Annotated in this window: 47 protein-coding genes (1 of these 47 only partly in view); 21 read left to right on the top strand and 26 right to left on the bottom strand. The window is 69.8% G+C overall.

The window, feature by feature from the left end:
* From JUB13_RS29220 to gtdA, 3 genes are all read left to right on the top strand, one after another.
* Positions 1–230, top strand: the 3' portion of a protein-coding gene (locus tag JUB13_RS29220) for a DUF2934 domain-containing protein (protein WP_207485726.1). It extends 7 nt beyond the left edge of the window; only the last 230 of its 237 coding nucleotides appear in the window; the start codon falls outside the window, past its left edge; it ends in the stop codon at positions 228–230.
* Between the two features lie 190 nt (positions 231–420).
* Positions 421–1281 carry a fumarylacetoacetate hydrolase family protein gene (locus tag JUB13_RS29215; protein ID WP_207485724.1) on the top strand — a complete coding sequence of 287 codons (861 nt, stop codon included), beginning with the start codon at positions 421–423 and terminating at the stop codon, positions 1279–1281.
* A 41-nt stretch (positions 1282–1322) separates the two neighbouring features.
* Entirely contained in the window at positions 1323–2387 is a 1065-nt protein-coding gene (gene gtdA / locus JUB13_RS29210; protein ID WP_236025314.1) for a gentisate 1,2-dioxygenase, read from the top strand.
* An 18-nt stretch (positions 2388–2405) separates the two neighbouring features.
* Here gtdA and JUB13_RS29205 read toward each other — a convergent pair whose 3' ends face one another.
* From JUB13_RS29205 to JUB13_RS29180, 6 genes are all read right to left on the bottom strand, one after another.
* Positions 2406–3713, bottom strand: coding sequence for a TRAP transporter large permease (locus JUB13_RS29205; RefSeq protein WP_207485720.1), 1308 nt, complete (start codon positions 3711–3713; stop codon positions 2406–2408).
* Entirely contained in the window at positions 3710–4255 is a 546-nt protein-coding gene (locus JUB13_RS29200) for a TRAP transporter small permease (RefSeq protein ID WP_207485718.1), read from the bottom strand. The genes JUB13_RS29205 and JUB13_RS29200 overlap by 4 nt, the downstream gene beginning before the upstream one ends.
* Before the next feature lie 32 nt (positions 4256–4287).
* Positions 4288–5328: a TRAP transporter substrate-binding protein gene (locus tag JUB13_RS29195; RefSeq protein ID WP_207485716.1), complete on the bottom strand. Its 1041-nt coding sequence runs from the start codon at positions 5326–5328 to the stop codon at positions 4288–4290.
* Between the two features lie 118 nt (positions 5329–5446).
* Positions 5447–7351: a potassium transporter Kup gene (locus tag JUB13_RS29190; RefSeq protein WP_207485714.1), complete on the bottom strand. Its 1905-nt coding sequence runs from the start codon at positions 7349–7351 to the stop codon at positions 5447–5449.
* 146 nt (positions 7352–7497) lie between these two features.
* A complete protein-coding gene (secD, locus tag JUB13_RS29185) occupies positions 7498–10044 on the bottom strand; it encodes a protein translocase subunit SecD (RefSeq protein WP_207485712.1) in 2547 nt (848 codons plus the stop codon).
* A gap of 84 nt (positions 10045–10128) precedes the next feature.
* Positions 10129–10536: a hypothetical protein gene (locus JUB13_RS29180; RefSeq protein WP_207485710.1), complete on the bottom strand. Its 408-nt coding sequence runs from the start codon at positions 10534–10536 to the stop codon at positions 10129–10131.
* 222 nt (positions 10537–10758) lie between these two features.
* On the opposite strand from JUB13_RS29180, the gene JUB13_RS29175 reads away from it, so the two are divergent.
* On the top strand, positions 10759–12108 hold the full coding sequence (locus tag JUB13_RS29175) for an NAD(P)/FAD-dependent oxidoreductase (RefSeq protein WP_207485708.1): 1350 nt from the start codon (positions 10759–10761) through the stop codon (positions 12106–12108).
* A gap of 426 nt (positions 12109–12534) precedes the next feature.
* Positions 12535–12690, top strand: a complete 156-nt coding sequence (locus JUB13_RS29170; RefSeq protein ID WP_207485706.1) for a hypothetical protein — start codon at positions 12535–12537, stop codon at positions 12688–12690.
* Between the two features lie 15 nt (positions 12691–12705).
* Here JUB13_RS29170 and JUB13_RS29165 read toward each other — a convergent pair whose 3' ends face one another.
* Both JUB13_RS29165 and JUB13_RS29160 read right to left on the bottom strand, forming a co-directional pair.
* Positions 12706–14193, bottom strand: a complete 1488-nt coding sequence (locus tag JUB13_RS29165; protein ID WP_207485704.1) for an MFS transporter — start codon at positions 14191–14193, stop codon at positions 12706–12708.
* 80 nt (positions 14194–14273) lie between these two features.
* Positions 14274–15482, bottom strand: coding sequence for a glycosyltransferase family 4 protein (locus JUB13_RS29160; protein ID WP_207485702.1), 1209 nt, complete (start codon positions 15480–15482; stop codon positions 14274–14276).
* Between the two features lie 413 nt (positions 15483–15895).
* On the opposite strand from JUB13_RS29160, the gene JUB13_RS29155 reads away from it, so the two are divergent.
* Both JUB13_RS29155 and JUB13_RS29150 read left to right on the top strand, forming a co-directional pair.
* Positions 15896–18139, top strand: coding sequence for a family 1 glycosylhydrolase (locus JUB13_RS29155; RefSeq protein WP_207485700.1), 2244 nt, complete (start codon positions 15896–15898; stop codon positions 18137–18139).
* 73 nt (positions 18140–18212) lie between these two features.
* Positions 18213–19688 carry a cation:proton antiporter domain-containing protein gene (locus JUB13_RS29150; protein ID WP_207485698.1) on the top strand — a complete coding sequence of 492 codons (1476 nt, stop codon included), beginning with the start codon at positions 18213–18215 and terminating at the stop codon, positions 19686–19688.
* Between the two features lie 279 nt (positions 19689–19967).
* Here JUB13_RS29150 and JUB13_RS29145 read toward each other — a convergent pair whose 3' ends face one another.
* From JUB13_RS29145 to JUB13_RS29135, 3 genes are all read right to left on the bottom strand, one after another.
* Positions 19968–20402, bottom strand: coding sequence for a DoxX family protein (locus JUB13_RS29145; RefSeq protein ID WP_207485697.1), 435 nt, complete (start codon positions 20400–20402; stop codon positions 19968–19970).
* A gap of 143 nt (positions 20403–20545) precedes the next feature.
* The gene (locus JUB13_RS29140; RefSeq protein WP_207485695.1) at positions 20546–21142 is read right to left on the bottom strand and encodes an NADPH-dependent F420 reductase; all 597 of its coding nucleotides are present in this window, start codon (positions 21140–21142) and stop codon (positions 20546–20548) included.
* 71 nt (positions 21143–21213) lie between these two features.
* Positions 21214–22125 (bottom strand): pirin family protein, encoded by a 912-nt coding sequence (locus tag JUB13_RS29135; RefSeq protein WP_207485693.1) that lies wholly within the window; start codon positions 22123–22125, stop codon positions 21214–21216.
* Between the two features lie 107 nt (positions 22126–22232).
* Between JUB13_RS29135 and JUB13_RS29130 the strand changes: the two genes are divergently transcribed.
* Complete coding sequence (locus JUB13_RS29130) at positions 22233–23162, top strand: LysR family transcriptional regulator (RefSeq protein WP_207485691.1); 930 nt, start codon at positions 22233–22235, stop codon at positions 23160–23162.
* A gap of 74 nt (positions 23163–23236) precedes the next feature.
* The gene (locus JUB13_RS29125) at positions 23237–23944 is read left to right on the top strand and encodes an alpha/beta hydrolase (protein WP_207485689.1); all 708 of its coding nucleotides are present in this window, start codon (positions 23237–23239) and stop codon (positions 23942–23944) included.
* 18 nt (positions 23945–23962) lie between these two features.
* Here the strand turns inward: JUB13_RS29125 and JUB13_RS29120 are convergent, their stop codons facing one another.
* Positions 23963–24541, bottom strand: coding sequence for a DUF1003 domain-containing protein (locus tag JUB13_RS29120; protein WP_236025313.1), 579 nt, complete (start codon positions 24539–24541; stop codon positions 23963–23965).
* 286 nt (positions 24542–24827) lie between these two features.
* Here JUB13_RS29120 and JUB13_RS29115 point away from each other — a divergent pair, with 286 nt between their 5' ends.
* A complete protein-coding gene (locus JUB13_RS29115) occupies positions 24828–25028 on the top strand; it encodes a hypothetical protein (protein ID WP_207485687.1) in 201 nt (66 codons plus the stop codon).
* A gap of 22 nt (positions 25029–25050) precedes the next feature.
* Here JUB13_RS29115 and JUB13_RS29110 read toward each other — a convergent pair whose 3' ends face one another.
* Together JUB13_RS29110 and JUB13_RS29105 are read right to left on the bottom strand one after the other, a co-directional pair.
* Complete coding sequence (locus JUB13_RS29110; RefSeq protein WP_207485686.1) at positions 25051–25344, bottom strand: hypothetical protein; 294 nt, start codon at positions 25342–25344, stop codon at positions 25051–25053.
* A 583-nt stretch (positions 25345–25927) separates the two neighbouring features.
* On the bottom strand, positions 25928–26692 hold the full coding sequence (locus JUB13_RS29105) for an SDR family NAD(P)-dependent oxidoreductase (RefSeq protein ID WP_207485684.1): 765 nt from the start codon (positions 26690–26692) through the stop codon (positions 25928–25930).
* Positions 26693–26767: 75 nt separating this feature from the next.
* On the opposite strand from JUB13_RS29105, the gene JUB13_RS29100 reads away from it, so the two are divergent.
* Positions 26768–27742, top strand: a complete 975-nt coding sequence (locus tag JUB13_RS29100) for a LysR family transcriptional regulator (protein ID WP_236025312.1) — start codon at positions 26768–26770, stop codon at positions 27740–27742.
* Between the two features lie 61 nt (positions 27743–27803).
* On the opposite strand, the gene JUB13_RS29095 is transcribed toward JUB13_RS29100, so the two are convergent.
* From JUB13_RS29095 to JUB13_RS29075, 5 genes are all read right to left on the bottom strand, one after another.
* Positions 27804–28790 (bottom strand): PfkB family carbohydrate kinase, encoded by a 987-nt coding sequence (locus JUB13_RS29095; RefSeq protein WP_207485682.1) that lies wholly within the window; start codon positions 28788–28790, stop codon positions 27804–27806.
* A gap of 54 nt (positions 28791–28844) precedes the next feature.
* A complete protein-coding gene (locus JUB13_RS29090) occupies positions 28845–29777 on the bottom strand; it encodes an ABC transporter substrate-binding protein (protein WP_207485680.1) in 933 nt (310 codons plus the stop codon).
* A 113-nt stretch (positions 29778–29890) separates the two neighbouring features.
* Complete coding sequence (locus tag JUB13_RS29085; protein ID WP_207485678.1) at positions 29891–30916, bottom strand: ABC transporter permease subunit; 1026 nt, start codon at positions 30914–30916, stop codon at positions 29891–29893.
* 29 nt (positions 30917–30945) lie between these two features.
* Positions 30946–32481, bottom strand: coding sequence for a sugar ABC transporter ATP-binding protein (locus JUB13_RS29080; protein ID WP_236025311.1), 1536 nt, complete (start codon positions 32479–32481; stop codon positions 30946–30948).
* A 233-nt stretch (positions 32482–32714) separates the two neighbouring features.
* On the bottom strand, positions 32715–33530 hold the full coding sequence (locus JUB13_RS29075; protein WP_207485676.1) for a glucose 1-dehydrogenase: 816 nt from the start codon (positions 33528–33530) through the stop codon (positions 32715–32717).
* Positions 33531–33877: 347 nt separating this feature from the next.
* Here JUB13_RS29075 and JUB13_RS29070 point away from each other — a divergent pair, with 347 nt between their 5' ends.
* Positions 33878–35533 carry a CHASE3 domain-containing protein gene (locus JUB13_RS29070; protein WP_207485674.1) on the top strand — a complete coding sequence of 552 codons (1656 nt, stop codon included), beginning with the start codon at positions 33878–33880 and terminating at the stop codon, positions 35531–35533.
* A gap of 28 nt (positions 35534–35561) precedes the next feature.
* Here the strand turns inward: JUB13_RS29070 and JUB13_RS29065 are convergent, their stop codons facing one another.
* Positions 35562–38930: a DEAD/DEAH box helicase gene (locus JUB13_RS29065; RefSeq protein ID WP_207485672.1), complete on the bottom strand. Its 3369-nt coding sequence runs from the start codon at positions 38928–38930 to the stop codon at positions 35562–35564.
* 198 nt (positions 38931–39128) lie between these two features.
* Here JUB13_RS29065 and JUB13_RS29060 point away from each other — a divergent pair, with 198 nt between their 5' ends.
* Positions 39129–39611: a flavodoxin family protein gene (locus tag JUB13_RS29060; RefSeq protein ID WP_236025310.1), complete on the top strand. Its 483-nt coding sequence runs from the start codon at positions 39129–39131 to the stop codon at positions 39609–39611.
* A 16-nt stretch (positions 39612–39627) separates the two neighbouring features.
* Here the strand turns inward: JUB13_RS29060 and JUB13_RS29055 are convergent, their stop codons facing one another.
* The gene (locus JUB13_RS29055; RefSeq protein WP_207485670.1) at positions 39628–41862 is read right to left on the bottom strand and encodes a DNA topoisomerase; all 2235 of its coding nucleotides are present in this window, start codon (positions 41860–41862) and stop codon (positions 39628–39630) included.
* A gap of 168 nt (positions 41863–42030) precedes the next feature.
* On the opposite strand from JUB13_RS29055, the gene JUB13_RS29050 reads away from it, so the two are divergent.
* From JUB13_RS29050 to JUB13_RS29035, 4 genes are all read left to right on the top strand, one after another.
* Positions 42031–44106: an OPT family oligopeptide transporter gene (locus JUB13_RS29050; protein WP_207485668.1), complete on the top strand. Its 2076-nt coding sequence runs from the start codon at positions 42031–42033 to the stop codon at positions 44104–44106.
* A gap of 212 nt (positions 44107–44318) precedes the next feature.
* Positions 44319–44651 carry a hypothetical protein gene (locus JUB13_RS29045; protein ID WP_207485666.1) on the top strand — a complete coding sequence of 111 codons (333 nt, stop codon included), beginning with the start codon at positions 44319–44321 and terminating at the stop codon, positions 44649–44651.
* A 3-nt stretch (positions 44652–44654) separates the two neighbouring features.
* Positions 44655–45998: a DUF6745 domain-containing protein gene (locus tag JUB13_RS29040; RefSeq protein WP_207485664.1), complete on the top strand. Its 1344-nt coding sequence runs from the start codon at positions 44655–44657 to the stop codon at positions 45996–45998.
* Positions 45999–46153: 155 nt separating this feature from the next.
* Positions 46154–46831 carry an HAD family hydrolase gene (locus tag JUB13_RS29035; protein WP_207485662.1) on the top strand — a complete coding sequence of 226 codons (678 nt, stop codon included), beginning with the start codon at positions 46154–46156 and terminating at the stop codon, positions 46829–46831.
* A gap of 52 nt (positions 46832–46883) precedes the next feature.
* Here JUB13_RS29035 and JUB13_RS29030 read toward each other — a convergent pair whose 3' ends face one another.
* The 4 genes from JUB13_RS29030 to JUB13_RS29015 all read right to left on the bottom strand — a co-directional run bounded on the left by JUB13_RS29030 (position 46884) and on the right by JUB13_RS29015 (position 51370).
* Entirely contained in the window at positions 46884–48326 is a 1443-nt protein-coding gene (locus JUB13_RS29030) for a sensor histidine kinase (RefSeq protein ID WP_207485660.1), read from the bottom strand.
* An 11-nt stretch (positions 48327–48337) separates the two neighbouring features.
* Positions 48338–48505, bottom strand: a complete 168-nt coding sequence (locus JUB13_RS29025) for a hypothetical protein (protein ID WP_207485658.1) — start codon at positions 48503–48505, stop codon at positions 48338–48340.
* A gap of 343 nt (positions 48506–48848) precedes the next feature.
* Positions 48849–49730 carry an aldo/keto reductase gene (locus tag JUB13_RS29020; protein WP_207485656.1) on the bottom strand — a complete coding sequence of 294 codons (882 nt, stop codon included), beginning with the start codon at positions 49728–49730 and terminating at the stop codon, positions 48849–48851.
* Between the two features lie 209 nt (positions 49731–49939).
* The gene (locus JUB13_RS29015; RefSeq protein WP_236025309.1) at positions 49940–51370 is read right to left on the bottom strand and encodes a DASS family sodium-coupled anion symporter; all 1431 of its coding nucleotides are present in this window, start codon (positions 51368–51370) and stop codon (positions 49940–49942) included.
* A 313-nt stretch (positions 51371–51683) separates the two neighbouring features.
* Here JUB13_RS29015 and JUB13_RS29010 point away from each other — a divergent pair, with 313 nt between their 5' ends.
* The 4 genes from JUB13_RS29010 to JUB13_RS28995 all read left to right on the top strand — a co-directional run bounded on the left by JUB13_RS29010 (position 51684) and on the right by JUB13_RS28995 (position 56049).
* Positions 51684–52319 (top strand): 2Fe-2S iron-sulfur cluster-binding protein, encoded by a 636-nt coding sequence (locus tag JUB13_RS29010; protein ID WP_207485652.1) that lies wholly within the window; start codon positions 51684–51686, stop codon positions 52317–52319.
* Positions 52316–53989 (top strand): FAD-binding protein, encoded by a 1674-nt coding sequence (locus tag JUB13_RS29005; protein WP_207485650.1) that lies wholly within the window; start codon positions 52316–52318, stop codon positions 53987–53989. The genes JUB13_RS29010 and JUB13_RS29005 overlap by 4 nt, the downstream gene beginning before the upstream one ends.
* The gene (locus JUB13_RS29000) at positions 53989–55245 is read left to right on the top strand and encodes an NADH-ubiquinone oxidoreductase-F iron-sulfur binding region domain-containing protein (protein WP_236025308.1); all 1257 of its coding nucleotides are present in this window, start codon (positions 53989–53991) and stop codon (positions 55243–55245) included. Before JUB13_RS29005 ends, JUB13_RS29000 begins: the two co-directional genes overlap by 1 nt.
* Positions 55246–55398: 153 nt before the next feature.
* On the top strand, positions 55399–56049 hold the full coding sequence (locus JUB13_RS28995; RefSeq protein WP_207485648.1) for a LuxR C-terminal-related transcriptional regulator: 651 nt from the start codon (positions 55399–55401) through the stop codon (positions 56047–56049).
* Between the two features lie 78 nt (positions 56050–56127).
* Here the strand turns inward: JUB13_RS28995 and JUB13_RS31930 are convergent, their stop codons facing one another.
* On the bottom strand, positions 56128–56727 hold the full coding sequence (locus tag JUB13_RS31930; RefSeq protein WP_207485646.1) for a calcium-binding protein: 600 nt from the start codon (positions 56725–56727) through the stop codon (positions 56128–56130).
* Positions 56728–57093 lie beyond the last annotated feature (366 nt).

Here is a 57093-nt window from a genome sequence, read left to right as displayed (position 1 = left end):
CCGCCGAGGACGAGATCCGCCGCCGGGCCCATGCGATCTGGGAGGCGGAGGGCCGGCCCGAGGGTCGCCACGACGAGCATTGGCGGCAGGCCGCGTCCGAGCTCGGCCTGCCGACCCTGTCGGCTGCGGCCGCCGGGCGCCGCGATGCCCCCGCGGCCGAGGATCCGGTCTCGCCAGGCGCGTCGAGCCGCGGCCACATGGCAAGGGCCCGCCGCAAGGACGCGACCTGAGCGCTCCGCGCGGACGGCTCCCTGGCAGAAGCCAAGCCCCCGTCCGCGCATCGGCCCCCTCCCCCGGACGCCTAGGCCCGGAACAGGCGAGGTCGCTGCGATGACGGATTGCTGAGAAGACTAACGGCTGGCATGGTCGGCTGGGGAGGTCGTCGCGCAGGCGGACGGCCGGAACCCCGGGGGGAGCCGCATGCGCATCTGCCGTTTCAACGAAGACCGCCTCGGCGTCGTGGAGGGAGACGAGATCCTCGACGTGAGCGAAGCTGCCACCGTGCTGCCCGTCCTGCGATGGCCCCTGCCCCGGGGTGATCTGCTGATCGCCAACCTGCCGCGCGTCATGGAGGAAATCGAGCACCTGCGTGCCGGAGCGCGGCGGGTGCCGCTTTCCTCGGTCAGGCTGCTGAGCCCGGTCGCGAACCCGACAAAGATCGCGGCAGCCCCCGTGAACTATCTTAAGCACCTCCAGGAGGCCGAGGCCGACGCAGAGACATTCGCGCGCCATCACGTCAGGAAGATCGAGGAGGTCGGCATCTTCCTGAAAGCGTCAAGCTCTCTGGTCGGCCCTGGCGAGGGTGTCGCCATCCGTTTTCCGGACCGGCGCAACGACCATGAGATCGAGCTCGCCGTCGTGATCGGCCGGACCTGCGACCGGGTGCCGGCCGAGCATGCGCTGGACTATGTGGCGGGCTATGCCATCGCCGTGGACATGACGCTGCGCGGGCCCGAGGAGCGTTCCATGCGCAAGTCCATCGACAGCTACTCGGTCCTGGGTCCCTGGCTGGTGACGGCCGACGAGATTCCCGATCCCGCGCGGCTCTCCTTCGAACTCGGCGTGAACGGCGAGGTGCGGCAGAACGCCAATACCCGCGACCTCGTGATCGGGATCCCGCAACTGATCGCCTGGTGCTCGTCCTTCTACACCCTGTACCCAGGCGACGTGCTGATGACGGGCACGCCCGAGGGCGTCGGCCCGGTGGCGCCCGGGGACCGAATCCTGGCCAGCTTCGAAGGCATCGGCCGGATGGAGGTCACCGTCCGGGCCGCGGAATGACGCCCGCGGCAGGGCACCGCGACAAGCAGAGGAGACGCATCTTGGACACGCATCCACAGAACGCCGTCGACGCCGAAACCAGGGCGCGGCGCCAAGCTTTTTACGACAGGATCGGCCCGCACGCCATGGCGCCCCTGTGGGAGGTTCTGCGCGGGCTGGTCCCGCCCGAGCCGCGGCCTGTCGCCAAGGCGCATGTCTGGCGCTGGGACCTCGTGCGCGACTGCCTGATGGAGGCGGGACGGCTGCTGACGGCGGAAGAGGCCGAGCGCCGCGTGCTCGTCCTCGAGAACCCGGCCTATCGCGGCCAGTCGCGCGCCACCTCAACTCTCTATGCCGGCGTGCAACTCGTCCTCCCGGGCGAGGTGGCGCCCGCGCACCGCCATACCCAATCGGCCCTGCGCTTCGTGCTGGAGAGCAGCGGCGGCTACACCGCCGTGGGCGGCGAGCGCACGACGATGCGGCCCGGCGACTTCGTCACGACCCCGGCCTGGTCCTTCCACGACCACGGCAACGACACCGACGGTCCGGCCTTGTGGATGGACGTGCTCGACCTTCCCATCGTCTCGTTCTTCGAAGGCGGCTTCGCGCAGCACCACAACGACGCGCGCCAGTCGATCACGCGGCCGGAGGGCGACGCCCTGGCCCGCTACGGCTCGGGCCTGCTTCCGCTGGAGGGCGGCAGCCCATACGGCAAGAGCTCACCGGTCTTCAACTACCCCTACGAGCGGAGCCGCGAGGCGCTGGGGCGCCTGTCCCGAAGCGGCGATCCCGACGCGCACTGGGGCTATACGCTGCGCTACGCAAACCCGCTGGACGGCGGCTGGGCGCTTCCGACCATCGCATCCTGGATGACGCATCTGCCTGCCGGCCTTTCGACGGCGCCGGCGCGCTCAACGGACGGCCTGATCTGCGCGGTCGTCGAGGGCCGCGGCACCGTCTCGGCCGGCGAGCAGAAGTTGAGCTTCGGACCGCGCGACATCTTCGTCGTGCCGAACTGGACCTGGCGGACCTTTCGCGCCGAAGAGGACTGCTTCATGTTCTTCTGCTCCGACCGCGTCGTCCAGGAGAAGCTGGGGCTCTGGCGCGACGAGCGCGGACGCGCCTGATCGTCGCCCCAGGCAGCGTTAGACGAGGCCGAGGAGCCGCGGGAGGAAGAGGACCAGCCCAGGAAAGGCGATCAGCACGGCGACGCGCACGAGGTCGGCCAGGATGAAGGGAAGAATGCCCTGGATCACGGTCGGCAGCTTCAGATCCGGCATCACTGCCTGGATCACGAACAGATTCATTCCGATCGGCGGCGTGATCAGCCCGATCTCCGCCACCGTCACGACGATGATGCCGAACCAGACGGGATCATAGCCGAGCCCGGTGACGAGCTGGTACATCGGCACTACCGTGAGCAGCACCATGGACAGGCTGTCCATGAAGCAGCCGAGCACAACGTAGAAGAGGACCACCAGCAGCAGAATGCCGAGCGGCGGCAGACCCGAGCCCTGGATCGCCTGGGTCAGCGTCGCGGTGAGGCCGCTGAGCTCGATGAAGTAGTTGAAGACGCTCGCCCCGATCAGGATCAGGAAGATCATGCCGGACATCCCGGCCGTCTCGGCGATGCCCCGGCGCAGCACCGCGGCGCTGAGCCTGCCGCGGAAGAAGGTGACGAGGAGCGTGCCGCCGGCACCGACCGCGGCGGCCTCGGTCGGCGAGAAGACTTGCCCGTAGATGCCGCCGATGACCACGACGATCAACAGCGCCGCGTCCCAGATGCGCAGCAGTGCCCTCCCCCGCTGGCGCCAGGGCAGCCGCGGCCCCGGTGGCGCCAGATGCGGCCTGCGCGTCACCTGCAGGAGAACCGCCGCCATGTACAGCGCCGTTGCGACCAGCCCCGGGATCAGGGCTGCCGAGAAGAGCGCCCCAATCGACTGCCCCGTCAGAAGTGCGTAGAGCGCCAGGATGATCGAGGGCGGGATCAGCACGCCCAGCGTCCCTCCAGCCGCCACCGAGGCCGAGAGCAGGCTGTCGGCATAGCCGCGCGCCCGCATCTCCGGCATTGCGACGCGACCCATGGTGGCGGCCGTCGCGAGAGACGACCCGCAGATCGCGCCGAAGCCCGCGGAGGCGCCGATCGTCGCGATGGCGACGCCGCCGCGCCAATGGCCGACCAGCGCCTGCACCCCGCCGTAGAGATTTCCCGAGAGGCCGGAGAAGGCCGCGAAGACGCCCATGAAGATGAACAGCGGCACGATCTCCATACCGGCGCTCGACACCGCCTCGAAGGGCAGGTTCGCCAGGATGTAGGAGGCTTGCGCCCATCCGCCGAGCGCGATCGAGCCGATCACCCCGACGAAGGCCATGGCGAGCGCGATCGGCACCCGCACTGCGATCAGGCCGAGCACGGCGAGGAAGCCGATGATCCCCGCGAGACCGGAACTCATCCGAACGGCTCCTCATGGGTGGCGCTGCCGGTCCTGAGGGCCAATCCGGCCCGCCAGAGACAGGCCAGTATCGCGAGGCCGAGGCCGGCCAGAAAGATGGCGTCGTAGAGAACGACGGGCAGGCGCAGGTTCAGCGTCGTGTCCCCATAGGCGAGGTGGATGGCCGCGCTCTGCCAGGCGAGCCAAGCGAGGAACGCGAAGAAGACCGCACCCGCGAGCGAGGTTGCGACTTCCATCGCCGTCTGCAGGCGCGGCGGAAACCGCTCGACCAGCAGGTCCACGCTGACATGCGTGCCGCGGATGAAGCCGTAGGGGATCGAGGCGGACGCCGCCGTGACGAGGCAGAGCCGGGTGATGTCGGCGGTGTCCACGAAGGCGCCGCCCACGACCCTGCGCCAGACGATGTCCGCAACGGTCAGCAGGATCGCCACGACGAGGCTGGCCACCCCCAGCACGGCGCAGAGCCAGACGAACCGCGCCAGGGCATCGCGCGGCCGCGCGATGCCCGAGCCCGCCTCAGGCGCGTCGCCTCCCAGTCCCATGTCCGTCATTCCCGCAGCGTCACCCCGTGGCTTCACCTAGACTTCTGCTGCGCCAGCTGGAGCATCTTCTGGTACAGCGCCTCGGGATCCTTCACGCCCTCCGCCTTCACGCTCTGGAGATACTGCGCGATCATGGGCTGAAGCTGCTGGCGCCACTGCTCGCGCGTCTCCTGGCCGACCTCGACGACGGCATGGCCGCGCTTCACTGCGTCCTGCTTGCCGATCGCGTCCCACTTGTCCCACCACGGGCCGATCTTCGGCTGCAGGGCGTCGCCGGTCGTCTCGTCGATGACCTGCCGCACCTCCTGGGGAAGGGCGTCGTAGCTGCGCCTGTTCATCACGGTATAGAAGGCGGCGGCGTAGAGCCGGGCGTCCGTATGATGCTTCAGCACTTCGTTGGCGCGCACGGCGGCCACGAGATCCCAGGTCGTGGCCAGACCGTCCAGCGCGCCGCGCTCCAGGCTCTCGTAGATCTGGGCGGGCGGCATGCCGACGGGGCTCGCACCGAGGAACTCCAGCATCGCGTTGACGGCCGGGCCGGGCGAGCGGATGCGCATGCCGCGCAGATCCTCGAGCGTGCGCACGGGGCGGTTGACCGTGTGGAACAGCCCGCCATGGTGCGTCATCAGCATGAGCACCTTGAAGTCGTCGTACTCGTTGCCGAGATCGCCGCTCCGGTAGAGCTGCCAGAGGGCGGCCGAGCCCGCCTCGGCCCGCTCGACGACGAAGGGCAGCTCGATGAGCGAAGTGTGCGGGAACCGGCCGCGCGGGATGCCCGACAGGCCGAAAGCGATGTCGACGATGCCCGCGCGGGCCTGGTCGGCCTGGCGCTCGGCCTTGCCGAAGGCACTGCTGACGGGGAAGATCTCGAAATTGACGGCGCCGCCGGTGCGCGCCTTCACCTCCTCGGCCCAGGGCCGCAGGAAGTCGGTCTCGATCCCGTGGGTCGGCGCCAGATAATGGCTGATCTTCAGGACGCGCCGCTGCGCCCGGACGATGGCGGGCATGGACACGGCCCCCGCAAGGGCGGCGGATCCCGCCAGAAAGGCGCGACGGGTCGCGATCGATGCCATCTGCATTCCTCCCGATTTATTTCAATCGGTTATGGCACCAATCGTTATCACCGACAATGGTTCGCAGGGCGACCGATCAGAAGCGCCGCGGAGGGCGGGCGCGCCCGGACCCAGCCCCTCAGATCTCCACCTGGGTGCCCAGCTCGAGGACGCGGTTGACCGGCAGCCGGAAATAGTCCGGGGCCGAGCTGGCGGCGCGGGACAGCACCGCGAAGGTCTTCGCCCGCCAGGGCGGCAGCGATGAGCGGCCCGCCGGCACGACGATCTCCCGGCTGAGGAAGTAGGAGGTCGAGAGCGGCTCGTAGAAGAAGCCGAGCTCGTCCCGCTTGGCGTTGGCCAGCGCCTTCGGCACGTCCGGATCCTCCATGAACCCGAAATTCAGCAGGATCCGGTGAAGCCCGTCGCTGAGCTTCTCGGCCTCCACCCGCCGCTCCGGAGGGACCGTCGGGCTTTCGGAGACCACGACCTTCAGCAGCACGACCCGTTCATGCAGGACCTGGTTGTGCTTGAGGTTGTGCAGCAGCGCGGGCGGCACGCCGTCCGCGGCCGAGGTCAGGAACACGGCCGTGCCCTTGACGCGCACGGCGCGGCCCGACAGCGCACCGATGAACTCGGCCGCGGGCGGCGCGTCGGCGATGATGCGCTCGCGCATGGTGTCGCGCCCGCGCTTCCATGTCCGCAGCACCGTGAAGAGCACGACCCCGACCGCCAGGGGGAACCACCCGCCATGGGTGATCTTGGTGGCATTGGCCAGGAAGAACGCCAGGTCGACCAGGGCGAAGGATCCGGCGGCGATCATGGCGATGCGCTTTCGCCATCCCCAGAGATGGACCATCACGAAGCCCAGCATCACCGAGGTGATCAGCATGGTGCCCGTGACCGCGATGCCGTAGGCCGACGCCAGGTTGCTGGAGGACTGGAAGCCGAGGACCAGGCCGGTCACGCCGGCCAGCAGCATCCAGTTCACGAAGGGCAGGTAGATCTGGCCGATCTCGCGCTCGGAGGTGTGGATGATCGTCATGCGCGGCAGGTAGCCGAGCTGGATGGCCTGCCGCGTGACCGAGAAGGCGCCGGTGATCACCGCCTGGGACGCGATCACCGCCGCCGCGGTCGCGAGGCCCACCAGCGGCAGGGCCGCCCAGTCCGGCGCCATGCGGAAGAACGGGTTCTCGACCGCCCCGGGATCCGACAGGAGCAGCGCGCCCTGGCCGAAATAGTTCAGCAGCAGCGACGGCCAGACCAGCAGGTACCAGGCAAGCCGGATCGGCAGCTTCCCGAAATGCCCCATGTCGGCATAGAGCGCCTCGGCCCCGGTCACGGCCAGGACGACGGAGCCGAAGGCCAGGAAGGCCGTGAAGCCGTCCTGGGCGATGAAGCTCAGCGCATAGTGGGGCGACACCGCCAGCAGGACGCCCGGCGCGTTCCCGATATTGGCGATGCCGAGCCAGGCGAGCGTCAGGAACCAGAGCAGCATGACGGGACCGAACAGCTTGCCGACCATCGCCGAGCCATGCCGCTGGATCATGAAGAGCAGGACCAGGACCACCAGCGTCAATGGCTCGACCGCGCTCGCGAGCTCCGGCCGCCCGACCTGCAGGCCCTCCACCGCGCTCAGGACGGAGATCGCCGGGGTGATGACGCTGTCGCCGTAGAACAGCGCGGCGGCGAAGATGCCGCAGGCCCCGACTGCGGCGGCCAGGCCGGGCAGCCGCTCCACCGCGCGCCCCAGCAGCGCCAGCAGCGCCAGGCTGCCGCCCTCGCCGCGGTTGTCCGCCCGCATGATCAGGGCGACGTACTTGATCGAGACCACCACCATCAGCGACCAGAAGACGAGGGACAGCACGCCGAGGACGTGCGCCCGGTCGAGCACCAGCGGATGCGGCCCCGCGAAGGTCTCCTTGATCGCGTAGAGCGGGCTGGTGCCGATGTCGCCGAAGACGACGCCGATGGCCCCGACGAGCAGGGTGCCGAAGGACGAGCGGCGATGCTCGGCCGCGTCGGGGGTCAGGGTCTGCGAGGTCATGACGATCCTTGTTTGGCGCCATATAAGACCATTTTGCGCCTGCGAAAAGCAAAAGAGGCCGCCCCCGACGACGTTGCGTCGCAGGGAGCGGCCTCTTCACAGGTCACGGCCAGGCTCCGTCGGGGCCGGGCAATGCCCATCCGGGCTCAGGCGCCTTCGGCGCGCGCCTCCCGCCCGGCGGGCTGGCCCGCCTCGTCCGTGCCCCGGCGCAGCCGGTGCTCGCCGAGATAAAGGAGGATCGGCGCCGCGATGAAGATGGAGGACGAGGTCGCCAGCACCACGCCGAACAGCAGGACCAGGGCGAACTCCTCCAGCGCCTCGCCGCCGAACAGTGCCAGCGGCACGATCGACAGGAAGATCGCGAGAGAGGTTGCGATGGTCCTTCCCATGGTCTCGTTGATGCTGCGGTCGATCAGCTCGCCCAGCGGCATCTTCCGGTAGAGCCGCAGGTTCTCGCGCACCCGGTCGTAGACCACGACCTTGTCGTTGATCGAGAAGCCCATGATCGTGAGGATCGCCGCGATGGCCACCAGATTGAATTGGAGGCCCGTCAGGGCGAAGAAGCCGATCGTCTTGGTCACGTCCAGCAGCATGGTCACGACCGCGCCCACGCCGAACTGCCATTCGAAGCGGAACCAGATGTAGCCCAGCATGGCGACCGCCGCGATCGCCAGCGCGATCATGCCGTCGCGGAACAGCTCGCCGCTGACCGAGGCGCCGACGGATTCGACCCGGCGCACCGTGGTGCCCGGGAACTCCCGGGCCAGGGTTTCCTGGACGGTCCGGACGGCGGTCTGCTGCTGCGCCTCGCCGCCGGGCTGGCGCTCGAGGCGGATCAGCACGTCGGTGGGCGCGCCGAACTGCTGGAGCTGCACGGGGCCGAGGTTCAGCCGGCCAACGGACTCGCGAAGCGTCGCGAAGTCGGCGGGCTGCTCGGTGCGGATCTCGATGGCGATGCCGCCCGCGAAGTCGATGCCGTAGTTCAGCCCCGGCTTGAAGAACAGCCCGATGGAGGCCAGGCTGAGGATCACCGACATGATCAGCCCCGCCTTCTTGCCCCGCATGAAGGGGATCTTCGTCTCATGGGGCAGCAGCTCGAAGCGCGAGCTGACCGGCAGCGCCGCCGGCCGCTTGCGCCGCAGCCAGTTCACCATCAGCAGCCGCGTCACGACCGTCGCCGTGAACATCGAGGTCAGGATGCCGAAGGTGATGGTGACCGCAAAGCCGCGGATCGCGCCCGTACCGACCGCGTACAGGATCGCCATCTTGATCAGCGTCGTCAGGTTCGAGTCCGTGATCGTCGCGAAGGCGCGGGAGAACCCGGCCTCCATCGCCGCGAAGGGCGAGCGGCCGCGCCGCGTCTCCTCGCGGATGCGCTCGTTGATCAGGATGTTGGCGTCCACCGACATGCCGAGGGTCAGCAGGATGCCGGCGATGCCGGGCAGCGTCAGCGTGGCCTCGAGCAGGCTCAGGATCGCCACGGTCAGGAATAGGTTGAAGATCAGCGCGACATTCGCATAGATGCCGAACCGGCCGTACTTCAGCGCCATGAAGCCGACCACCAGCACGAAGCCGACGATGCAGGACAGGATGCCGGCGCGGATGGAATCGGCGCCGAGATCCGGGCCGATGGTACGCTCCTCGACGATGGTCAGCGGGGCCGGCAGGGCGCCGGCGCGCAGCAGCACTGCCAGCTCGGTCGCGGACTGCGCGGTGTAGCTGCCGCTGATCTGGCCGCTGCCGCCGGTGATCGGCTCGCGGATCACGGGGGCGCTGATCACCTTGTCGTCGAGCACGATGGCGAAGGGACGGCCGACATTGTTCCGCGTCACATCGGCAAAGCGCCTGGCGCCCACGGAGTCGAACGAGAAGTTGACGACCCAGCCGCCGGTGCGCTGGTCCATGCTGGCGTTCGCGTCCGACAGGTTGGCGCCGTCCACCTCGACCTTGCGCCGGACCAGCATTCTCTGGCCGCGGGCACTGGAATCCGTGGAGACCAGCCATTCCGTGCCCGGAGGCGCGGTGCCGGTGACGCCCTGGTCGTCGGCGAGCAGGCGGAAGGTCATCTTCGCGGTCTGGCCGAGCAGCCGCTTGATGCGCGACGGGTCGGCGACGCCGGGAAGCTGAACCAGGATGCGCTGTGCCCCCTGGCGCGCGACGATCGGCTCGTTCACGCCGGTCTCGTCGATGCGCCGCCGCACGATCTCGAGCGACTGCTCGACAGCGCGGGAGGCGCGGGCCTGGAGCGCCACATCGGAGAGCCGGATGGTGATCAGCCCGTCGGGCGCGGCGTCGAAGGAGAACTCGGCGCGCGGAACCCCGTCCGGACCGGGCGTCGCCGCCAGCAGGTCGCCCAGCGCGCCGCGCAGCACATCGACCTGGGACGGATCCGACAGCCGCACGGAGACCGCATCGCCGCGCACGCCGAGGTCGGTGTATCGCAGGCCAGCCGAGCGCAGGGCCGTCCGAGCCGCCTCGACCGCCGCGTCAAGGCGCTCGCGCGCGACCGCCTGGGTGTCGACCTCCAGCAGCAGGTACGATCCGCCCTGCAGGTCGAGGCCGAGATTGACATGGGGATGCGGCGCCCAGCTCGGCAGCGTGCCCTGGGGAATGAAGTTGGGGATCGTCAGCAGCACGCCGAGCGCGCAGATCACGACGATCACGGTCGTCTTGAATCGCGAGAAATGAAGCATCGTGTACCTCGCCCCTCCGGGCGTGGGAGACTGTACGTGTCCCAGGCGCCGATGGTGCCGGGGACGTCGGGCAGGACCTGTAGATCAGGCCACTGGCGGTCCCGTCGGCTGACAGGCACCCCGCCGGCCCGCCAGCGCGGCCGGCACGTCCGAGAAGAGGGGCGCGGCCCCGGCGCCGTCGCACGCCGTCGAAGCGGTGCCCAGGGCACCGACGAAGGCCGAGGGAGGGTCCAGCTCGGCCGGCGTCGGAAGCCAGGGCTTCGGAGAGGCCAGGGTTGCCCTTCGCGGGTCCGGGCGGCCGATGCCCTTGGCGAGCCCGTCGCGCTCGGCCCGCAGAAGCGGCGCCTCGGCCCCGACGCCCAGAGCGCCGGCGACCTGCGAGCCGCCCCGCCCACCCGGCGGGCCCGAGCCCAGTGCCAGAAGGACGAAGACGGCAGAGGCCAGCGCGGCAATGGCCCGCGAGACCGGGGCGGAGCCCCGGACGCGCAGCATCCATTTCGTCGAAAAGGATCCCGGGCCGGCCATCGGCCGCACCATGGACCAGCGCGGCCATGTTGTACACCGCGATATACGGAGCCTAATGAGGGACACCGATGGGTCTTCCCGCCCTCCGGCACTGGGGGCACGGCCGGTCGCGGAGCCGCGCCGTGGTGCGGAGCGGCCGTGCCGGTTGTTGAACCCGGCGGGACGATGCCGACACGGGGGAACGCCGCCATGCCCGACCCTGCCAGCGCCCCGCACGCCGGGGACTTTCCTCATGTGGTGGTGATCGGCGCCGGCTTCGCCGGGCTGAGCCTGGCGCAGACCCTGGGCGGCAGCGGCATCCGGGTCACGGTGATCGACCGGCGCAACTACCATCTCTTCGTGCCGCTGCTCTATCAGGTGGCCACCGCGGCGCTGTCGCCGGCGGACATCGCCGAACCCATCCGGCACGTCCTGAACCGCCATCGGAACGTCGAAGTGATCCTGGGCGAGGTCGTCGGAATCGACGTCGAACGCCGCATGGTCCGCCTGGCCGAGGGCGGCTTCGTGCCCTATGACCGGCTCGTGATCGCGACCGGCTCGACCCACAGCTATTTCGGCCGGGACGAATGGGCGCGCCATGCCCCTGGTTTGAAGACCATCGAGGATGCCCGGACGATCCGCACCCGGCTGCTCACCGCCTTCGAGCGCGCCGAGATGTGCCCCGACGGGGAGCGGCGCGGGATGCTGATGACCACCGTGGTGGTCGGCGGCGGACCGACCGGCGTCGAGATGGCGGGCTCGATCGCGGAGCTGGCGCGCCATACCCTGGCGCGCGACTTCCGGCGCATCGATCCCCGGGCCGCCAAGGTATACCTGGTGGAAGCCGGCCCCCGGATCCTGCCGAGCTTCCCCGAGCCGCTCGCCTCCTACGCGCACCGCGCGCTCGAGCGCAAGGGGGTGACGGTGCTGACCGGGCGCAAGGTTGTGGACATCGGGCCCGAGCAGGTCCAGGTGGACACGACCCTCATTCCGGCCGGCACGATCGTCTGGGGCGCCGGCGTCGCCGCATCGCCCGCCGGGCGGTGGCTGGGCGTGGAGACCGACCGCGCCGGGCGCATCCGGGTGGCGCCCGACCTGTCGGTGCCGGGGCTGGACGGGGTCTATGCGCTGGGCGACACGGCGCTGGCCATGGGCGAGGACGGCAGCCCCCTGCCCGGCTTGGCCCAGGTCGCCAAGCAGCAGGGCGAGCATCTCGGGCGGGCGCTGGCAGCCAGCATCCGGCACGGCGAGCCCATGCCGCCCTTCCGCTTCCGGAACCGCGGCAACACGGCGATCATCGGGCGAAACGCCGCCGTCTTCGACTTCGGACGACGCCAGCTCAGAGGCTTCCTCGCCTGGGTGCTCTGGGCCATCGTCCATGTCTATCTGCTCGTCGGCTTCGAGAAGCGCCTGCTGGTCAGCATCCAATGGCTCTGGCGCTATGCGACCCATCAGCGCGGCGCCAGGCTGATCACCGACCCGGCACCGGGAGAGGCGAGCACCCCGGCCGTGGCAGCACCCATGCGCGGGACGGCAGCCGTCCCCCGCGGCCGGAGCTGAACGCCGCCTGCACCAAAGAACCTGCCGTCTGCAGAGAAGCCGCAGGCCGGCGGAATTCCCGACGCTGCGGCGCCACCGCGGTATTGAGCCGGAATGGGCGTCCGCCCGAAGGAACGGGGGACGCGCAGGGGGACCGGGAGATACCCGCCTTGCCGTCGAGACTGAGCCGACGGCCGGCGGCGCGCCGCGGAACTGGGAGACTTGGCATCAGGCGCCGGCGACCGACCTCATGGAGTGGACGGTCAGCAGCCCACCTCCCATGCACGCATTCAACGAGTTGCCCCGGATCTCCTGAACAGCGATCCCGGCCGATCCGAGCTGGTGCTGGCCAGCTCGGACCGTTCTTTGTCTCAGCACGCGCAGGGCCGCGTTAACCCATGGCGGCCATGGTGAAACCCTTCGAGCAAGTCTTGCACGGGTCTCACCATGCGCCTCGCCTTCTTCGTCTTCGCGACCCTCGCCTCGGTTGGCTTCGCCGCCGGCCGCTTTGCCCCGCCGCAGGAAATCCACGTCGCCGCGGCCGGATCTGCCGATCAGCAAGCCGCGACCGCGGTGTCCGACGCCCTGCCGACGGATCGCTGAGCCCGATCGGTACGGCTACGCGCGCGCATCTTCCTGCGGTGCTCCGGGATCCCGGTCGACGAACCTGCCGACTGGAAACGCGGTCGCGACGCGCAGCCCCCCGACCGAGGACAGGCTGCGCATGCTGCGCCGCAGCTCCAGACGGAACTGCCGGACCACGTTGCGATCGCTGGCCTCGGCGCCCTCTCGCAGAAGCGTCAGCGCATGCAGGGCGTAAAGGCCAAGCAGGAAGGCAAAGACGAAGAAGAACTCCCAGTTGCGCAGACGCATCGCGACGGCCTGGAGGTCCTCCTCGGGCGCCATCCAGTGGATTACCAGCGAGAACTCGCGCGCTGCAAACCATTCGGCGAAGAGGCCGCCGACGATCGGCGCGATTCCAGCCGCCAGCGACCCCGAGAGACTAACCGCCGCCAGATAAGCGGTCGCCCTTCCCGAAGGGGCCATCTTCAGTCCGATGTTTCCGACGGCGAGGCCGGTCCCGCCGGTCGCGGCCCCCATCATGGCGTGGATCAGGATCAGAATGGGAAAGGTGTAGGCGTGCCGCTCCGGCAACGCGCTGAAGGGCAGTGCCAGCACGCACCCAAGAAAGACCGGGGCCGCCAATCCCAGGATCGATTTGTTCGAGAGCTGATCCGACAGCCGTCCCCACAGGCCGAGCGTCAGCGCGTTCGCGAGCTGGCTGACGGCCCAGAGCACCACGACCTCGCCCATGCCGAAACCGAGTTGCTGCAGAAGGTAGACCGTGAAGAAGGGGGCGGCTAGGTTCGTTGCGAAATTCCACGACACCATGAAGACGATGAGCTGCCGGAAGTCGGGGTCCTGGAAGGGCTCGCGCAGGGCCCGAAGCAGCGGTGGCTGCGCCTCGCGCGGGGCCATGACGGGTTCCGGGACGCGCGACAGCCACCACGAGCTGACGAAGCCTGCCAAGGCGGCCATCACGAACGCCGCCGAATAGGCATCGGCCTTGTCCGAGGACGGCCAGTGATCGACCGCCGCTCCCACCGCGAGACCGCTGATCAGGGCGAAGCTCGTCGCCCAGAACAGCCTGCGAGCGAAGAAGGTGCCCAGCCCTTCCCTCGGAAGGAACTCGTGCATCCAGGAGTTCCAGGAGCATGCCCCGACCGCCCCCAGCACGCCGACGCAGACCTGGCCCGCCACGAGGAGACCGAGCGCCAGGGACCGGTCTTCGATCAGGGGGAGGCACGCCATGCCGAGGATCAGGACACGGCCGCCGGTGATCGTTAGGACGGCGATCTTCCGGCGCTGCCGGATCCGTTCCACGAGACCGATGGCCGGTATCTGGGCAAGCTGCGCGAAGAAGGGAATCGCCGCAAGCACGCCAATCAGACGGGGACCGGCTCCCAGCGCGAGCGCAAGCCCCACCAGCATGACGCCCCCCGAGAGCGTTCCCACGACGTTGGCCCAGGCGCCGTCCTGCACGAGCGCACGCTTGCCGCGCTCTACATCGGACGGAAGGATCACGGAATCCGGCTTGAGGTTCATGGGCTACGGGGGACTCTGGATTGGGGGTTGATCCGGCGCGCCCGTTCAGGAACGCGGGCTCCGCTTCGGCCAGGAAGGCATCAGGAGGCTTTCCGGCGTGCCACGGTCTGGTCGCCCGTTTCGGATCGGCGAAGCAGGTCCCGGTAGACGGTCAAGGTTTCTGCGGCCATGCGCGTGGCGCTGAAGGGGCCCGCGGCAGCGGCACGTCCGAGCTCGACGAGACGTGCGGCAAGGGCCGGGTTCGAGAGCAGCTCGCAGACGGCCCCGGCAAGCCCCTGGGCATCGCCCGACGGAACCAGCAGCCCGGTCTCGCCATGGTTCACCACTTCGGCGGTTCCGCTGACCCTGGTCCCGACCACCGGCAGTCCCGAGGCCATTGCCTCGATAGCCACCAGCGGCAAGCCCTCGTAGCGCGAGGGCAGCACGAACAGGTCGCAGGCCCGCAGCAGGTCCGGCACGTCGGTGCGCCGCCCGAGCCAGACGACATATGGGGTCATGCCGGCCTGATCCAGCATCACCTGCAGCTTGGGCTTCAGCGGACCGGTGCCGACCCACAGGAAGCGTATGTCCGGGAACCTCCCGACGATGGCCGGCATGGCCGAGACCAGGGTCGCATGGTCCTTCTGCTCGGTGAAGCGCGCGACGGTCAGGACCGCAAGCGTCCCAGGCCCTAAGCCGAGCTCGGCGCGAAAGGCTTCGCGCTCGCGCGCCGGCGGCAAGGCGGGAATCCCGTTCCGGACGACGGAGATGTCGACGCCGCTCGGCAGGCCATGATGCAGGAAGCTCGCGCGCGACGCCTGCGACACGCAGATGATGCGGTCCAGATGGTGCAGCATGCGCCTGTGGCGATCAGCCTGCCGGGCGCTCCAGACCTGGTACGGCAGATGCTCGGTGCGCAGGACCACGGGAATGCCGGCCTCTCGAGCGATGCCGGCCGCCGCGGTCGCCTCCCAGGCGATCCCGGCATGGATATGGAAGACATCGACCGACCGGGCGCCGAGCCATGCGAGCAGGCGCCGGCGCGCTCCGTCCGCGAGCTCCCAGGCAAAGACCTCCAGCCCAGCCGCGACCGCTCGATCGATGAACGACTGCCCGGCTGCCGTCGGCGGGCAAATGAAGGACAGCTGGCATTGGTCCTTCAATGCACCAGCCAGTGCCAGCATGTGCTCGCCCATGCCGGACGGCTCCTCGCTGGCCGTGAAAAGGCAGACATGCGGGCGCGCAAGGTGGTCGGGCGAGACGGTTCCCGGTGGCGGCGCCCCGGCCCAAGGGTCCGATCGGAGCTGCATTCCCCATCCGCATTGTGGCCCAGGCCTTCCTCCAACAGCCCCGGTTCTCCTCCAGCCCCGAAGCCGGGAGGTTTCGGAGGAAATACGCATTAGGTGCGCATGCTCGGACCTGATCGCCGCAGGCATGTCCGCCCAAGGGCCATCCCATGGGCGATCGGCGCCGCCGAGGCAGCCCGCACCGGCCTCGCGTATCCCACGGCCTGTGCCGGAAGGTCGCTGCTGGCGACTGCTTCGGGCGGAAGGCGCACCAACTGCATACGCCGGGAAGCCCGAGAGAGTTCTCGGCTGCGGGACGGTTGCCCCTCCCGCAGCCTCGTCGGCGCCTGAACTGCGCCGCGCGGTACCCGCCACGCCCGGAATCGTTTGCCCCGCATGGCCCCTCGGGCCGCTCGAAGACGAGGAGTAAGCCGGTCATGACGTCCCTCGAGATCTGGGGAGGCCTTGAGTGCACGGTCGCCCGCGTCCGCGACGCCTACGTAGACCAGACCGTCATGAACGGCCACGAGCACCGACTGGACGACATCGACAGGTTCGCCTCGCTCGGCATCAAAAGGATCCGTTATCCAGTCCTCTGGGAGCGTGTGGCTCCGGACGATCTTGACCGCGCCGATTGGCGCTGGACGGATCAGCGCCTGAACCGGCTCCGCGAGGTCGGTATCCGACCGATCGTTGGTCTCGTCCATCACGGCAGCGGACCACGGCACACCAGCCTCGAGGACCCCGGCTTTGCGTCCGGCCTCGCCGACTTCGCCGCGCGCGTGGCCGAGCGCTATCCCTGGATCGATGCCTACACGCCGGTGAACGAGCCGCTCACGACGGCGCGGTTCAGCGGGCTCTACGGGTTCTGGTACCCGCATGCCATGGACGAGCGGCGCTTCCTGCGCATGCTCGTCAACGAAACACTCGCGACGCAACAGGCCATGGCTGCGATCCGCCGCGTCAGTCCCGCGGCACAGCTCGTCCAGACCGAGGATCTCGGCAAGGTCCACAGCACGCCGCAGCTCGCCCATGTGGCGGAGTTCCAGAACGAACGCCGCTGGCTCAGCATCGACCTGCTGCTGGGGCGTGTCGACCATACGCACCTGTTCTGGCCGCGGTTCCAGGCGGCAGGCCTGGCGCGCGAGATCGCAGCGATCAACGATGATCCCTGCCCTCCGGACATCCTGGGATTCAATCACTACCCGACCAGTGAGCGATTCCTGGATCACCGCTACCAGCGGTACGACCGCTGGTCCTGGGGGGCGACGGGCAGGGACCGGTACGCCGACATCGAGGCCATGAGCATACTTGTCGAGGGTCCGGTCGGGCTCGAGCGCCTGCTGTGCGAAGCCTGGGAGCGGTTCGGCCTGCCGATGGCGGTGACCGAGGCTCATGACGGCTCGACCCGCGACGAGCAGCTTCGGTGGCTTCACGAAGTCTGGGAGACCGCCCTCCGGCTGCGTGCAGACGGAATCGACATGCGCGCCGTCACGGTCTGGTCGCTTCTCGGCAGCTATGACTGGAACCGCCTGCTGACGAACTGCGTGGGCTACTACGAACCCGGCCCCTTCGACGTCCGCTCCCCGACGCCGCGCGAGACCGCCCTTGCGGGCCTGGTGCGCCAGCTTGGCGAAAGGGGAAAGGCCGATCACCCGGTGCTGGATAGCCCGGGCAGATGGCATCGCACCGATCGCCTGGCCTTCGCGCCCATCCGATGCTGCCCTTACACCGCCGCGCATCGAAGACGCCCAGGAAGCGTGTCGGCCGGATACGAGCCGCGGCGCCTCATGATCATCGGCCGGACCGGCACCCTGGGGAACGCCTTCGCACGGCTCTGCACACTGCGCGGGCTCCCCTATGACCTGATCGGACGCCGGGAGATCGACATAACCGACGCTTCCGCGGTCATGGGAGCGCTCGCGGCCCGACGCCCGTGGGCCGTTGTCAATGCAGCGGGGTTCGTGGATGTCGACGCCGCCGAGAACTCGGCTGCGGAGACCTGCCGAAGTGCCAATGCCTGCGGCGCCACGACATTGGCAACCGCCTGTGCCGAGGCGGGAATTCCACTCCTGACCTTCTCGTCCGATCTCGTCTTCGATGGAGAAAAGGCTGCGCCGTATGTGGAAAGCGACGCCGTCAATCCGCTGAACGTGTACGGTGCCACAAAGGTCGAGGCAGAGAGAGCAGCCGTGACTTTCGAGCGTGCCCTCGTGGTTCGGACCGGTGCGTTCTTTGGACCCTGGGATTCCAGGAACTTCGTGACCAGGGCACTGCAGGCGCTGCAGCGTGGGCAGCCCTTCGCGGCCCCGCAGGACGTCGTCGTTTCGCCGACCTACGTGCCCGACCTCGTGAGCGCCGCCCTGGACCTGCTCATCGATGGCGAGACCGGCCTCTGGCATCTCGCCAACGCGGGTGCGATCAGCTGGGCCGAACTGGCCCGCGAGGCCGCGCGGCGTGCCAGGCTGGACCCCGGCCTCGTCCGCGGCGTGCCGGTTCACGAGACCGGCTGGCGGGCCCGACGGCCGCTTTACAGCGTGCTCGCGAGCGAACGCGGCAACGTCATGCCCTCCCTCGAGACCGGGCTCGAGGCTTATTTCAGCGCCGTTCCGATGCGCGGTTCGCGGCAGGTCGACCCACTCTGGGCCGGAGCGGACATTGCTTGGCTGAAGGAAGCCTAGAGCCACGCCAACTCGGAAGGAAGTTCGGACGGCCTGGCGCGTCTGACGGCTCACCACTCCGCGAGAGGTCCCCGTGAGCGAGACCAACCAGCTCGCATTGACGCTCGCGGCCATCGGCCCGCTGCTGGTGGTCGCAGGCTTTCTTCGGCTGCCGCCCTCGATCCTTCTTTTCGCCGCGGGGGCGTCTACCGCATGGCTGCCGGGCCTGCCTGCCATGCGGGTGGAACCGGACCTTGTCCTCGGCCTTTTCCTGCCACCCATCATTTACGCCTCGACGGCGCGGGTCTCGTTCCACCTGCTGCGCTTCACGCTGGTCACCGGCCTGCTGGCGGGAGTACTGCTCGCCTTCGCGACCATCGCCGCAGTGGCGTTGGCGAGCCACACCTTGCTGCCCGGCCTTTCCTGGCCCGGCGCGGTGCTGATCGGGATCATCGCGGCAGTCTTCGACACCCGCGCGTTCCATGAGGCCAAGGGGCGCCCGCAGGTGCCACGGGCCGTGGCGGATGCGCTCAAGACCCGAGAGATGGCGTCCCGCATCGTGGTGGTCTCCAGCTTCCCCGTGGCCGTGCAGGCCTTGACGGAGGCCCCCTCGGCGGCGGCCGTGCTGGGTTCCTATGCCTGGGACGTGGTGGGCGGTGCGGCCGCCGGGCTTGCGATTGGCTGGCTGGTACAGCGCCTGCGCGACCGGGTCGATGCTGCGCCGGTGGAGATCGCGGTGTCGCTGGCGACGCCCTATCTCGGCGCGGTTGCCGCGCGCGAGCTTGGACTGTCCATGGTGGTGGTCGTAATCACCGCCGCGCTCGTCGTCTCGACAGTGCGCATCGACCGGCGCACGGGCAGGAGCGCCTCTTCCACCGAGGCCCGGATCAACGCGGTCGCGTTCTGGGAGGCGGCAAGCCTTCTCGTGTCCTCGATGCTCTTCCTGATGGCCGGACGGGCGCTGCCGGAAGCCGTGTCGGCCCTCGACGACCGGCCCGTCTGGCTCGTCCTGGGTGCAGCCGCGGCTGCCCTGGCCGCCGTCCTGGGGATCCAATACGTCACTTCGCTGTCAACCACCCTCGCCAGCCCCGTCGCCGAGGCCTTGGAGCCCCGCCGGGGCCGGACGCACAGCGGGGCCGCCGGCATGATGGCCTGGGCCTCGACCCGCTCGGTGATCGGGCTGGTTCTGGCACTTTCGCTTCCGATGGAGCTGCCGGGCGGCCAGTCCTTCGCCGAACGCGACCTGGTGCTGGTCATGGCCGCGCTGATCGTCGTCTGCTCCGTGGTCGTGCAGGGTGTCACGCTGCGGATCGTAGTCCGCCGAGCCGGACTTGCCGACGAGGACGAGGAACGCTGCGAGAAGGATCTGGCTAGGCGCGCGCTGGGCGATGCCGGCGCGGGGGTGGTCACGGGCGAGCGGCTGGATGCCGCCCGTCGTGCCCTGCTGGCCCTCCGCGAGGAGAACCGCATTGGGGACGAAGTCCTGCGCGGGATGCTGCGCGAGGTGGATCTCCGAGCCCGCGCGGCGGAGGGAGGCCCGCTTCCCGGCGGGGGTCCCCCGAAGCCATGACCAGAGCGCCCTGAGGATTAGATATCGCCGATGGTGTCTATGACCAGCAACGAGATGACGCCCGCCACGGCCATCACGATCAGCAGTTCCATGGAGTGTCCTTTCGCCTCTGCATGAAGGGCGAACAGGGCATGCACCTCCGATCGGGCGCGCGCAGCGGACTTATGTCCCTTGGACAGGGCGGGCGACCCCCGTCCCGGTTCACGGCCCGTGGATCCACCCACGTCCATGCCCGGGAACAGGAGCCCATCATCAGGAATGGCTCGCGGCGGCGCCACCTCAGCGGCGCAGTCCGTCCACGCTGAACCGGCCGGCGCCGAACGCCACGATCTGGAGCAGCCCCCCAGCCATGGCGATGTTCTTGAAGAAGTGGATGAACTGGTCCAGCTCGCCGAGCGCGCTGTGGAACACCAGGGCCGTCACGATGGAGAAGCCGGCCAGGGCAAGGGCCACGAGGCGGGCCTGGAAGCCGAGGACGAGCGCGATGCCACCGCCCACCTCGGCCAGCACGGCCAGGATGTAAGCGATCTCGGGAAGAGGCAGGCCAACTGCCGCGATGTAGCCGATGGTCGTCGCGGGATCCATGACCTTGCTCGCACCGGATAGCAGGAAGATCGCGGCGATCAAGAGGCGGCCGAGCGCCGGGACCGCATTCGAGAGGACAGGATTGGCGAAGCGGTCGTCAACCTGGCGGGTGAGGGAAGCGAACGACATGATCTGGACTCCTTCTTTCAAGACGACGCGCCACCATGGCGCGTCTGGTGCCGCCGGCGTCTGCTGCTGCGGCGTATGGATCGGTTAGGGGATGGCCGGAATCTCTCGTCGGAGCGTCGCCGCTTCCGGCGGGATTCCCGTGCTCAGGCGTGTTTCGTCAGGTTCTGGGCGACGAGCGGCGCTCCGAACTGCTGGAGCCGCCCGCCCTCCGAGAGCGTTCCGAGGGTGATCGGCGCAAAGCCGAGCCGCTCGGCCAGATCCGCGACCACGGCATTGGCGGCATTGTCGTTTCCGGACAGGAAGACGACGCGCCGTCCACCGTCCTGCGCGGGATCCCTGGCCAGCACCGCCGCCGGAAGGGTGTTGAACGCCTTCACCAGCCGGGCGCCCGGGACGGCCTCGGCAACGATCTCGCTCGAGAGCCGCCCGCCGAGATCCTTCGGCGTGAAGGCCGGGAAATCGATCGCGTTGGTGGCGTCGATCACGATCCGGCCGTCCCAGGCGGGGGCGCCGGCGACCGCCCCGCCAACCGCCGTGAACGGCACCGCGAGGATCACGACATCAGCCCGCAGGGCCTCGTCCACAGGTGCCGCGGTCACGAACGGGCCGAGCCGGCCAGCGAGTTCGGAGAGTGAGGCGGGTCCCCGGCTGTTGGCGAGGGCGACGGGGATGCCCTTGCGGGCGAACTGGCTCGCGAGCGCGCTGCCGATCGCGCCGGAACCGAGGATCGAATAGGTCATGGCTGGTTTCCTTCAGGTCAGGCGCGGGGTGACGGCCTCTGTTCCGTGGCGCTCCCCGCGATGGGGCGGCGTTACGCGGAGCGATGGGGCTTAATTTCGGGAAGCGGGATGAACTCCGTCTCGCCAGGGACACCGGGGAAGCGACGGTCCTGCCAGTCCCGAGCGGCCTGTTCGATGCGCTCGCGGCGGGTTGACACGAAATTCCAGTAGATGTGCCGCTTCTCGGGAAGCGGCTCGCCACCCAGCAGCATCAGGCGCGTGGCTTCGGATGCGCGCAGGACGATCTCCGCGCCCGGCTTGAAGACGATCAGCTGGTCCTTGCCGAAGCTGCCGGTCTGGCCGACGATCTCGACAGCGCCGGCGGCGACGTAGGCAGCGCGCTCCACATGCTCGGCATCGATCCGGAGCCGGGCGCCGGCAGCCATGACCACATCCGCGTTGAAGACGTCCGAGAAGGTCCGGGTCGGTGCCCGCAACCCGTGAAGCGAGCCCGCGATCAGGCGCAGGGACACGCCTTCCGCCTCCGCCACGGGCAGGGCATCGGACCCGACATGCTGGAAGCCCGGATCCGTCTCCTCCTGGGCCGCAGGCAGCGCGATCCAACTCTGGAAGCCGAGTAGGGGGCCGCCGCGGGCACGGGCCTCCGCGCCGGTTCGCTCGGAATGGACGATCCCGCGCCCGGCCGTCATCAGGTTGACCTCTCCCGGCCGGATCGCCTGGACGTAGCCTTCGCTGTCCCGATGCACGATCTCGCCTTCCAGAAGGTAGGTCAGCGTCGCGAGCCCGATGTGAGGATGCGGTCGCGTATCGATCCCTTCGCCGGAGCGGAAGGTCACGGGCCCCATGCTGTCCAGGAAGATGAAGGGCCCGACCATCCGGCGCTGCGCCGAGGGCAGCGCACGGCGCACCGCGAAGCCGCCGATGTCGCGCACGGCCGGCAGAATGACCCGTTCGACCGCGGCGTCGTTGGAAGGAACCGTCATGGTGATCTCCTCTCGGGCTTGGCTTCATCGTGTGGGAGAAGATCTACGCTGGTCCTCTGGTCTAAAAAACCGGCATAATATCGATCTTTGAGTTCGAGGATTTCGGTATGTCGACGAATCCCGGCACGCCCACGCTGGATCAGCTGCGCGTATTCCTGACCGTGGTCGATGTCGGCAGCTTCGCAGGCGCTGCACGCAGGCTCGGACGCGCGACCTCGGTGATCAGCTATTCGATCGCCAATCTCGAGGCCCAGCTCGGCGTGTCGCTCTTCGACCGGGAGTCCACAAAAAGGCCTCAGCTGACCGAAGCCGGCCGCGCCGTCCTCTCGGAGGCCCGCACGATCTCGAGCGGGATCGACGGCCTGCGCGCCAAGGTGAAGGGGCTCCTCCAGGGGATCGAGGCAGAGGTGCACCTCGTGGTGGACGTGATGCTGCCGGCGGCGCGCATCGTCGATGCGCTCAAGGTCTTCCGGACGGAGTTCCCGACGGTGTCGCTGCACCTCCACATCGAGGCGCTCGGAGCAGTGACGCAGCTCGTGCTCGACCGTGTGGCAGGGATCGGGATTACCGGACCGCTTCCGGGACGTGCCACGTCCGACAGCATCGAGCGCATCGGGGTCGGAAGCGTCGAACTGGTGCCCGTTGCGGCGCCGTCACACCCGCTTGCGCTCGCGAGGGCCAACCCTCCGGGTGCGGGACGACGGCATGTCCAGCTTGTTCTAAGGGATCGCTCACCCCTGACGCAGGGCATCGACTTTGCGGTCGTCAGCCCCCGGACATGGAGGCTCGCCGATCTTGGTTCCAAGCTCATGCTGCTTCGCGAGGGGATCGGCTGGGGCAACATGCCCCTCCCCATGGTTCAGGAGGATCTCGATGGCGGCCGGCTCGTCGAGCTCGACCTGCCCGACAGCAGGCGCGGGACTTACGAGATGGAGGCGATCTACAGGACGGACTCGCCTCCCGGGCCCGCCGCGGCATGGCTCATATCCCGCTTCCGGTCGCAGGCCCTGGAGGAGCACGGGGCACGGTCCTTCTGAAAGGACCTGGACAGGGACGCAGGACTGCCGCGTCTCCGGCCGTTCCCTTGGCCCCTACTCCCGGGGGATCCGCGGTGGCTGAGATAATCGCGCCCGGCCCCGCGGCCCGCGCCGGGGAACTGCAGTCCCGCCCGGCCCCCGGCGCGAGGCCGGCGCCCGCCGCAGGCGGCCTCCGCACGCTCGGCCCCGAAGGGCCGAAGCGGACCCTCCTCTACGTGCCGGACGGCTACGATCCCGTGAGGCCGGCACCGCTGATGGTCTTCCTCCACGGCGCCGGCGGGGATGCGGGGCACACCCTGCCGGCCTTCTCCGATCGGGCCGAGGCGGCCGGCATCATTCTCCTGGCGCCGAGTTCGCGCGGCGCCACCTGGGATGTGATCCGCGGCGGCTTCGGACCCGACGTGGCAGCGATCGACCGCGCATTGGACGAGGTCTTCACGGACTATTCCGTGGACCCAGCGCGCGTGGCCGCCGCCGGGTTCTCGGACGGCGCCTCCTATGCGCTCTCTCTGGGGCTCGGCAACGGCGAGCTGTTCACCCACATCGTCGCATTCTCGCCGGGCTTCGTGGCATCGCCGCGCCGGCAGGGCTCGCCATCCGTCTACATTTCCCATGGGGTCGCTGACGCAGTGCTGCCCGTCGGCCCCTGCAGCCGACGCATCGTTCCTGCGCTGGAGCACCAGGGATACGACGTGCGCTACCACGAGTTTCCCGACGGCCACACGATCCCCGCCGAGATCGCATCCGGAGCCTTCGCGTGGTTCGTCGAGGGTGGGAGGTGACCCTCCCGGCCGAGGACATCAGTCCCTTGGCTTGCTCGCCTCGATCTCGTCGAGAACCGCCTCGGGCGCGACGTCCTCGGTGATTTCACCGAGCTCCGGGACGACCTCGGTGCGCACGTCGAGGCGCTTGGCGATGGCCGTGACCAACTCGGTCAGCTTCGTGATCTCATGCTCGGCGAGAAGGCTGATCTGCAGGTCGAGATCCGCCCGCTTGTCGGCGTTCTCCGCCATCCGGTTCTGGCTGATCAGCACGAAGGTCGACAGGAAGATCGCCTCCACCGATGCGATCATGGCAAGCACGACAAAGGACGGGTCCCATTGCGGCACGCCCGGGATCCAGCCGAGGTTCGACAGGATCCAGGTTCCAAAGAAACCGAGATGTAGATAGACGAAGAGCATGCTGCCGGTGAACTGGGTGATCCCGTCGGCAATCCGCACCTCCAGCGTCGCCTCGGCCTCTTCGCGCCGTCGCCGCTCCTGCAAGGCGCGAATATTCTTCTCCAGCACCGAGCTGAGCCCGGGTGGGTGTGGGGGCGGACGCGTCGGAGCCGGCCGCCGCGCCTGTTCCATCTGCTGGCCATCCGACAGTGCATCCATGGAAGTCTTCTCTCCGTGCCCAGTGCCGGCCCGGCGCCCCAGCGCCGCCGCGCACCGAGCAGAGAACCCCCCGCGCCGCGGCAGGTTCCGCCGTCGCGCCCTGGGACCAGGTATTCGCGGCGACGCCGTACGACGGCGTGGGAGGAGCGAAGTCCGCATGGCTGCCCCGCCCCGATCGATCGGGGTTGCGCCAGCCTGTGCGAACTATCATGTTGCACCGCACAACGGCACTCGACGATGGCGCCGGAAAAAGGGAGCGAACCGCCCTCCTGCACAGGAGAGCCCTATGACGAGCACCACCGGCACGCTCACCCCGCCCCTTCCGCCCTTCCTGAGATCCCTGACGCAGCAGTTCGGCGAGCGGTTCTCCGCTTGGCGCGCGGCGCGGCGCGAGGGCGCGGAACTGGCGGCGCTGAGCCCGCGCGAGCGGCATGAACTCGATGTCACGCTCGGAAATCTGATCGCGTCTGGACACCACGGCGGCTAAGGCGGCGGCTAGGAGACGGTTTTCAGAACTGGGTGCGGCGCTTGGCAATGAAGACAATAGCCGCGGCGGTGAGCAGGGCGCGGATTATCCCGCTCAGCCTGTCCTGCCGTCGGTCCAGCCGCCTGTTGGCCAGCATCCAAGCACAACCGTACTCGACGATGCTCCGGACCTTCTCGAGCCCGGAGCCGTGCCGCTCCCCGGTTTTACGGATCTGGGGGCGAATGCCATCGCGCAGGCGCATCCAACGATTGTCGGCGCTGTCGTATCCCGCGTCGGCGTAGAGCGTGCCGATGGCGACGCAGACGACCAAGCCCAAGCGCAACAGTCGGTGAAGAGTTTGGTATCTTTGACATTCGCGGCGGACGGTATGACCGCCTGAGGGATGCCATCAGTCGAGACCACGACGTGGTCCTTGGTTCCGGGCTTGCCGCGTTCGGTCGGATTTGGGCCAGTCGACTCGCCGCCACCTTTGGCCCACACCGAGCAACTGTCGACCCCGACGTCCCATGCGCCCGCATCCGGACCCGAGCGCGCCATGCGGGCAGGGAGGGCATGGACAACGGCGAGGCAACGCCGCCGTGTGCCACTCGTTCGGGCGACGGCGCAGGGCCGAGCCCGAGGCATGCCCGTCCGTCGCCCGAAGCCCGCGCCATTGAATGCCCACACGCAAGAAGAAGTGAAATGTTTCAATGACTTCCGCGGTGGGCATCGGCGGACGCCCAGAGCCGAGAGGCTGATTCTCGATCCGGTCGATAATCCCCGCCACCAGGTCCGCAGCTGCCGGTCCCGTGCCCGCCTCTCTGTGCCAAAGGCACAGGAAGCCGACGCCAGATCAGGGGGCTTCCGCCGTTATGGAGATAGACGAGGGATCGGAAGCCGCTCCCCCGGCCCCTCCCAACTCAGACCTGGGCCATGCCGCCATCGGCGAACAGCTCCACGCCATTGACGAAGCTGCTGTCGTCGGACGCCAAGAAGACGGCGGCCTTCGCGATTTCGTCGGGATCGCCGACACGGCCCAGCGGCACCTGTGCAGCCAAGTGATCCACCAGCCCCTGCTGCTGCGTCGCGTCCGGACCCGCCAGTTCGACCAGACCCGGGGTGCGGATCGGACCCGGGCTGAGCGTGTTGACCCGGATACCCCGATCCTTCAGGTCCAGGATCCAGCTGCGGGCGAAGTTGCGCACCGCCGCCTTGCTGGCGCTGTAGACGCTGAAGGCTGCCGTGCCCATGCTGCCGGCGGTGGACCCGGCCAGGATCACCGAAGCGCCCTCGCCGAGCAGCGGCAGCGCCTTCTGTACGGTGAACAGCACGCCCTTCACATTGCGGTTGAACGTGTCCTCGTACTGTTCCTCCGTGATGGCGCCCAGCGGCAGCATGCCGCCGCCACCGGCATTGGCGTAAAGCACGTCGAGCCGGCCCACCTCGCTCTGGATTCGGGAATAGAGCCGATCGAGATCGGCCAGATTGGATGAATCCGCCTGCACCCCCGTCGCCGTACCGCCGGCGGCACGGATCGCTGCGACGGCGACCTCCAGTTCGGACTGGCGGCGGCCGGTAAGATAAACGACGGCGCCTTCGGCGGCGAAGCGCTTGGCCGCGGCGAGGCCGATGCCGCTGGTGGCACCGGTAACGAGGGCGATCTTGCCGTCAAGCTTGCGTGACATCCGAGTTTCTCTTGGTTTGGGTCATCTGCTGGTCACGAAGCTATCGACGGCGGCGAAACATCCAAATAGGAATGAATGAAAAGCATCGTTGCGGGATTGTCGATGTCGAAGCTGCCGGATTTTGAAGGCTTGGCGATGTTCGCCAAGGTGGTGGAGGAACGCTCCTTCGCCGGTGCGGCCCGGGCCATGGGAGTATCGGTCGCCACGGTGTCGCGTGCGGTCAGCCGGCTTGAAGAGCGGTTGGGCGCCCGGCTGCTCAACCGCACCTCGCGCCGGCTGGCCTTGACGGATTTCGGTCATTCCTTGGCGGAGCGCGCGATGCGCCTCTATGACGAGGCGGAAGCGGCGGAGAATGCGGCGCGCGAGATGTCCAGCCGGCCGCGCGGTTTGATTCGTCTGGCGGTACCCATGTCGTTCGGGCTGCGCTGGGTGGCGCCCCTGCTGCCGGACTTCTTCCGTCTCTATCCGGAGATTTCCATCGACCTGCATCTAAGCGACGCGACCGTCGATCTGGTGGGCGAAGGCTTCGACGCCGCGCTCCGGATTGCAGTGCTGCCGGACAGCTCGCTGGTGGCCCGGCGGCTATGCCCGGTCGCTCCCGTGGTTCTTGCCGCTCCCAGCTACATTTCCCGCTATGGCCTGCCCCGTCATCCGCGTGACCTGAAAGACCACCATTGCCTGGGCTACGCTTACCGGCGGCGGCAAGATATCTGGCATTTCACCAACAGCGCCGGCGAGGAAGAGAGTGTCACGCCGTCCGGTCTGCTGCGCGTCACCAATTCCGAGGCCCTGGTGCCGATGCTCCTGGAAGGCTTGGCAATTGCCGAACTGCCGGAATTCATGGCCGCGGACCATCTGGCAGACGGACGGCTCACCGCCATCCTGACCGACTGGTCGCTGCCAAAAGGAGCACTCTACTTCATCACGCCCACGGCCCGCACACGCCCGGCGAAGGTCGGGGTTCTGGCCGACTTCTTTGTCGAGCGCCTGTCGGAGCCTGCATGGCGGCTGTCCATCGACACGGACTTCAACTCAGCCCATGTCTCGTGATGGACGCTCACGGAATTCTGAGAACCGTGCCTTAGGCGGCGGCTGAGCCAGTGCGCCTGTCTCAGCGCGACCGGTCCACCGGCGCCCGCTTCATCAGCGCCTCCACCGCCCCCCGCCCCGGCAGGGACGGGATCGCGCCGCGGCCCGCGGCCGTCAGGGCGCCCGCCGCATTGGCGAAGCGGCAGATGGCATCCAGGCGGGCAGGCTCGGGCGGCAGCTCCAGCCCTCCGGCCTCCTCCGCCAGCAGCCCGGCGATCAGTCCCGCCATGAAGGCATCGCCCGCGCCGGTGGCATCCACCGCCTCGACGGCATAGCCCGGCACCTCGCCCTGGTCCCGAGGCGTGAGCCACAGGCAGCCGGCCGCGCCGCGCGTGACCGCCATGATGCGCAGGCGCGGCGTCCAGAGACTGCGGGCCGCTGCGACCGGCTCTGAAATTCCGGTCAGGAAATCCAGCTCCTCGTCGCCGATCTTCACGATATCGGCCTCCGCCAAGCCGAGCCGCATGCCCTCCCGCGCGGCCTCCGCGTCCGACCAGAGCGCAAGGCGCAGGTTCGGGTCGTAGGTCACGAGCTTGCCTGCGCGGCGTGCCACGGCGACAGCGTGGAGCGTGGCCGCCCGCGATGGCTCGGCGATCAGGCTGATCGAGCCGAAATGCAGGGCCCGAGCCCCCGCGATGGCGGCCTCGTCGACATCCGCGGGGGTCATCAGCATGTCCGCGGCAGGGCTGCGGTAGAACAGGAACTCGCGCTCCCCGTCCGCATGCAGGGACACGAAGGCCAGGCCGGTCCGCGCCTCGGTCGTCATGCGCAGGGGCGAGACGTCGACGCCCGCCTCGGCCAGGGTGCCGCGCAGGAAATGCCCGAACCCGTCGTCGCCCACCATGCCCATGAATGCGCTGGGAACGCCGAGCCTGGCGAGGCCGACCGCCACGTTGGCCGGGGCGCCGCCCGCCGCCTTCTTGAAGGTCTCGGCCGCGCCGAGGCCCTGCCCGGTCGTGGTCGGCACGAAGTCAATGAGCAGCTCACCCAAGGCCACGACTTCGGCCATGACGGCACCTCACCCAAGGGAAGCCCGGGGCCGGGGCCCCGGGCGGGGAATCCGTCAGCGCGGCTTGGACCAGCCCTGGTACTGCGCCACGTTCTCGCGTGTGACGAGCCGCGACGGCATCAGGGTCATGGGGTTCTCCGGCTTCTTGCCGTTCATGATGCCATAGCCGATCTCGACCGCCAGCTGCGCCATGGCGTAGGGGTCCTGGCTCGCCGAGGCCTGGATCTGCGTATTGCCCTTCAGCGCCGCCTCGATGTCGGGAGCACCATCCACCGAGGTGATCACGATGCCTTGGCGGTTGAGCTGCCGCGCGGCCAGATCGGACCCGATCGCCTGCGGGTCGTTGATGGCGAAGAGGCCGGCGATCTCGGGGAAGCGCGTGAGATGACCCTGCATCACGTTGAGGCCGCCCTCGCGCGAGCCCTTGGCGTCCTGGTCGTCCGACAGGACCTTGACCTGCGGGAACTTCGCGAGCACCGCCTTGCATCCCTTGACCCGGTCGAGCACGGCTGAGACCGGCGGCCCGTTCTGGATGATCACATTGCCCTTCCCGCCGATCCTGTCGGCGAGGTACTGGCACGCGATCTCGCCGGCCTGGACGTTGTCCGTCTGCACCGTGGCATCGACCCCTTCGGCCGCCACGTCGACCGCCATGACGACGATGCCGGCCGCCTGGGCGCGCTTCACCGCCGGCGTGATGGCCTTGGGGTCGACCGCGTTGAGGAGGATCATGTCGACCCCCGCCGCGATGAAGTTGTCGATCTGGTTGAACTGCTTGTTCAGGTCGTAGTCCGCCGAGGTCGAGGTGACCTTCACGCCCGGGTTGATCTGCTGTGCCTTGGCCTGCGCTCCGTTCGCGAGCGCGACGAAGAAGGGATTGCCGAGCGAGCCCAGCGTGATGCCGATGGCCTTGAGCTCCTTGGCCCCGGCGGCGCCGGCGCTGACCATGAGGGCAACGCCCGCGAGCAGCAGCGTCTTCATCACCATGTCCGACTTTCCTCCCTGGCCTGTGGTATGGCCGTTCCGGCGACGGCCAGCCCGCCACCGGTGCCCCGTGCCGCCGCCCCGCGGGGCGGCCGGGAAAACTCAGGCCCCGATACTCAGGTCCGGGCGCTGCCCTGAAGGCGCGCCCGGTCCAGCGCCACGGCGCCGATGATGACCAGCCCCTTGATGATGAACTGCCAGATGTCCGAAACGCCCAGCAGGATCAGCCCGTTCGACAGCACCGCGATGATCAGCGCCCCGATCAGCGTGCCCCAGATCGATCCGATGCCGCCCACGAAGCTGGTCCCGCCCAGGATCACCGCCGCGATCGCGTCGAGTTCGTAAGCCTGGCCGAGCTGCAGGCCGTTGGCCGCGAAGAGGCGCGAGACCGACATCACGCCGCCGACGCCTGCGAGAAAGCCCGAGGCGCAGTAGACGAAGAGCAGGACCGACCAGACCTTGATGCCCGAGAGCCTGGCCGCCGCCGGGTTGCCGCCGACGGCGTAGATCCGCGTGCCCAGCACGGTGCGGCGCAGGATGAACCAGGCAAGCACCACCACGACCAGTGCGATCACCGCGAGCCAGGGCACCACCCCGAGCAGCGAGGCGTTGCCGATGAAGGCGAAGGGCAGGTCGGGGTTGAACAGCGTGGTATCGTTTCCCATCAGCCGGGCGATGCCGCGGACCGCGGTCAATGCGCCCAGGGTCACGATGAAGGGCGGCAGCCGCCCAAAGGCGATCAGCACGCCGTTCAGAAGGCCGAAGAACAGGCCGGTGAGCATCGCCGCCGGGATGCCCAGCATTCCCCAGCCCGGGATCAGCGACGCCATCACGCCCGCCATGGCCGAGGCCGCGAGGATCGATCCGACCGACAGGTCGATGCCGCCGGTCAGGATCACGAAGGTCATGCCCGTGGCGAGCACCGTGTTGATGGACGCCTGCTGGGCGACGATCGAGATGTTCTGCGCCGTGAAGAACCGCCCGTCGGTCATGAAGTGGAAGGCGACGCAGAGGATCACCAGCACCGGCAGCATGCCTGCCGCCTGGAGCATCGCGCGGACCCGCACCTGCCGCCCCGAAAGCCCGGCGCCATGACCGGAGCGCCCCGTGCCGGCGGTGTCGACGACCTCGTTCTCGGCCATGTCCGTCCTCCCTCAGCCGGCGTGTCGCCTCAGGCAGCCGCCCCGGCGGCATAGGTCATGATGGATTCCTGCGTGACGGGACGGCCCGACGCGCCACCGACCTCGCCGACGATGCGCCCCTCGCGCATGACAAGGACGCGGTCGCAGATACCGACGATCTCGGGCAGCTCGCTGGAGATCACGACGATTCCGATCCCGCGGGCGGCGAGATCGTCGATGATGCGGTAGATCTCGGACTTGGCGCCGATGTCGACGCCGCGCGTCGGCTCGTCCAGGATCAGCGCCTTCGGCCCGGTCTCCAGCCAGCGCGACAGCAGGACCTTCTGCTGATTGCCCCCCGACAGGCTGCCCACGGTGACGAGCGGGCTGGCTGCGCGCACCCGGAGCGCGCGGAACGCCGCCTCGGCACGCCGCCGCGCCGCCGCGGCGTCCAGGATCCCACCCCGCCGCGCATCGCGGTCGATCACGCCGATATTGATGTTCTCGGCGCAGGTCATGTCGAGGAAGAGGCCGAGCGCCTTCCGGTCCTCGGTCAGATAGGCGATGCCGGCATCGATGGCGTGGCGCGGGTGGTCGATGGAGACGGCGCGGCCCTCGACCAGCACCTCGCCGCCGGCCCTGGGGTCCGCGCCGAAGATCAGCCGGGCCAGCTCGGTGCGGCCGGATCCCACCAGTCCCGCGATCCCCAGGACCTCGCCGCGGTGGAGCTGCAGGCTGCAGGGATGCACGCGCCGGCCTCCGTCCGTCAGGTCCCGGACCTCCAGGATCACGGGGCCTCGTACGGCGCTGGGGTCGTGCTCCTTCTTGTAGAAGGTCGAGAGGTCGCGCCCGACCATCATCCTGACCAGCGCTTCCGCGTTGATCTGGCCCCGGTCGAGCGTCCCGACATACGTGCCGTCGCGCAGGACCGAGACGCGGTCCGCGAGTTCGTAGACCTCGGCCATGCGATGGCTGATGTAGATCAGCGCGATCCCGTCGGCGCGGAGCTGGCGCACCAGCGCGAACAGGCGCTCGGTCTCGCGGGAGGACAGGGCCGTCGTCGGCTCGTCCAGCACCAGGATCCTCGACCTGGCATGGACCGCCCTGGCGATCTCGACGAGCTGCTGCTCGGCGATCGACAGGGTTCCGACCACCGTCTCAGGGCCGAAGGGCGCGCCGAGCCGGTCGAGCACCGGCCGGCACTGCTCGTACATGGACCTGCGATCGATCAGGCCCCCACGGCGCAGCTCGGCGCCCAGGAAGATGTTCTCGGCGACGCTGAGATTGGGAGCCAGCGCCATTTCCTGGTAGATGATGGCGATGCCGTGCCGCTTGGCGGCGATGGGATCGGCGATCGCGACGGGCTCGCCGTCGATCAGGATCTCCGCCCCGGGATCGGGTTGATAGGCGCCCGACAGGATCTTCATGAGCGTCGACTTGCCGGCGCCGTTCTCGCCCATCAGCGCGAGCACCTCGCCGCCCCAGGCCTTCAGGCGCACGCCGTCGAGCGCTTTGACACCCGGGAATGTCTTGGAGACGCTGCGCATCTCCAGCCTGGGCACCCGTCCGCCCGTCTCCGCCGCCATCGCCCGCCCTCCTCCGCCGGCCCGACCGGCCGCCCCGGCAACGGGCCGGGAAGGACGGCAGGACCATCGGCCTGCGACCGCGGCTCCCCGACCGCCGGAGGCCCTTGCCTCCGGGCGAAATACTGGTCGCCGGCCCGCGGCTCCATCAAGCCGCCGAAGACCTCATCATCCGTTTGCTCCGCGGATAATCGAGCCGCCACCTCTTTGGTGGAGCAGGCCTGGCCCGCCGCCCGTCAGGACGCCCAGTTGGTCCGGAACTCGTTGAAGAGCGTCAGCCCGCCGCAGGCATAGAGGGTCTGGCCCGTGACATAGGAGGCCTCGTCCGAGGCGAGGAAGGCGAAAACCGCCGCCATCTCCTCGGGCGAGCCGGCGCGGCCCATCGGGATGTGGCTCTCCACCTCGGCGCGCGCCTTGGGATCGTCCTTCCAGGCCGCGTTGATGTCGGTCACGATCGCTCCTGGGGCCACCGCGTTCACCCGGATCCCGCGGTCGGCATATTCGAGCGCCAGCGTTCGCGTCAGATTGCCGAGCCCGCCCTTGCTGATCGAATAGGCGATGTAACCGGGTTTCGGGATGAGCTGATGGACGCTGGAGCAGTTCACGATAGTGCCACCGCCCGGCCGCGACAGGTAGTGCCGGATCGCCGCCTGCGAGCAGACCAAGGCGCCGGTCAGGTTCACGTCGAGGATGCGCCTGTACTCGTCGATGGAATAGGCATGGCTCGGCGCCTCGGACTGGACGCCTGCGTTGTTCACGAGGATGTCGAGCCGTCCCCAGGCACCGACGGTCTCCTCGACCATGGCCTGCGCGGCGGCCTCCTCGCCGACATTGGCCTGGACGATGCGGTGGCGCTCCACGGGTCCGCCCGCCCGGCGCGAGGCCTCGCGCACCTGCTCCAGCGTCTCCTCGGCGGCATCCCTCGATCCGTTGTAGTTGACGGCGACCGCCGCCCCCTCTTCCGCGAAGCGGATCGCGACCGCCCGGCCGATGCCCCGCGACGCTCCGGTGACGAGGGCCGCGCGCCCCTGGAGCCTCTGCATTCCAGCCATGCCCTTCTCCTTCGTTTCCATGCACCGTTGCGCCAACAGGCCGTGCCGCCCGCCGCTCCATGATATGGCCAACGGTGGCCGCGCACCCGGCAGCGATAGGGCGCGCTCGCCCTGCCCGGCAGGATATGGGCTCCACGCAATGCAGCGGCAGGTATCGGCAGTGCGGCGTCGAGAAGAAAATCGTTTTATTGCGAACTAATCTTCCTGATTCTTCGGGAGGCTCGGTATTACCGGCTTGCCAGAGGACACCGACTTGGGCCCATCCTAAAGGACGATCCGTAGCGGGAACTGGGGATAGCCCCCCTTCCATGGCCGCGGGGCGGTCCCTAACCGCGGTGCGTAGCAAATTGCCGGTTCCTGGTAGACGTTTCCTCCTTGTTTCGGGGCTGATTGCCGGGCTTCTGACCCACGCCGCGCACAGCGCAAAGGACTATCCTCTCTCCGCCGGCGCCGCCTGGGCCGAGGAGCTTGGCGTCGCGCACACCTACACCGTGCTGATCGAGCTGCAGCGCCTGTTCTCGAGCCTCCAGGATGCCGAGACCGGGCAGCGCGGGTTCCTGCTGACGCGGGATGATCGCTATCTCGAGCCCTACGCCAAGGGCGCCGGCGAGGCCCTCGGCCTGCTCGAGGCGGTGACCGTCCGCACCTCCGACAACCCCGCCCAGCAGGAACGCCTCGCAGCACTGAAGCGGTCCGTGTCCGCAAAGCTGGACGAGCTGGCCCGCACCGTCGACCTCGCGCAGAACGGCGATCTCGGCGCGGCGCTCGCAATCGTGCGGACCGACGAGGGAATGCGACTGATGGAGGACATCCGCCGTCTCTCGGACGGGCTCGTCGCCGAGGAAGAGCGGCTGCTGGCCCAGCGCCGGGCGGAGGCCGCGGCGGAGGAACGACGCGCCGAGGTCTTCCGCCTTGCCGCCATCGGGCTCGCCGCCATGCTCGCGGCCGTCCTGCTGCTGACCACCTTCATCTTCCTGCGCCAGCGCGAGCGCGACCGGCATGCCCGTGCCCTGGCCGAGAGCGAGGAGCGCCTGCGGCTCGCGCAGAGCGCGGCCGATGCCGGGTCCTGGGATTGGGCCCCCGACCGACGGGCCTTCAACTGGTCCGAGGACTGCTCCCGCCTGCACGGGGTCGATCCCAGCGCCGGCGACACCGCGCTGGAGGACTGGATGGCACGCATCCTTCCCGAGGACCGGGAGCGCACGAGGTCAAGCCTCGCGGAAGCCGCGGCCGCCGGCCAGCCCGTCGAGACCGAATACCGGGTCGCGCTGCCGGACGGCCGGATCCGATGGGTCCTGTGCCGGGGCCGCGCCGCCGGCCAATGCGACGCGCGACTGCTGGGCGTCTGCTTCGACGTGACCGAGCGGCGCGAAGCCGAGGAGCGCCAGCGGCTCCTGGCGGCGGAGCTGAATCACCGCGCCAAGAACATCCTGGCGACGGTGCAGTCCATCGCGGCGCAGAGCATGCGCGGCTCGGTCGATCCGGAGGCAGCCGGGCTGGCCTTCCGGGGCCGTATCAACGCGCTGGCGCAGACCCATGCGCTGCTGACGGAAAGCGGCTGGATGGGAGCCTCGCTGCGCCGCGTCCTCCAGGCCGAATTCGCCCCATACCCCTCTGAGGCGGTCCGCATCAGGGGGGAGGACCTGGATCTCGTCCCGAAGGCCGCGCAGTCGCTCGGGCTCGTGCTGCACGAGCTCGTGACCAATGCGGCGAAGTACGGCGCGCTGCTGGTTCCGGAAGGCGCGATCGCCGTGGAATGGTCGATCCAGCCCGAGGCGGATGGCCCGATCCTGCGCCTGAGCTGGATCGAAAGGGGTGGACAACCGGTCGCCCCGCCGACCCGCCGCGGGTTCGGGCGCCTGCTGATCGAGCGCGTGGTCGCCTATGAGTTCGGGGGCACGGCTCGGCTGGACTTCCCGCCCGAGGGCGTGCGCTGCGAGCTCCGCCTGCCGCTCGCCCGCGTGGCGGCCCCGGCCGGGGAGCGTGTCCGCCGGGCCGGCTGAGGCATGCGGGCCGAGGCAGGCGGGTCGCTCAGTCCCCCTGGCCCAAGAGGTAGTCCACGTCGGCGTCGCCCAGGGCGCCGGCCAGCCCGGCGCCCTCCACGGTCGCGGCCGTCAGGTCGCCCTTGCGGCGCTGCAGCTCCAGGATGCGCTCCTCCACCGTCTCGGCGGCGATCAGCTTGTAGACGAAGACCGGTTTGTCCTGGCCGATGCGGTAGGCGCGGTCGGTGGCCTGGGCCTCGGCCGCGGGGTTCCACCAGGGATCGTAGTGGATCACGGTGTCGGCGGCCGTCAGATTGAGGCCCCGCCCGCCGGCCTTCAGGCTGATCAGGAAGACCGGAACCTCCCCGGCCTGGAAGCGCGCCACCGGCTCGGCCCGGTCCGCGGTCTTGCCGGTCAGCTCCACGAAGGCGATACCCGCCGCCACGAGCTCGGCCCGGATCAGGTCGAGCATGGAGGTGAACTGGGAGAAGACCAGGATCCGCCGGCCCTCGGCGACCATCTCCTGGAGCATATCGACGAGCGCCTCCAGCTTGGCGCTCTCCCGCACCTCGGCGGCGGCCGCGAGCTTAACGAGGCGGGGGTCGCAGCAGGCCTGGCGCAGCTTCAGCAGCGCATCGATCACCGTGATGGCGTTGCGCGCGAGGCCGGTGGCGGCGATGGCCGCGCGCACGGATTCATGGACCGACAGGCGGATGGTCTCGTAGAGATCGCGCTGGGCCGGCTCCAGCTCGACGCGTCGCACGATCTCGGTCTTGGGCGGCAGCTCGCGGGCGACGGCGTCCTTGGTCCGGCGGAGCAGGAAGGGTCGGGTACGGCGCCAGAGCAGCGCCGCCCGCGTGGCGTCGCCGCGCTTTTCGATCGGCGTGCGGAAGCGCTTCTGGAATTCCTTCCGGTCTCCCAGCAGGCCCGGCATCAGGAAGGCGAACTGGCTCCAGAGCTCGCCCAGGTTGTTCTCGACCGGCGTTCCCGACAGGCACAGGCGATGGCGCGCCGACAGGCTGCAGACCGCGCGCGTTGCCTGGGCTTCGGGGTTCTTGATCGCCTGCGCCTCGTCGAGCACCAGCAGGTGCCAGCTCCGCCCGCGCATCAGGGCGAGGTCCCGGGCGACGACGCCGTAAGTCGTCACGACGATCCCGGCGCCCTCGACCTCGTCCCAGGCCGCCCGGCGCTCGGCCCCGTGCAGGACGACCAGGCGCAGATGGGGAACGAAGCGCGCCGCCTCGGCAGCCCAGTTCGGAACCAGGCTGGTCGGCACCACCACCAGGCAGGGATCGGTGAGCCGCCCCTCCTCGTGCTCCAGTGCGATATGGGCCAGGGTCTGCGCCGTCTTGCCCAGGCCCATGTCGTCGGCGAGGATGCCGGCGATGCCGTTGGCCCTGAGCCCCTGCAGCCAGGCCAGCCCGTCGCGCTGGTAGTCCCTGAGCTCGCCAAGGAAGCTGGCCGGCACGGCGACCGCGGGCGGCGCACCGGTCTCGCGGATACGGCGGAGATAGGCCTCGATCTGCTGCGCCTCGCCGGAGCGCCGGGCGACCAGCTCGTCGATGTCGAGCAGGGCGTCGGCCTCGCCGAGCGGAACCCGCAACCGGTCGTCGAGCCGCTTCCCCGAATCGACCATGGCCTCGACGACGCTGACCAGCCGCGAGACGCGGTCGGCCGGCAGCGAGAGCACCGTGCCGTCCTCCATCAGGAGCTGGGCTCGCCCGTCGATCACGCGCACGGCCGCCATGCCGCCGCGCGCGATCGCCTGCATCAGGATCGGCAGCAGCGGCAGCTTCCTGCCGTCCACGTCGATGCCGACATCCAGGTCGAACCAGCCGTCCCCGGCGTCGCGCACGGCGACCGAGACGGATTCGTCCCCGTCCACGACGCGCGTGCCGAAATCGGCGCCGAGTTCCACGGTCCAGCCCGCCGCCCGCAGCGACTCGACCTCGGTGGCGAGGAACGCGTCCCAGCGCTTTGCCGCGTCGGCGCCGGGAAACCGGAAGACGCGGCTGCCCCGCCCGCCGAGCAGCCCGCCGCCGGCCTCGATCCGGAGCTGGCCGAAGCCGCAGCCCAGCAGCCGCTCGACAGCCGCCTGCTCCAGCACCCGGTCGCGCCGCACGAAGACGTCGCCGCCGGCATCGGAGACGCGCGCGAACTGACGCTGGTCGTCGGCCTCGATCTCCTCCGGTCGGCCGGGCTCCCCGTAGTCGAAGGACAGGCGCAGGACGTCGATCAGGCCTTCCTCGGGGAACACCACCCGCCCCATCCGGGCGAGGACGCGCGGGGTCCGCTCGATGATCGTGGGCTCCGCCGCGCGCGCGGCGGCGGCGATCGGCGTGGCGTAGGACGGGGCTGGCGCCGGCCGCGCGAGTGCCCTGGGCGCTGCCTTGGGCGTCGCCGCCCTGGGCGCCGGGGCGGCGACCACCTGCAGGTCGACCGGGCAGATGTGGCCAGCGGCGGGATCGATCACCCAGTAGCCGATCCCTTTCACGAGCGCCCCGCCCTCGGGGATTCCCGTCGGCCGCAGCTTCCCGGCGCCGGCGTCCCGGAAGACGCGCAGGGTGCGGCGCGGCCCCTCGGAAAGCGCCTGGCCGGCATGCCAGCGCAGGCGCCCCGAGGAAAGGAGCGCCCGCAGCACCTGGTCCACCACCTCCGCCTTTGCGCGGGGCACTGCCGTGCGGATGTGCTCTCCCTGGCCGAGCAGCCGCGCGACCGTCCGGTCGGCCTCGCCGCGCGGTCCCGGCGGCACCGCCGCCGCGACCCCGGCCGGCGTGGCGGGCCGATCGCCGTCGGCGCGCTTCAGCACCGCAGTCACGAACAGCGCGGCGTCGCCGCGCCCGGGCTCCAGCGTCCAGTGCGCAGCGACCTGCGGAGGCGCAGACTGCTCGCCCGGCGTCGAGACGGGCCGCGGCGCAGCGGCCAGGGCGGCGCGCAGGGCGTCCCGGCCGGTAGGCGCCGGCGCGACCGGCGCGGACCGGACCGGGATCGCCTGAACGGGGACCGCCTGGGCGGGCCCTCCCTGGGCCGGGACCGCCTGGATGGGGTCCGGGCGATCGACCATGTCGAGCAGCGAAGTCTGGACCGCCCGCCGCCACTGCGGCGCCGTCTCCAGCGCCAGCATGGCGGCCGCGGCGGCATGGGCGCAGGCGCGGCCGCCGCAGGGGCAGCGCCGCTCGAGATAGAGCCGCCGCCCCGTCTGGACCGGGCTGACGACCACGGCGAACTCCCGCCCGTAGTCCTTCGCCACCGCCTCGATGCGGCCATCGGCGGCGACGAGCCGCACGGCGCCGGACAGAATCAGGGCCCGCCCGCGCTGCATGGCCTTCTGGTCGAAGGTCCGCGCGATGTCATCCTGGCTGAACGGCACGGTCTGCCCGGCAGCCGGAACGGTGCGGGCGGTGGCATCGGACGGCATGGGGCTTGATGCGCTTGGGGCAGCGGGAGGGAATCGCGGCAAAGGGAGGGGACCATAGGGCGTCGGACGCCGTCCGTCAGCCCCGCCGAGAACCGGGCCGAGCGGATGTCACATGAGCCGCTCACATGGGCTCGACGGCGGGCACTCGCCGGGACACCATCTGCCGCCAAGGCCGACCAGCGGAAGCGGATCCGACCCATGCAACCAGAGCCCCCGGCGGCCAGGCGCCTGCTCGTCGTCTGCCACGCCCCTTCGCCGAACACCGCCCTGCTGCGGGACGCGGTCCTGCGCGGCGCGCGCTCGCCCGAGGTCGCCGGGATCGAGGTCGTCGCGCGACCGCCGCTGGAGGCGGTGCCGGAGGACGTGCTGGCGGCCCAGGCCGTGATCCTCGGAACGCCCGAGAATCTCGGTTACATGAGCGGGGCGCTGAAGGACTTCTTCGACCGCATCTACTATCCCTGCCTGGATCGCACACAGGGCCTGCCCTATGCGCTGTTCGTGCGGGCCGGGCACGACGGCACGGGAACCCGCCGCGCCGTCGAAGGCATCGCGACCGGCCTGCGCTGGAACCCCGTTCAGGCGCCGCTGGTCCTGCGCGGTCCATTCCGCGACGAGTTCACGGAACGTTGCGAGGAGCTGGGCCTGCTGGTGGCTGCGGGGCTCGAAGCCGGGATCTTTTAGGAGGCTCAAAGAAAGCTCACGGGGCTGCGGGTGCATCCCGTGCGGTGACGGCTCCGGCATGCTGGTCGAGGAAGCGGCGGCACGCCTCGAAATCCTCGGCCGCCTCGGCCGGCAGCGGCACCCCCTTGCGCTGGGCCAGGCTGCGGGCGAAGGCCAGCATGCGCTCGGTGGGCGGCGCGGCTTTGCGGCCTCCTCCCGCTCCGCGCCCCGCACGCTTCGCCGGCGGCCGGAGCGACGCAGGCTGGGCCGCGCCCGGCCCGGACGCCCCCGCTCCCGCATCGGCCGGTGCCCTGGCGGCACGGCGGATCCGCTTCCGGAGCGCGCCCTTGGCCGGACCGCCACCGGCCCGCGCGAGCCGTCCGCGCCCGCCACGCCCTCGCGGCGGCGGAGCGCCAAGATCGATGCCGGGGGGCGTCTGGCCCTTCAGCGTGTCGATCAGGCGATCGGCCTCCTCCGCGATGGCATCGATCACGGCGCGGAAGTCGGCGCGCTCTGTGGCCACCTCGTCGAGGCGCATCTCCCAGAGTGCCGTGGTGCCGGGATCGACGAGCGCCGGCGCGGCCCCGCGCAGCGTCTCGAACAGGGTCATGCCGGCCGGCGTGGGGACCAGCCACTTGCCCTCGGCCCCGACGAGGCTCTGGCGCTTCAGACCCTTGATGATCTCGGCCCGGGTGGCGGGCGTGCCGATGCCCTTGGCCTCCTTCAGCCGGTCCCGGAGCGCCGGGTCCTCGACGAAGCGCCAGGCGTTCTGCATGGCGTCGATCAGGGTGCCCTCGTTGTAGCGCGGCGGCGCCTGGGTGCGCTTGGCCTCGACGCGGGCATCGCGCAGGCAAGCGGGCTCGCCGTCGCGCAACTCCGGAAGCTCCTGCGCCCCTTCGGCCTCGGCCTCCTTTTCCGCGGGCGCCTGCTGCTCGGCCGCGGTGTAGACGGCCTTCCAGCCCAGGCGCAGGGGGATGCGCCCGGTCGCACGGAACTCGGCCTCGGGCCCGCCCGGAACCGGAACGGTCATGGTCGCGGTGGTCTGACGGTACTCGTAGTCCGGCATCACCGCCGCGAGATAGGAGCGGCAGATCAGGGCGAAGAGCCGCTTCTCGTCCTCGGAGAGCCGCGCGAGCCGGGCCTCCAGGTCGTCCATCACGTTTCGGTTGGGCACCACCGCATGGTGCGACACGCCCTTCAGGGCGCCGTCGCAGAAATGGCCGGACTTGCCGCGCCGGATCACGGGCTTCGACAGGTCGAGCCCCGAGAAGCCGCGCAGCCGTCCCAGCGCGCCGGCGATCACGGGGACGTCGGCGATCTGGCTTTCCGGAAGGTGGCGCGCCTCCGCCCGCGGATAGGTGATCAGCTTCTTCCCCTCGCCGTCGTAGAGCTCCTGCGCGACAGCCAGGGTGCGTTCCGCGGTCCAGCCCCAGCGCTGGCCGCAGGTCTTCTGCAGGGCCGGCAGGTCGAAGAGCCGGGGCGGCGCCTGGCGCCGGTCCTCGACCGCGACGCCGAGCGGCCCCTGGTGACCCTCGGCCGCGCGGGCGATCGCCTCGGCCCGCGCGCGCTCCTTGATCCGCGACTTCGGCGGCGGCGCGTGCCGCATCTGGAAGCGCCCGGCGGCCACCTCGGCCGTGGCCGCGACCTCGAAATAGTCCTCGGGCCTGAAATCGCGGATCTCGATCTCGCGCAGGCACAGGATCGCCAGCGTGGGCGTCTTGACGCGGCCGATGCCGATGACGCCGCGGGCGCCCGGCGCCAGAAGGCTCTTGGTCGCCGTGCGGGTCAGCGACAGGTTGAAGATCTGGTCGGCCTGCTGGCGTGCCACCGCGGCCTCGTAGAGGGCACGCATCTCGCCGTTGGGCTTCAGGCGGGCGAAGGCCTGGCGCAGGGTCTCGGGATCCTGGGCGGTGAAGAGCGCGCGCAGCACGCGCCCCCTGTATCCGACATGCTCCAGGATCTCCTGGCCGATAAGCTGCCCCTCGCGGTCGCAGTCGGTGGCGAGAATCACCTGATCGCAGCCCTTCAGCGCCTCGGCGATGGCCTTCAGCTTGGCGGCCTTACCGCCGCCGCGATCCGGGCGCGTGGGATAGAGGCCCTGCGGTTTCAGAAGCGTCGCCGACCAGCGCTTCCAGGCAGGGTCCACCTCCTCGGGCTCGGCAAGGCGCAGCAGGTGGCCTTCGGCCGGTAGGATACGGCCGAACCGGCTGCCCAGCGCCGCGCGCAGGTCGCGCGCCTGGCTGCTCTTCTCGGTGATGATCAGGGTGCCCATGGCCACGCTTCCGCCCGTTCCAGCAAACCCGGGTCAAGGTCCCCAGAATATGGCGCGGATGCGAACGCATCAAGAACATAGGCCGGCCTGCCGGATCCACGGCGCGGAACCATCACAGCCGGCGATTGTCATCCCGGGATCGCCCGAGCGTCGCCCTGCAGGAACCCCATGACCGAACGCGTGCCCGACCACGTCACTCTGCCCGAGCTGACGCTGCGCGGCCTGGTGCTGGGCGCGCTGATCACCGTGGTCTTCACGGCGTCCAACATCTATCTGGGCCTGCGGGTCGGGCTGACCTTCTCGTCCTCGATCCCCGCGGCCGTGATCTCCATGGCGATCCTGAGGCTGGCGCGGGACAGCAACATCCTCGAGAACAACATGGTGCAGACGGTCGCCTCGGCCGCCGGCACGCTGTCCTCCGTGATCTTCATCCTGCCGGGCCTCGTCATGGTGGGTGCCTGGCAGGGCTTTCCCTTCTGGTACACCGCCGGGATCTGCGCCATCGGCGGAACGCTGGGCGTGATGTACACGATCCCGCTGCGCCGCGCAATGGTGGTGCAGAGCGACCTGCCCTATCCCGAGGGCGTCGCGGCCGCGGAGATCCTGCGCGTCGGCAGCCCCGACCCTGCACGCGTCCAGGCCGCGGCCGAAGGCGTCGCGCTGCACGGGCGGCGCGCCCCGGGCCTGCGCGACATCGCGCTGGGCGGCGCCGTGGCAGCCGGGTTCGGGCTCCTGTCCGGCGGATTCCGCATCCTCGCGGATTCCGTCGCCTGGTGGGTTCGCGTCGGCCCCGGCGTCACCAGCATCGGCACGGGCTTCTCGCTGGCGCTGGTCGGCGCCGGCTGGCTCGTCGGCATCGCGGTGGGCAGCGCCATGCTGCTGGGCGTGGTGATCGCCTGGGGCTTCGCCGTGCCCATCATCACCGCGCTGACCCCCGCGCCGGCGGGGACGGACATCGCGGAATACGGAACCACGGTCTGGAGCACGGAGGTCCGCTTCATCGGTGCTGGCTGCATCGCCGTCGCCGCGGTCTGGACGCTCGGGATGCTGCTGCGCCCGATGGCCGAGGGCGTGCGCTCCTCCTTCGCGGCCATGACCCAGGCGCGCGGCGGCGGGCCGGCGATCCCGCGCAGCGAGCGAGACCTGCCATTCCACTACGTCGCCGCCGCCTGCCTGTTCCTGATCCTGCCGCTGGCCTGGCTCTTCGCGGACTTCGTCGGCGCCACCGGCAATCCCGGCACGCCTACCGGAGAGCCGGCCTGGCTGCTGGTCGCCTGCGCCGTCCTCTTCGCCTTCGTCTTCGGCTTCCTGATCGCCGCGGCGTGCGGCTACATGGCCGGCCTGGTCGGCTCGTCCAACAGCCCGATCTCGGGGATCGGGATCGTGGCGGTGATGCTGGTCTCGCTGCTGCTCCTGGCCGTTCTCGGCGGGCGTGCGCAGGCCACGGCGGCGGGAGGAGCCGGGATCGCGCTGGTGATCTTCGTGACCTCGGCGGTGATCGCGATCGCCGCGATCTCCAACGACAACCTGCAGGACCTCAAGACAGGATGGCTGGTCGGCGCGACTCCGTGGCGCCAGCAGGTCGCCCTGGTCTTCGGCGTGCTGGTGGGGGCGGCGGTGATCCCGCCCGTCCTGGACCTGCTCTACGGGGCCTATGGGTTCCCCGGCGCCCTGCCCCGCCCGGGCATGGACCCCGGCGAGGCCCTGGCGGCCCCTCAGGCGACGCTGATGGCGGCCATCGCCACGGGGATCTTCAGCGGCGGGCTGAACTGGGCGATGATCCTGATCGGCATGGCGGTCGGCATCCTGCTGATCGCCATCGACGAGATGCTGCGGCGGCGGCACGCGGCCGTGCGCCTGCCGGTCCTGGCCGTCGGGATCGGCATCTACCTGCCGGCCTCGGTGACCTGCGCGATCTTCGTCGGCGCCGTCCTGTCCTGGATCGCCGACCGGCGGACACGGCGGCACGCCGCCAACGCCGGCACGCCTGCCGGGGACTGGGACGCCTTCGCCGAGTTCCCGCGCCGGCGCGGCGTGCTGCTCGCCTCCGGCCTGATCGTGGGCGAGAGCCTGTTCGGCGTGCTGCTCGCCGCGGTGATCGGCGCCACGGGCAGCCAGGAGCCGCTGGCCCTGGTCGGCCCCGGCTTCGCCGCCACGGCGACCTGGCTCGGCACGGCGGCGTTCATCGCGATCTGCATCGGGATCCTGGCCCATGTGACCCGGCGCGGCGCAGCGGCGGCCTGACCCCGCACCGTGCGGCGGCAGTCCGTCGGCCTGGAAGCCGGGGACGCCGCCGGCCACGGCATCGCGCCAAGCCCGTTGACCCGCCCCAACCGCGAAGCCCCCTGCCCGAAGGGCTACCCCGCAGGGGAAGGCTCCTGCGGCATTGCGCTCCGGCCCCGGAGGGGCCGGTGCTACGCTTCCTGTTGGGGACATGCTCACAAGCGAGGTCGGATATGTCGACTGGCATGCAGTACAGGCAGGGCGACGTCCTTCTCATTCCCGCCCCGTCCCTTCCCGAGCGGGCCCAGGCGCTGGAAGGCCAGAGCGGGCGGGTCGTCCTGGCGCTCGGCGAGGTGACGGGGCATTCCCACACCATGGGCGCGGACCGGGTCCGGTACTTCCGCGAGGACGGTAGTGGACGCGGCTTCATCCAGGTCTTCGGGCCAGGCACCACCGCGCTTGTCCACGAGGAACATGGTCCCATCGAGGTCGAGCCGGGCGTCTACGAGGTCCGCCTGCAGCGCGAGTACAGGCCCGAGGCGCGCCCCTCGCTCGTCGCGGACTAATCGGTGGGCGCCGAGGGCGGACCCGGCGCGCAGGATCTGGTCGCCTCGTGGGAGCCGCGCCTGGCCTGGCGCCGGAAGACTGAGCGGGAGCCGGCCGAGCAGGCGGTCCTCGCCGCCTACGAGGCTGCGGGGCTGCCGCGCCCGCAGCGGATCCTCTGGGCGTCGGGCGTCCGCGAGGCCGAGGAGCTGCTGGCCGGCACGGGGCTGCACGCATGGCTGCCCTGGGCGGCCGCGGGGCTGACCGCGGCCGCTGCGGCGGCCGCCATCCTGCTGTCCTGGACGCTGATGCCGCCGCCGGCGGTGATCCTTCTCGGCGGCGCTGCCTTCCTGCTCTCGGCGCTGATCCTCGCCATGCTTCCGGACCTCCACCCCGGCGGCTTCGGAGAAGGAAGGGCGCATTTCTGGCGCGGGCTGGCGCTGGTCTCCATCTTCGCCTTCCTCGTGGGCCCGTCCCTGGCGCCGGGCTCGGTCGATGTCGAGCGCCCGGCCGCCGCGATCGGCCTGCTGTGCTTCCTGTCGGCGCTCGGCCTGCTCTGGTACCGGCGGGTTCGCGGCCGGCTCCGGCATTGGCGCGCCCGCGCGGTGAACCGGCGTATCGAGACGATGCTGCGCACGACCGGCCGCGGCCCCGGAGCTGCGCGCATGGATTTCGGTCCGACGAGCCGACTGCTGGGTGCCATGCACGGCTTCCGGGCGACATTGCCTGGGCTGCTTCCCGGCTGGGTCGTCCCGGTCGGGCTGATCGGCTGGCCCGGGCGGCTGGCGATGCTGGAGCGGCACGGTGAGACCGGCCCGGGGCGGTCGCGTGCCCGGGCCTGCCGGGACCTCGCCTTCCACGTGGATGCGCTCTTCGCCTTCGACGAGATCGCCATCATCCTGGCACCGCCGGTCGAGGCGCACATCGACGCGCGCGGCCGGTTCCACAACACGCAGGGCCCGGCGCTGCGCTGGGCGGACGGCAGCGAGCTCTTCGCCTTCGAAGGACGCACTCCGGCGGATCCGCGGATCTGCCTGGAGCCGGACCGGCTCTCGCCCGCCCGCATCCAGATGGAGCCGGACGTGGACCTGCGCCGCCTGCTGCTGGAGCGCTACGGCCCCGCCAGGCTAATGCGCAACGGCCGGGGGCGGATGGTGGCGGCGGACGGGACCGGCGAGCTCTGGCGCCTCGATGCGTTCGACGGCGAGCCCCTGGTGATGGTGAAGGTGCGCAACAGCACCCAGGAGCCCGACGGCACCTACCGCGACTACTGGCTGCGCGTCCCGCCGACCGTGACCTCGCCGCGCGCGGCCGTGGCCTGGACCTTCGGGCTTCCCGCCGCCGACTACCAGCCACGCGCCGAGACCTGAGCGGCAACCGGGTGGCGCAACGGGCAGGTCCCGGACGGACCCGGACAGGATCCGGGCGCGACTGGCCCGCATCGCGGCTGTGCGGCTGGCGCGACCGCGGGTAGACTGGCTCCGAGCCCCGCCGCCACGCATCCACAGCCCTTCGGAGCATCCCCATGCCACGGATCGACACGGCCTTCCTGTTCGACCTCGACGGCACGCTGATCGACAGCGTCTACCAGCACGTGCTCGCCTGGAAGGAGGCGCTGGACGCCGAAGGGATCGAGCTTTCGGTCTGGCGCATCCACCGCAAAATCGGCATGAGCGGCGGGCTGTTCACCAACATGCTTCTGCGCGAGACAGGCCTGGATGCGGACGAGGTGTTGCTGGATCGCCTGCGCCGGCGCCATGCCGAGGCCTTCCACCGGCGCTCCGGCACGGTCAAGGCGCTGCCGGGCGCGCGCGAGCTCCTGGCCCATCTCAGCGAGGTCGGGATCCCCTGGGCGGTTGCCACCAGCGGGCGCATCGAGACGGCGCGGCCCGGGCTCGATAAGCTCGGCATCGATCCCGCGCGCACGCCGGTGGTCACCCGGGACGAGGTCAAGTATGCGAAGCCCGACCCCGACCTGTTCCTGGCTGCGGCCGACAAGCTCGGCATTGCCATCGAGAGCGCGCTGGTGGTCGGGGACAGCATCTGGGACCTGCTGGCCGCGCGCCGCGCTCGGGCCCTCGGGATCGGCCTGCTGTCCGGCGGCTATGGCCGCGACGAGCTGGAACGCGCGGGAGCCCTGCGCGTCTACGAGGACCCGGCCGAACTGCTCCACCACATCGACGAGGTCGGCGCCCGGCGCTGACGGCGGCAGCCAGCCGAGACGGGGCGTAGGAGGCGGGGCGCCAGAGATGCGCTCAGGGCGCCGCGCCGCGGGCCGTGCCCGCATCGGCCAGTGGAAATGAGACGGTCACCACCGTTCCCGACCCCACCAGGCTGTCGATCTCGAACTGCCCGCCCATTCCCGTGACCAACCGCTTGGTCAGCGGCAGGCCCAGGCCGGTGCCCTCGCCGCGGCGGGTCATGTGGCTCTCGATCTGGCGGAACGGCTCCAGGGCAATGGAAAGCCCCTCGCTGGTCATGCCGACGCCCGTGTCCGAGACGCGCACCCAGCCGCGCTGCTGGTCGCTGCCCACCGAGACGGTCACGGTACCGCCGCCGGGCGTGAACTTGATGCTGTTGGACAGCAGGTTCAGCATCACCTGGCGCATGCGCGTGCGGTCCCCGATCACGACGACGCGCCCGGGCGGCAGGCTCTCCTCGATGCGCAGGCCGACGATCTCGGCCTGCTTGGCGACGAGGCGGGTGCTCTGCACCGCGACGTCGCAGAGGTCGATCAGCTCGCTCTCGTAACGCATCTGCCCGGCCTCGGCCTTGGCGAAGTCGAGCACCTCGTTGACAAGGTCCAGCAGATGGATGCCGGCCTGGTTGATGTCCGAGGCGTACTCCGCGTATTTGGCAGGCAGGTCGCCATAGGTCCTCTGCACCATGAGATGGGAGAAGCCGATCACCGCGTTGAGCGGCGTGCGCAGCTCGTGGCTCATATTGGCGAGGAATTCGGACTTCGCGCGGTTGGCCGCCTCGGCGGCGTCCCTCGCCTCGGCAAGGGCGAGGGCCGTGGTGGCCATCTGAAGCCGGGCCTTCTCGCTGCGCCAGATCCCGCGCGCGAGCGCCGCCGCGAAGAGCAGGACGAACATCATCTGGACGGCCGCGGCGACCCCGCCGAGCTGGTTGATCTCCAGTGCCTTCTGGCGTTGCGCGTTCAGCTTGACCGTACCGGCGCCCAAGGCCTCGGCGGCCAAGCGCTGCATGTCCGCGCGCAGCGGGGCGAGGTTCTCCATGAGCAGCATCGCCAGCCGCTCCGGCGCTCCGACCACCGCATCCGCCTGCCGGACGAGATCGCCGAGCTCGCGCATGACGCGCAGGTACCGCTCGCTGGTCTGCATCAGGTCGCGCGGGGCGCCCTCTCCGGCGAGCTGAATACGGCTGACGAACACCTCGTAGCGTGCGCCCAGCTCCCGCACCGAGCGCGCATCCGCGGGATCCAACTCGTGCACGGCGAGCTGAAGCCGGAGCGCCTCGGTGACGAGTTGGGAGAAAGCCCAGTTCTCATTGTCGTAGCGCGAGACGGAGAACCGGTGGATGGCGTCCCGCTCGACGATCTGGAGGCCGGCGATCGCGGCGCAGGCCAGCAGCACCAGGGTCCCCAGGGCGATGAACGGCGCGAAGCGGACCAGACTCGGCCGCCGAAGCCTCGGCTCCGCCGGGAGGGAACCGGGGGCCCTCGTGTTCTGCCGCATCCGCAAGATCTTCACTTCACCCTGATGGAGACCACCTGCCAGACGCTGCGGGCGAAGTACTGATCGTTCCTCAGCTCGAAATGCGCGTCGAGCGGATAGATTACCAGATAGGGTCTCATGTTCCGAATCGCGATGGGTTCGCCGTCGACGCGATCGACGAGCAGGACATCGTAGCGCATGACGTCCTCGACGGGCATTTTCGGCGGGCATGGTCTTCCAGGGCGAAGACACTCAGGATCCGCTTCCCGGCGCCGACATAGGATGAGGCTTCCGGATCAGCCCCCGTCGAGGCGGCGCCCCGTCAAGCCACGGGCATGGGTGACCACGGGCGTCCGCGGCATGCGCGCCAGGATGTCGGGGCCGAGGCCGCTCGTCCGCCCTCGACCATGCCGCAGAACTCGATGGTTCCGTCCTGGGCGCCGCGATCGGCTCGAAGGCGCCGCCCGCACGGACGGGCACGGCGCGGCGGCAATGACGGGTTCGCTGTCGCCGCGGCGCGGCGGCAGTCGCCGCGCCGGCGTCTCAGCCGCGGCGGCGGAACTCGTCCCCGCCTGCACGGTCGAGTTCCGCGAACTCCTCGTCGCTCAGCGCGATGGCAGCCGCGGCGATGTTCTCGTCGAGATGCGCGACCTTCGACGTGCCGGGGATCGGCAGCATCACGGGGCTGCGCCTGAGCACCCAGGCGAGCGCGATCTGGCTGGGAGCCGCGCCGTGGCGCCTGGCGATGGTGTCGAGCAGGGATCCCGGCTTGGCGAGGTCGCCGGCGGCGAGCGGGTACCAGGGGATGAAGCCGATCCCGTTCCGCGCGCAGTAATCGAGAACCTCCTCGCTGCCGCGGTCGACGAGGTTGTAGCGGTTCTGCACGGTGGCGACCTTGAAGACCTTGGAGGCCGCCTCGATGTCGGCGACCGAGACCTCGCTGAGACCCGCATGCCGGATCACGCCGTCGTCCAGGAGCGTCCGGATGGCGCCGAACTGCTCGTCCCGCGGAACCGTCTGGTCGATCCGGTGGAGCTGCCACAGATCGATCCGCTCGACCCCGAGCTTGCGCCGGCTCCGGTAGGCCTGCTGGATCAGGTAGTCCGGCCGTCCCAGCGGCGTCCACTTGTCGGGCCCGGTCCGCGTGAGGCCGGCCTTGGTCGCGACAGTGATGCCGGAAAAAGGATGGAGAGCCTCGCGGATCAGCTCTTCGGACACGTCGGGCCCATAGGAATCCGCGGTGTCGATGAAGTTCACGCCGAGAGCCGGCAGCCGCCGCAGCGTGCGAAGCGCCTCGGGCCGGTCCGCAGGCTCGCCCCAGACCCCGGAGCCGGTGATGCGCATGGCGCCGAAGCCCAGGCGGTTGACCTCCAGCTCACCGCCGATCCTGAAGGTGCCGGATCGCTTTGCGTTGGCATCGGACATGCTCGTCGTTCCTCTGGTTGAGTTCAGGCCGCGGCTGCGCGGCCGGACTGTGAGGGCGGCATCCACCCGACGCTAACAGTGCCGGGCGGATGGGATCTGCACTTCCCGTGCGGCTATGCCCTAGGGGTATGAGGGCCGTGGAACGAGGAGAGGCCGCATCGCGCCTGCGATGCGGCCCCTTTGCTGCCCGGCTGCGGCTGGACCGGGGCCTACTGGATCAGCAGGACCCAGGGCACGCCGACGGCCAGGAACACCACCAGGTAGATCGCCCCGAAGATCGCGCCCAGGCGCCAGTAATCGGCCGAGGGCAGATAGCCGCTGCCGGCGTAGATCGGGCTCGGACCCGTGGCGAACGGCGAGATCGCGCCCATGATGCCGAGGCTCAGGCAGAGCAGCAGCGCCACCGTCTCCAGGGGCATGCCCGGGATGCCCGCGGCGACCGTCAGCATCACCGGCAGCAGGGCCGTGACATGGGCCGTGACGCTCGCGAACAGGTAGTGCAGCAGGAAGAAGCTGGCCACCAGAGCCACCATGGCGGGGATCACGGGCACGCCGGCAAGCGAGGTCCCGATCAGGCCGGCCGCCCATTTGACCACACCCACCTGGGCAAGGCCGCCGGCCAGGGGCACGAGGGTGCCGAACCAGACCAGTGTGTTCCAGGCGTTCTTCTTGGCCATCACATCGTCCCAGGTGACCGTCCCGGTGACGACCAGCATCACGACCACCAGAATGGCGGCCAGCGCCGGGTCGACATAGGCAGTCCCGAAGATCCACAGGGCGAGGGCCAGCGCCACCAGTGCGGCCAGCATGATCTCGCCGCGCCCGAGCGGGCCGAGCTTGCGCAGCTCGCCGGCCGCCCAGACCGGCACCTCCGGGCTCCGCCGGACCTCCGGCGGGTAGAGGACGAGGGCGAGCAGCGGCGTCGCCGCCAGCAGGATGACGCCGACCGGCAGGAAGGCGACGAACCAGGTCGTCCAGTCCAGCGACACATTGGCGGTCTTGCGCACGAGTTCGACCGCCAGCAGGTTCGGCGCGAGACCGGTCAGGAACAGCGAGCTGGTGACGCAGGTCGACATGATCGCAACCCACATCAGATAGCTGCCGATGCGGCGCGCGCTTGGATCCTTGGGCTGCGAGCCGTAGAGGCTCGGCAGGTGCTTGATGATGGGATAGATCGTTCCGCCGCTGCGTGCCGTGTTCGACGGGGTGAACGGGGCCAGGACGAGATCGGCGAGCATCACCGCATAGCCCAGGGACACGGTGCGGCCACCCAGGCCGCGGACCAGCAGCAGCGACAGGCGCCGGCCCAGCCCTGTCTTCTCGTAGCCCAGGGAGAAGATGAAGGCGGCGAAGATCAGCCAGACCGTCGCGTTGGAGAAGCCCGACAGTGCCCAGGAGATCGCAGCCGAGGTCGCGTTGAAGTCGGGCTTCGCGAGCTGTTCGGGCGAGAAGAACACGAAGCGCGACAGGGCAGCCACGATGGCGACGCCGGTCAGGCCGACCGCTGCGGCCGGGATCGGCTCGATGATCAGCCCGGCGATGACGCCGGCGAAGATCGCGACGTAGTACCAGGCGTGCTGGGAGAGCCCTTCGGGCGCCGGCAGGACGGCGATCGTGGCTGCCAGCAGGATTGGCAGCATCGGCAGGATCGCTGCGCGCCATCGGGATTGACGTTCCGGCGCATCAATTCTGACACTGACCACTTTCGCCTCCTGAGATTCAGGGAACCCAAGTTGCGCGGGCCCATCCATCCAGAGTCAGGCGGGCTCTTTCGCAAGATGTTCTTCCAATTTCCGAAAGCCTTGCGCAGGCCAGGCAGGACGTCGTTGACGCACATCAAAGTCGACGCAAATCGCGCTCGAATCGTCGTGGTTTGATCTCCCTCAAGGCCTGGCCGGATCCGGGGATTATTTTCCGGGGCCGAGAAACAAACCTGTCCTGAACGGAGCTGTGATGGTCAATCTGACGATCGACGGGCGCCCTGCGAGCGTGCCGGAGGGGACGACCATCGTGCTCGCCGCGGCCACCGCCGGGATCGCGCTCACCACCAATGTCGGCTGCATGGGGCAAGGCGTCTGCGGTGCCTGCCGCGCGCTGGTGCGCCGCACCGGCGAGCCCGAGGTGCGAACGGCCCTCGCCTGCGAGACGCCGGTCGAGGACGGCATGCAGGTCAGCTTCCTGGACCGCGTCGCGCCGCGCCGCCCCCACGCCTATTCAGAGACTGACCTGGTGGACGGCTGGACCGCCTACGAGCGCGTGCTCGCGGTGTTCCCCGAGGCGGTCCGCTGCCGCCACTGCTCGGGCTGCGACCGGGCCTGCCCGAAGGGGCTGGAGGTGCAGAAGGGCGTGAACCTCGCGGCCTCGGGGGACATCGCCGGCGCCGCGGCCGTCTTCGACCTCTGCGTTATGTGCAACCTGTGCGTCGCCGCCTGCCCCGAGCACATCGCGCCCAACCATCTCGGCCTGTTCGCGCGGCGCCTCGCCGCGGCTGGGACGCAGCGGCCCGCGGACCTGATCCGCCGCCTGCACGAGATCACCTCGGGCGCCATGACCATCGACGCCGACGCCTGCACGGACAAGCAGCCATGAACCCGACAGAGATCCCCGCGGCGGGCATTCCCTGGAGCGAGGCCATCGCCGCGCTCGACGGCGGCAGCGCGCCGCCGCCCGCCATCACGGACGCGCAGCCCCTGCTGCGGCACTGGCATCCCGACCACAGCGCGGGCGGCCCGCGCCGCCTGGCGGTGGGCGCCAGCGCCGGGCAGGATTGCCCGGCCGCCCTTGCCGATCTGCTGCAGGCCGACGCGCTGATCGACGACATCGACATCGCCGGCTGCGCCACCGTCTCCACCGAGGTGCTGGTGATCGGGGGCGGCGGTGCCGGCTGCATTGCCGCGCTGACGGCGGCCGAGGCTGGCGCCAAGGTCCTGCTGACGACGAAGCTCGGCCTCGGCGACAGCAACACGGTCATGGCCGAGGGCGGAATCCAGTGCGCCGTCGGCGCCGAGGATTCGCTCCAGACCCATTTCGAGGACACGCTCCGTGGCGGGCAGATGGCGGGCGACCGCGCCCTGGTCGCGGCCCTGGTGGGCGACGGCCCGGCCTCGGTGCGCTGGCTGATCGAGCGCGGCATGACCTTCGACATGGAGGAGGGCCAGGGCCCGTCCGGCCGGCTGCGGCGCAAGCGCGCCGGCGGCACCCGGGTCCCCCGCATCCTGTCGTTCCGCGACGTCACCGGCCTCGAGATGATGCGGGTTCTGCGCGAGGCCGCGGGCCTGCATCCGCGCATCACCGTCTGGAACCGCTCCCCGGTGGTCGAGCTGCTTTCCGACGAGACCGGGGGATGCGTCGGCGCCGTGATCTACAGCCTGCACCTCCACCGCTTCGTGCTGATCCGTGCGCGCTCCGTGGTGATGGCGACGGGCGGCGCCGGGCGGCTGCACCTCAACGGCTTCCCGACCTCCAACCATCTCGGCGCCACGGCGGACGGGCTGGTGCTCGCCTACCGCATGGGGGCGAGGCTGCGCGAGCCCGACAGCTTCCAGTACCATCCGACCGGCATCGCCTGGCCGCCGGCGCTGCGCGGACAGCTCATCAGCGAGGCGGCGCGCTCGCTGGGCGCGACGCTGGTCAACGGACACGGCCATCGCTTCGTCGACGAGCTGTCGCCGCGCGACGTCGTCGCCGCGGCGATCCTGCGCGAATGCGGCGAGGGACGCGGCGTGCTGCGCGACGGATGCGTCGGCGTCCTGCTGGACACGCCGGCGCTGGAGCGGGCGAGGCCGGGGATCCTGAAGACGACCCTGGTCACGCTGTGCCACCTCGCCCACAAGGCCGGGATCGACCCGGCGCGCGAGCCCGTCCCCGTCTATCCGACGCTGCACTACCAGAACGGCGGCATCGCGATCGGCACCGACGGCGGAACGGAGGTGCCCGGCCTCTATTGCGCGGGCGAGGTCTCGGGCGGGATCCACGGCCGCAACCGGCTGATGGGCAATGCGCTGCTCGAACTCGTCGGCTTCGGACGCCGGGCCGGGGCCGCCGCTGCCGCCTTCCAGCCCGTCAGGCCGAGCGGAAGGGCCAATCTCGGCCATGTCCAGGAATGGCGCCGGGCGCTGGTGGCGGCCGGCCTGCCGCTCGACGTGAAGGCGCCGGTCCTGTTCCCCCCAATCGCGGGCTTCGACCTCGCGGCCGACCGGGCCCTCGGCCGGTCCGACCTGTCGGCCCGATCCCTCGAAGCCGCCCTGCAGGTCCTCTGATGGCACCCGAAATGACGACAAACCTCGTGCTGACGGCACCCGAGCACCGCGTCGGAGCGGATCTCGATGCCTGGCTCTCCGGCAGCGGCGGTCTCGGCCTTCGCCTCGCCCTCGAGACCCCGTCCGGCCTGATCTCGCTGATGGAGGCGGCAGGGCTGCGCGGCCTCGGCGGCGCGGGCTTCCCGACCTTCCGCAAATGGGCTGCGGCGGCGGCCGAGCCCGACCCCGAGAAGGTCGTCGTCTGCAACGGAAACGAGGACGAGCCCGGCACATTCAAGGACGTCTTCCTGCTGCGCGAGACGCCCCACCAAGTGATCGAGGGCGCCCTGATCGCCGGGCTGGCGATCCGCGCGCGCCGGGTCGTGCTCTATGTCAATCCCCATGCGCGCGGGGCTTTCGACGCCGTCGCGAAGGCCGTGGCCCAATGGCAGGAACATCCGCTGCTGGCCGCCGTCGGGGCGGCCGTGGGGGGCCCCCTGCGCCTCGAGGCGATGCGCAGCCCCGGCCTCTATATCGGTGGCGAGGAGACCGCCGTCGTCTCGGCGGTCGAGGGCGGCTTCCCCTTCCCGCGGCGCAAGCCTCCCTTCCCCGCCGCCTCGGGCGTCGGAGGGCATCCGACGGTGATCAACAACGTCGAGACGCTCGCCACGGTGTCGCACATCGTCAGGCATGGCGCCGCCTGGTACCGCGGGCTCGGCCGGAACGGCGCTGCGGGAACCAAGCTCTTCTCGCTGTCGGGCGACGTGCAGCGCCCAGGCCTGTACGAGCTGCCCATGGGCACGCCGCTGTCCGAGCTGATCTTCGTGCATGGCGGGGGCATGCTGCTCGGCAAGGAGTTCAAGGCGGTGTTCACGGGAGGGCCGTCCAATACGCTGCTGACGCGCGACGAGCTCGACGTGCCCATGGACTTCGAGAGCGTGCGGGCGCGCGGCTCGCGCCTGGGCACCGGTGCCATGATCGTCGTCTCGGAAGGAACGAGCATCGTGCGCAAAGTCGCGGAATACGTGAACTTCTTCGCGGCGGGATCCTGCGGACAATGCCCGCCCTGCAAGACCGGCAGCTACCAGCTCGCCCATCTGCTGCAGCGGATCGACACCGGCCTCGCGACCCGGGCCGACCTGGACGCGGTCGAGCATCTCTGCGACCTGCTTCCGGGCAGCGGCCGGTGCGGACTGATCGACGGCGCGGTGACCGTGGTGGCGAGCAGCCTGCAGCGCTTCCGGTCCGAATACGAGGGTCAGCTCGCCGGCGGGTAAGCGCTCATCCCGGCAGATGCCCCGGAGGGTGACCCGGAAGGAGCCGCGGACCGGGAAGCGCGAAGGTAAATAGAATTACTCTAAAAAGTCGTATGGCCGCGTTGTGCCGCTCGCGCGAGGATTGAAGCCTTTCCAGTCCTCAAGGCGGTTCCGATGCTGAGCATCTCGCTTGTCCTGATCGACCCCAACAAGCTGTTCCGGCAAGGACTGCGCGCGCTGCTGGCAGGGGGAGATCTGGAGGTCGTCGGCGAGGCGGCGACGGTCTCCGAAACTGCCGAGATGAAGGCCAGGACGGTCGATCTCGTGCTCTGCGACCTGAACGCGACCGGCGATATCCAGGACAGCATCGGCGCGTTGCGCAGGCGCTTCCCATCCGCCCGGGTCGTGGTCCTTTCGGCCTCGCCGGACCCGCAGGCCCTGGTGATGCCGTTCCGGGCTGGCGTGGACGGCTGCCTGTTCAAGGACATCTCGCCGGAGGCGCTGATCCAGTCGCTTCGCCTGGTGATGACGGGCGAGAAGGTGTTTCCGACACAGCTCGCGATGGTCCTGGTTCAGGGCCGCGGCGAGGCCGCCGCCCTCGCCCTGGGTGGCGGCCGCAAGGGGCTCTCCCCGCGCGAGCGGGAGATCCTGCGCCGCCTCGTCGCCGGCGAGAGCAACAAGGAGATCGCGAACCGGCTGGGGATCACGGAGGCGACCATCAAGGTCCACCTCAAGGGCCTGCTCCGCAAGCTCGGCGTCTCGAACCGGACGCAGGCCGCGATCTGGGCGCTGAACAACGGCTTCACCGAGAACGGCGGCGGCTGACCCGCCACAACGCCGCTGCAGCGGAGAGCCAGCGATCCGCCGTCGTCCGGGGATCGCCGGACTTCCCGATAGCCTCGATCAGAACCAGGGAATATCGAACATATTCGTGAACAGGGGCGCGAGGCTGGTGCCACCGTTGATCGGTTCCAGATATTCCTGGATTTCGCCGACCGACACGCCGCGAAGGATCATGGAGTAAGGCGATCCCGGATTGTCGTCGTGCAGCGTATCCGAAACCACGAACTCGGTGTCGTGGCCATTGTTTATCGAATTGACCCCGGTAACCTCGAGATAGTCGGTGATGTAGAGCCAGTCCTCTCCCATCTCGTAGTCGGTGATCGTGAGCGTGCTGCCGGGCGTCTGGGGGCGGATGCCATTGATCATGAAATAGTCCTGCCCGGACCCACCAGTCACGACATCATGACCGGAATAGAAGTACAGGAGATCGTCGCCGCTTCCTCCGCAGAGCCGGTCGTCGCCCAGGCCTCCGTCAAGGTGATCGGCCGTGCTTCCGCCACGAAGCGTATCGTTGCCCTCCTCGCCGAACAGCCTGTCCTTTCCCGTTCCGCCCAGGAGCACGTCGTCTCCCATACCGGCGTATACGTTGTCGTCGCCGCCCCCTGCCCTGATAACGTCGTTGCCGTCGGTCCCGTAGATCGTTTCGCTCTTGCCGGACATGAGCGCCCTCCGGAAATCCTCGTCGTCCTGCTGCGCAGGAATTTTCTTATTGGTCCAGTATGAAAAGATAACGCCTTATCCGCAAGGCCGATCAGGCGGGATCGGTCGAACCTACCCCTCAAGAAGATCGGAAATCTTTTCGCACTAAGCCGGGCGTGGGGTCCGCCGTGGGTGGACAGCCTCCGGCGCCTTGGGATTTCTTTTCGATTCGTGGCAGACTTTCTTTCTTCCCGGCCCGACGGGACGGGCCGGCACAGGCGATGGCGGAGAACCCGATCATGTGCGGCATCATCGGCATCATCGGCAACGGCGAGGCGGCTCCTCTCCTGGTGGAGGGTTTGCGGCGGCTGGAGTACCGGGGCTACG

Origin of the sequence: Arenibaculum pallidiluteum (assembly GCF_017355985.1) — a bacterium.
Lineage (GTDB): Bacteria > Pseudomonadota > Alphaproteobacteria > Azospirillales > Azospirillaceae > Arenibaculum > Arenibaculum pallidiluteum.
The sequence above is the reverse complement of the archived record's forward strand: the minus strand, read 5'-3'. Positions and strand labels throughout refer to the sequence as shown.

Coding starts and splice junctions, on each gene's coding strand:
- JUB13_RS29095 (WP_207485682.1), bottom strand. CDS start 28,790: ATGGCCGAAGTCGTGGCCTTGGGTGAGCTGCTCATTGACTTCGTGCCG.
- JUB13_RS29180 (WP_207485710.1), bottom strand. CDS start 10,536: ATGCTGCGCGTCCGGGGCTCCGCCCCGGTCTCGCGGGCCATTGCCGCG.
- JUB13_RS29200 (WP_207485718.1), bottom strand. CDS start 4,255: ATGGGACTGGGAGGCGACGCGCCTGAGGCGGGCTCGGGCATCGCGCGG.
- JUB13_RS29090 (WP_207485680.1), bottom strand. CDS start 29,777: ATGGTGATGAAGACGCTGCTGCTCGCGGGCGTTGCCCTCATGGTCAGC.
- JUB13_RS29065 (WP_207485672.1), bottom strand. CDS start 38,930: ATGCCGTCCGATGCCACCGCCCGCACCGTTCCGGCTGCCGGGCAGACC.
- JUB13_RS29015 (WP_236025309.1), bottom strand. CDS start 51,370: ATGCTGCCAATCCTGCTGGCAGCCACGATCGCCGTCCTGCCGGCGCCC.
- JUB13_RS29010 (WP_207485652.1), top strand. CDS start 51,684: ATGGTCAATCTGACGATCGACGGGCGCCCTGCGAGCGTGCCGGAGGGG.
- JUB13_RS29145 (WP_207485697.1), bottom strand. CDS start 20,402: ATGTCGTTCGCTTCCCTCACCCGCCAGGTTGACGACCGCTTCGCCAAT.
- JUB13_RS29215 (WP_207485724.1), top strand. CDS start 421: ATGCGCATCTGCCGTTTCAACGAAGACCGCCTCGGCGTCGTGGAGGGA.
- JUB13_RS29135 (WP_207485693.1), bottom strand. CDS start 22,125: ATGACGGTTCCTTCCAACGACGCCGCGGTCGAACGGGTCATTCTGCCG.
- JUB13_RS29115 (WP_207485687.1), top strand. CDS start 24,828: ATGACGAGCACCACCGGCACGCTCACCCCGCCCCTTCCGCCCTTCCTG.
- JUB13_RS29080 (WP_236025311.1), bottom strand. CDS start 32,481: ATGGCGGCGGAGACGGGCGGACGGGTGCCCAGGCTGGAGATGCGCAGC.
- JUB13_RS29045 (WP_207485666.1), top strand. CDS start 44,319: ATGTCGACTGGCATGCAGTACAGGCAGGGCGACGTCCTTCTCATTCCC.
- JUB13_RS29075 (WP_207485676.1), bottom strand. CDS start 33,530: ATGGCTGGAATGCAGAGGCTCCAGGGGCGCGCGGCCCTCGTCACCGGA.
- JUB13_RS29105 (WP_207485684.1), bottom strand. CDS start 26,692: ATGTCACGCAAGCTTGACGGCAAGATCGCCCTCGTTACCGGTGCCACC.
- JUB13_RS29000 (WP_236025308.1), top strand. CDS start 53,989: ATGGCACCCGAAATGACGACAAACCTCGTGCTGACGGCACCCGAGCAC.
- JUB13_RS29130 (WP_207485691.1), top strand. CDS start 22,233: ATGTCGACGAATCCCGGCACGCCCACGCTGGATCAGCTGCGCGTATTC.
- JUB13_RS29195 (WP_207485716.1), bottom strand. CDS start 5,328: ATGGCATCGATCGCGACCCGTCGCGCCTTTCTGGCGGGATCCGCCGCC.
- JUB13_RS29205 (WP_207485720.1), bottom strand. CDS start 3,713: ATGAGTTCCGGTCTCGCGGGGATCATCGGCTTCCTCGCCGTGCTCGGC.
- JUB13_RS29035 (WP_207485662.1), top strand. CDS start 46,154: ATGCCACGGATCGACACGGCCTTCCTGTTCGACCTCGACGGCACGCTG.
- JUB13_RS29050 (WP_207485668.1), top strand. CDS start 42,031: ATGACCGAACGCGTGCCCGACCACGTCACTCTGCCCGAGCTGACGCTG.
- JUB13_RS29055 (WP_207485670.1), bottom strand. CDS start 41,862: ATGGGCACCCTGATCATCACCGAGAAGAGCAGCCAGGCGCGCGACCTG.
- JUB13_RS29140 (WP_207485695.1), bottom strand. CDS start 21,142: ATGACCTATTCGATCCTCGGTTCCGGCGCGATCGGCAGCGCGCTCGCG.
- secD (WP_207485712.1), bottom strand. CDS start 10,044: ATGCTTCATTTCTCGCGATTCAAGACGACCGTGATCGTCGTGATCTGC.
- JUB13_RS28995 (WP_207485648.1), top strand. CDS start 55,399: ATGCTGAGCATCTCGCTTGTCCTGATCGACCCCAACAAGCTGTTCCGG.
- JUB13_RS29025 (WP_207485658.1), bottom strand. CDS start 48,505: ATGCGCTACGATGTCCTGCTCGTCGATCGCGTCGACGGCGAACCCATC.
- JUB13_RS29175 (WP_207485708.1), top strand. CDS start 10,759: ATGCCCGACCCTGCCAGCGCCCCGCACGCCGGGGACTTTCCTCATGTG.
- JUB13_RS29100 (WP_236025312.1), top strand. CDS start 26,768: ATGAAAAGCATCGTTGCGGGATTGTCGATGTCGAAGCTGCCGGATTTT.
- JUB13_RS29005 (WP_207485650.1), top strand. CDS start 52,316: ATGAACCCGACAGAGATCCCCGCGGCGGGCATTCCCTGGAGCGAGGCC.
- JUB13_RS29120 (WP_236025313.1), bottom strand. CDS start 24,541: ATGGATGCACTGTCGGATGGCCAGCAGATGGAACAGGCGCGGCGGCCG.
- JUB13_RS29020 (WP_207485656.1), bottom strand. CDS start 49,730: ATGTCCGATGCCAACGCAAAGCGATCCGGCACCTTCAGGATCGGCGGT.
- JUB13_RS29165 (WP_207485704.1), bottom strand. CDS start 14,193: ATGAACCTCAAGCCGGATTCCGTGATCCTTCCGTCCGATGTAGAGCGC.
- JUB13_RS29190 (WP_207485714.1), bottom strand. CDS start 7,351: ATGACCTCGCAGACCCTGACCCCCGACGCGGCCGAGCATCGCCGCTCG.
- JUB13_RS31930 (WP_207485646.1), bottom strand. CDS start 56,727: ATGTCCGGCAAGAGCGAAACGATCTACGGGACCGACGGCAACGACGTT.
- JUB13_RS29030 (WP_207485660.1), bottom strand. CDS start 48,326: ATGCGGCAGAACACGAGGGCCCCCGGTTCCCTCCCGGCGGAGCCGAGG.
- JUB13_RS29155 (WP_207485700.1), top strand. CDS start 15,896: ATGACGTCCCTCGAGATCTGGGGAGGCCTTGAGTGCACGGTCGCCCGC.
- JUB13_RS29085 (WP_207485678.1), bottom strand. CDS start 30,916: ATGGCCGAGAACGAGGTCGTCGACACCGCCGGCACGGGGCGCTCCGGT.
- JUB13_RS29160 (WP_207485702.1), bottom strand. CDS start 15,482: ATGCAGCTCCGATCGGACCCTTGGGCCGGGGCGCCGCCACCGGGAACC.
- JUB13_RS29170 (WP_207485706.1), top strand. CDS start 12,535: ATGCGCCTCGCCTTCTTCGTCTTCGCGACCCTCGCCTCGGTTGGCTTC.
- JUB13_RS29060 (WP_236025310.1), top strand. CDS start 39,129: ATGCAACCAGAGCCCCCGGCGGCCAGGCGCCTGCTCGTCGTCTGCCAC.